Below are 48,498 nucleotides of genomic sequence, written 5' to 3'. Positions count from 1 at the left end.
CGGCGCTCGCGGCGACCGCCGGCCGCACCACGCTGGTCGTGGCGCACCGGCTCACCCAGGCACGCGCCGCGGACCGGGTGGTCGTGCTGGAGCACGGCCGCGTCGTGGAGGAGGGGACCCACGACGAGCTGCTGGCCGCCGGCGGACGCTACGCCGCGCTGTGGGCCGCCTGGGAGGCGCGCACCCCCGGCCCCCGCCCCACCGCTGTTTCCCTGAGCACCGACTGAAGGCGAGCGACGATGGCTGTGGACCCCACCGTGGACCTGCTGCGGCGGCTGGACGAGTGGAACGACGCGACCGAACCCGAGCGCCGCGCGGACGTGGCCACGCTGTTCACCGAACAGGTCCGCCGCACGCCGCACGCCCCCGCGCTGGTCGCCGGCGACGTCCGGCTCAGCTACGCCGAGCTGGGCGCCAAGGTGTTCCAGCTGGCCCGCGCCCTGCGCCGGCAGGGCCTGGCCGACGAGGGCATGGTCGGCATCGCGGTACCCCGCTCCGCCGAGATGGTCGTCGGCGTGCTCGCCGCGATGGTCGCGGGCGGCGCCTTCGTGCCGGTCGACCCGGCCTGGCCAGCCGAGCGGCGCCGCCAGGTCCTCGCGGACGCACGGGTCACCCACGTGCTCGACGACCTCGACCTCGCCCGGTGGGCCCACGACGGCGAGTCCGCCGAGCCGCTGGAGGTGGACATCGCCCCCGGCCGGCTCGCCTACGTGATCTTCACGTCGGGCTCCACCGGCCGGCCGAAGGGCGCGATGATCCGGCACGAGGCCATCTGCGAGCGGTTGCGCTGGCAGATCGAGGAGATCCTGCACTTCGGCGCGGGCGACGCCACCCTGTTCAAGGCGCCGCTCGCGTTCGACATCTCGGTGAACGAGATCCTGCTGCCCCTCGTCAGCGGGGGCCACGTCGTGGTCGCCGAGCCCGGCGGTGAGCGCGATCCGCAGTACCTGCTGGATCTCATCGCCCGCGAGCGGGTCACCTTCGTGTACCTCGTCTCGTCCATGCTCGACGTGCTGCTGGAGATGGACCGCGGCATCGGCCGGCTCGCCGGGCTCAAGCACGTCTGGTGCGGCGGGGAGGTGCTCACCCCGGAGCTGTTCGAGCGCTTCCGCTCCCAGCTGGCTACCACGATGTACCACGGTTACGGCCCGGCCGAGGCCACCATCGGCGTCTCCCACGTCGTCTACCGCGACTCGGCCGAGCGGATCGCCAGCTCCATCGGCCGGCCCAACCCGCACACCCAGCTGTACGTCCTGGACGACGCGCTGGCCCCGCTGCCGCCCGGCGCGACCGGCGAGCTGTACGCGGCCGGGTTCCTGCTCGGCCGCGGCTACGTCAACGCGCCGGCGCTGACGGCGTCGCGGTTCGTCGCCAACCCGTTCGCCCCGCGCGGCGCCCGCCTGTACCGCACCGGCGACCTGGCGCGCTGGATGCCGGACGGCACGCTGGAGTTCGTCGGCCGCGCCGACAACCAGGTGAAGATCCGCGGCATGCGGCTCGAGCTCGAGGAGGTCGAGGCCGTCCTCGCCGCGCACCCGGCGGTGCGCCAGGCGGTCGTCACGCTGCGGCACAGCCCGGCGGGCGCGGCGTACCTCGCCGGCTACGCCATCGCCGAGGCCACCGGCCCCGAACCGGTGGCGGGCCTGGCGGCCGACCTGGCGGCGTGGTGCGCCGACCGGCTGCCGGAGCACGCCGTGCCGTCCGCCTTCGTCCTGCTCGACGCGTTCCCGGTCACCGCCAACGGCAAGGTGGACCGGGCCGCGCTGCCCGCCCCGGCGGCCGGCGAGAGGGCCGCGGGCCGCGCCCCCGCCACCGACCGCGAGCGGACGCTGTGCGACGTCTTCGCCGACGTGCTGGGGCTGCCGTCGGTCGCCGTCGACGACGACTTCTTCGCCCTCGGCGGCGACAGCATCGTGGCCATCGGCGTCGTGCGGCAGGCCCGGCGGGCCGGGCTCGTCCTGCGCGCGCGGGACCTCTTCGCCCACCGCACCCCGGCGGCGCTGGCCGGGCTGGGGGGATTGGCCGAGGCGCCCTCGGACGTGCCGGCCGGACCACCGGTCGAGCCCACCGGCGAGGTCGCGGACACGCCGATCGTGGCCTGGCTGCGCGAGCACGGGCCCGCGCTCGACGGGTTCTTCCAGGCGATCACGCTGCACACCCCGGCCGGGCTGACCCTCGACGGGCTGGAGCGGATCGCGGCCGCGCTGCTGGACACCCACGACGTCCTGCGCGCCGTCGTCGACGACCGGGGCGGCCTCACCATCCCGCCGCCTGGCGTCCGCCCCGCCGTGCTCAGGGTGGCCGCGGACGCCGACCACGAGGCCGCGACGGCCCGTGAGACCGCCGCCGCGGTCGCCCGCCTCGACCCGCGCGCGGGCGTGATGGCCGCCTTCACCTGGCTCGACGCCGGGCCCGGCGCCCCCGGCCGGCTCGTCGTCGCCGTCCACCACATCGTGGTCGACGGGGTCTCGCTGCGCATCCTCGCGGAGGACCTGCGCACGGCCTGGGACGCCGTCGCCGCCGGTCGCCCGATCGCGCTGGAGCCGGCCACCACCTCGTACCGGCAGTGGGCCGCCACCCTCACCGCCGCCCGCGAACGGTTCGCCGGCCACGAGGAGTACTGGCGAGCCGTGGCCGCCACCCCCGACCCGCCGCTGGGCCGCCGCCCGCTCGACCCGGCCCGCGACGTCGTCGCCAACGAGGAACGGCTCACCGTGACCCTGCCGGCCGATGTCACGTCCCGGCTGCTCGGGGCGGTGCCCGCGGCCGTGCACGGCGGCGTTGACGACGTGCTGGTCACCGCGGCCGCCCTCGCGGTGCGGCGCTGGCGCGGCGGCGACGGCGAGGGGCACCCGGCCGTGCTGCTGGAGCTGGAGGGGCACGGCCGGGAGGAGGACCTCGTCGGCGACCTCGACCTGTCCCGGACGTTCGGCTGGTTCACCACCCTGTACCCGGTCGCCGTCGACCCGGGCGACGGCGCCGACCTCGGCGCCGCGGTGAAGGCCGTCAAGGAGCAGCTGCGGGCCGTGCCCGGGCGCGGGCTCAGCCACGGCGTCCTGCGCCACCTCGCCGGCCGGCCCGGCCTCGCCGTGTCGCCCCAGGTGCTCGTGCACTACCTCGGCCGGTTCGGCGCCGGCACCGGCGAGCCGTGGACCGCCACGGGCGGCGGCCCGGTCGTCGCCGAGGACCGCGACCCGAAGATGCCGATGCCGCGCCTGCTCGAGCTCAACGCCGTCGCGGTCGACACCGCCGACGGGCCGCTGCTGTCGGCCACCTTCAGCTGGCCGGCGGGCGTGCTCACGGCGGTCGACGTGGCCGAGCTCGCCGAGCACTGGACCGGCCTGCTCACCGCGATCGCCGCCGACCCGGGCGTGGGCGGCCACACCCCGAGCGACTTCCCGCTCGTCGCGCTGACCCAGGCCGACGTGGACCGCTTCGACGGACCCGCCCTCCGCGACATCCTGCCGCTCGCCCCGCTGCAGGCCGGCCTGTACTTCCACCACCTCGAGGCCACCCGCACCCCCGGCGCCGACCCCTACGTCGTGCAGCAGCTCGTCCAGCTCGCCGGCCCGCTCGACGCGGATCGGCTGCGCGCCGCCGCCGACCGGCTCCTGGAGCGCCACCCGAACCTCGCCGCCGCGTTCCGGCCCGTCGGCGACGGCAGCGTCGTGGCCGTCCACACCGCCGGGATCCGGGCGCCGTGGCGATACGTCGAGCTGCCCGGCACCGCCGAGCTCGACGGCATCGCCGCCGCCGACCGGGCCCGGCCGTTCGACCTCGCCGAGCCACCCGCCATGCGCTTCACGCTGGTGCGCCTCGCCGCCGACCGGCACGTGCTCGTCCACACCGTCCACCACATCCTCGCCGACGGCTGGTCGGTGCCGGTCATGCTCGACGACCTGCTCGCCGGGTACGCCGGCGCCGGACAGCCGGCGCCCGTGCCGTACCGCGCGTTCCTGAGCGCCGTCGCCGCGCGCGACGCCGAGCGCGACCGGGCCGTGTGGGACCGCATCCTCGACGGCGTCCACGAGCCGACCCGGCTCGCCGCCGCGCTGGCCCCGCCCGCCCGCGCCGGCGCCGGGTTCGGCCGCGTCGTGCGTGATCTGCCCGCCGGGCTCGCCGACCGGCTGCGCGCCTTCGCCACCGCACACGGCCTGACCCCCGGCAACGTCGTGGCCGGCGCGTGGGGCATCCTCGTCGGCCGCCTCACCGGCCGGCCCGACGTCACGTTCGGCTCGACCGTCGCCGGGCGGGCGCTCGCCGTGCCGGGCATCGAGCGGATCGCCGGCCTGCTCATCAACACCGTGCCGGCCCGGGTCCGGTGGGCGCCGGGGGAGCGGCTCGCCGCCGTGCTCGCCCGCCTCGCCGCCGACCAGCGCGAGACGATCGAGCACGAACACGTGCCGCTCGCCGAACTCCATCGGCGGCTCGGCGTCACCGAACTGTTCGACACGCTGGTCGTCATCGAGAACTACCCGGCCGCCGAGGTCGGCCACGGCGGCGTGCGGGTGGCCGGTATCGACGTCGTCGAGGCGCCGCACTACCCGGTCACCCTCATGGTGCGCCCGGCCGGGCCGTTCACGGTCACGCTCACCCACGACCGTACGCACGTCGACGCCGCCACCGCCGAGCGGCTGGTGGAGCAATACCTGCGGCTGCTCGACGCGGTGGCCACCGGCGCCACCTGCGCGGCGCCGCTGGCCGGTGGAGCCGGCGAGCCCCAGCGGCGCGCCGGGGCGGCCGAGGTGACCGTCCTGGACCTGCTGCGCTACCCGGACCGCGCCGCCGTCGTGTGCGGCGCGGAGGAGCTGCGGTATCCGCAGCTGGACCGCCGCTCGGGGCGGCTCGCCCACGCGCTCGCCGCGGCCGGCGTGCGCCGCGGCGACGTCGTCGCGGTGGCGGTGCCGCGCGGCACCGCCCTCGCCGTCGCGCTCCTCGGGGTGCTGCGGGCCGGCGCGACCGTCCTGCCGCTCGACCCGGGCTATCCGGCCGCGCGGCTGCGGTACATGATCGAGGACGCGGCACCCGTGTGCGTGCTCACCGGCGGCCCCGCCGCCACGGCCCTGCCCCCGCACGGCCGGCCCGAGCTGGCCGTGGGCGACGCCGTGGCGGACGCGGCGGGTGAGCTGAGCGCCGCCGGGCTGACCGGGGCGGACGCCGCGACCCTGCTGTACACGTCGGGCTCCACCGGCCGCCCGAAGGGGGTCGTCGGCACGCACGCCGCCCTGGCCAACCGGCTCGCCTGGGCGCGTGCCGCGTGGCCGGGCGAGCGGCGCGTCGCCAAGAGCTCGCTCAGCTTCGTCGACGGCGTGACCGAGCTGCTCGGCGGCCTCGTCGCGGGCGCCACGCTGGTCCTCGCCGACGACACCACCGCCGCCGACGGGGCCGCGCTCGGCCGGCTCGTCGAGGCGAGCGGCGCCACCCAGCTCCTCGCCGTGCCCAGCCTCGCCGCCGCGCTCGCCGAGAGCGCACCGGCCCGGGTCCGGGCCCTGCGCCGCTGGATCACCAGCGGGGAGGCGCTGACGCCGCCGGTCGTGCGGGCCCTCGCGGCCGCGTCGCCGGACGCCGAGATCGTGAACTCCTACGGTTCGTCGGAGGTCGCCGGCGACGTGCTCACCGCGGTGGTCGGCGCGCGCCCCGGCCCGGTGCCGCTCGGCGCACCGGTGCCGGGGGTCCGCGTCCACCTGCTCGACAGCGCGCTCGACCGGGTCCCGGCCGGGGTCACCGGCGAGATCTACGTCGGCGGCGTGCAGAACGCCCGCGGCTACCTCGGTCGGGCCGCGGCGACGGCCGAGCGGTTCGTCGCCGACCCGTTCGGCGCGCCCGGCGACCGGCTGTACCGCACCGGCGACCTCGGCCGGTGGACCGCCGACGGGCAGGTCGAGTTCCTCGGTCGCGCCGACGACCAGGTGAAGATCAACGGATTCCGGGTAGAGCTCGGCGAGGTCGAGGCGGCCCTGACCCGGCTGCCGGGCGTGCGCGACGCCGTCGCCGCGAGCGTCGGCGGCGCCCTGGCCGCCTACGTCACCGGCGACACCCAGCCCCGCGACGCCCGGCCCGGCGAGATCCTCGCGGCGCTGCGCGCCGAACTGCCCGCCCACCTGGTCCCGGCCACCGTCACCGTCCTCGACGCGATCCCGCTGCTGCCCAACGGCAAACGCGACCGGGCCGCGCTCCCCGCGCCCACCCGGACGGCCGCCCGCGGCGACGCGGCGCCGACACCGCGCCAGGCCCGCATCGGCGCCCAGTTCACCGCCGTGCTCGGCGCCGAGGCTGGCCCCGACGACGACTTCTTCGCGCTCGGCGGGGACAGCATCGCCGCGATCCGCGTCGTCAACCGCCTCGCCGAGGAGGGCATCGACCTCACCACCGGCGACGTGCTCCAGCTGCGCACCCCCCGGGCGATCGACGGCCGCCTCACCGCCGCGGCCGTGCCGGCCCCCGACGGCGGCACGGTCGAGGCGGCCGTGCGGCCCGTGCTCGGCGCGGACGACACCGCCGCCGCCGCCGAGACCTGGCCGCTGTCGCCGCTGCAGCGGGGTGTCTATTACCAGGCCACCTTCGACCAGGGCGACGAGGGCCGGGCCGCCGGCACGTACCTCGCGCAGAACGTGTTCGACCTGGACCGGCGGGTCGACGTCGAGGCGATGACCGCCGCGTTCGCGGCGCTGCTGCGCCGCCACCCGACGCTGCGGGCCGGGTTCGTCGGCGGGGTCGTCGGTGAGGGCCTCGCCGAGCCGGTCCAGGTCATCGCCGGCGAGGTGCCCGCGCGCGTCGCGGTCGTCGACGTCACCGGCGACGACGCCGCGTTCGCCGAGCTGGTGCGCCGCGACGGCGCCGAGCCGTTCGACCTCGCCGCCCCACCGCTCGTACGGCTCACCGTGGCCCGCCGCGGCGACCGCGACTCGCTCCTGCTGACCAGCCACTTCCTGCTCTGGGACGGGTGGTCCCGGGAGCTGGTGCTGCGCGACCTCTTCGCCCTCTACGCCGGGCGGACGCCCGCACCGCCGGCCGCGTCCTTCACCGACTATCTCGACTGGCTCGCCGGCCGCGACACCGGCGCCGCGGCCCGCGCCTGGCGCGACGCGCTCGACGGCGTCACCGAACCGACCCTGATGGTCCCGGCCGCCGCCGGGCGCGCGCCGATGCTGTCCGAGCGGGTCCTCGCCGCCCTGCCCACCGACGTCACCGCCCGGCTCACCGGCCGGGCCCGGGACGCCGGGCTGACCCTGAACTCGGTCCTCACCGCCGCCCTCGGCCTCGTCCTGGGCTACCACACCGGCCGCGCCGACGTCGTGTTCGGCATCACCGTCGCGGGCCGGCCGACCGGCCTGCCCGGCATCGAGGACGTGATCGGCCTCTTCCTCAACACGGTGCCCGTCCGGGTCGCGGCCACGGCCGGCACGAGCGTGCTCGACCTGGCCCACCGCGCCCAGCGCGACCGCATCGACCTCGCCGCGCACGAGCACCTCGGCCTCGGCGAGATCCACCGGGCCGCCGGCCACGAGCAGCTCTTCGACACCCTCTACGTGCTGCAGAACTTCCTCGCCGACGACACGTTCGCCGACCTGGAGCGCGAGCACGGCATCGCCGGCGTCGAGTACACCGACACCACCCACTACCCGCTGACATGGGTGGTGACGCCCGGCGCGCGGCTGCGCGTGAAGCTGGAGTACCGCCCCGACGTCGTCACCGAGGAGCGGGCCACCGCCCTCGTCGAGCGGTTCACCGGCCTGCTCACCACCCTTGCCGATGGCTTCGACGTCCCGGCCGGCGCGCTGGAGCTGGTCCTGCCCGCCGAGGCCGGCACCCGGCGCGCCGCGTGGCGGGCGAACGAGCACCCGATCGGCGAGGCGACCATCGCCGACCTGCTCGCCGAGCGGGCCGCCGCCCAGCCCGCGGCGACCGCCCTCGTCTTCGGCGGCGAGGCGCTCACCTACGCCGAGCTCGACGCCCGGGTCAACCGGACGGCGCGGCTGCTGCTGGCGGGTGGCGCCGGACCGGAGCGGATCGTCGCCCTCGCCCTGCCTCGCGGCATCGACATGGTGGTGGCACTGTTCGCGGTGCTGCGCGCCGGCGCCGCCTACCTGCCGCTGGAGCTCGACCACCCGCTGGAGCGGCTCGCCGGCATGCTCGACGACGCCCGCCCGGCGCTGCTCGTCGCCCTGCCGGGCGCGCCCATCCGGGACCGGCACAGCGGCGCCGCCGTCGCACCGCACGAGGCCGCCGGTTACCCGGCCGACCCGCCGCCCGCCGTGCCCGACCCGCACCGGCTCGACCGGCCCGCCTACGTCATCTACACGTCGGGGTCCACCGGCCGGCCGAAGGGCGTCGTCACGCCGTACCGCGGCCTCACCAACATGCAGCTCAACCACCGTGCCGAGATCTTCGGCCCCGCGGTCGCCCGCGCCCGGGCCGCCGGGCGGGAACGGCTGCGGATCGCGCACACGGTGTCGTTCTCCTTCGACATGTCGTGGGAGGAGCTGCTGTGGCTGGTCGAGGGCCACGAGGTGCACGTCTGCGACGAGGAGCTGCGCCGTGACGCCGTCGCCCTCGTCGCCTACTGCCGCGCGCAGGGCATCGACGTCGTCAACGTGACCCCGACCTACGCGCACCACCTGTTCGACGAGGGGCTGCTCGACCCGGCCGGCCACCCGCCGACGCTGGTCCTGCTGGGCGGGGAGGCGGTCTCCGACGCGGTCTGGGCCCGGCTGCGCACGCCCGGCGGGCCGACCGGCTACAACCTCTACGGCCCCACCGAGTACACGATCAACACCCTCGGCGCCGGTACCGGCGACAGCCCAACGCCCACCGTGGGCCGGCCGATCTGGAACACCCGCGGCTACGTCCTCGACGCCTTCCTGCGCCCCGTGCCGGCCGGCACCACCGGCGAGCTGTACATCGCCGGCGCCGGCCTGGCCCGCGGCTACCTGCACGCGCCCGGGCTCACCGCGTCGCGGTTCGTGGCCGACCCGTCCGTGCCCGGCGGGCGCATGTACCGCACCGGCGACCTCGTCCGCGAGCGCCCTGACGGCAGCCTCGACTTCCTCGGCCGCGACGACAACCAGGTGAAGATCCGCGGCTACCGCGTCGAGCTCGGCGAGGTCGAGGCCGCCCTCACCGCCCTGCCGCAGGTCCGGCAGGCGGCCGTCGTCGCCCGGCCCGGCCCGGCCGGCACCCGGCGCCTCGCCGCCTACCTGGTGCCCGGCGGCGCCGCCGGGGCCGACCTGCCCGCCGTGGTGCGGGCCGCGCTCGCCGAGCGGCTGCCCTCCTACATGGTCCCGGCCCTCTACGGCGTCGTGACCGCGCTCCCGCTCACCGTCAACGGCAAGCTCGACGTCGCGGCCCTGCCCGAGCCGTCGGCCCCGTCGGCCGGCGCGGTGCGCGGGCCGCGCGACGAACGGGAACGCACCCTCTGCGCGATCTACGCCGAGGTCCTCGGCCTGCCCGAGGTCGGCGTCGACGAGGACTTCTTCGCCGCCGGCGGCGACAGCATCTCCTCGATCGCCGTCGCCGGGCGGGCCCGCGCCGCCGGCCTGCCGGTGACGCCCCGCGACATCTTCCGCCGCCGCACCGTCCAGGCCGTGGCCGCCGCGCTGCCCGCCGCCGCGCCCGCGCCGCTCGCCGCCCCAGGCGACGGCACGGGACCGGTCCGGCTGACCGCGATGCTCGCCGAGACCCGCGACGCGCGGACCCCGCTCGGCCACTTCTACCAGGCGATGGCCCTGCGCACCCCGGCCGGGCTGACCCGCGCCGCGCTCGACGCCGCGCTGCGCGCCCTCGTCGACACCCATGACCTGCTGCGCGCCGTCCTCGGCCCGGACTGGACCGTCACCGTGCCAGCCACCACCGCCGGCGCCGAGGTCCCGGTGACCGAGGGCGACACCGGCGCCGCCGCGCTCGAGGCCGCCGCCGCCCGGCTCGACCCCCACGCCGGCCGCATGGTCGCGGCGGTCTGGTCGAGCGCCGCCCGGGAGCTGCTGCTCGTCGTCCACCACCTCGTCATCGACGGCGTCTCCTGGCGCATCATCGGCGCCGACCTCGCCCGCGCCTGGGCCGGCCTCGAGGCCGGCGGCCCGGCCGCCCTCGACCCGGTGCCCGTGTCATTCGCCGCCTGGTCCCGCCTCGCCGACACCGACCGGTTCGACGGCGAGGAGCCCCACTGGCGCGAGGTGCTCGCCACCCCCGACCCGATCCTCGGCGCCCGGCCGGTCGACGCCGCTGTCGACACCGCGGCCACGGTCCGGTCGGTCACCCTGACCCTGCCGCCCGAGGTGAGCGGCGCGCTGCTGTCCCAGGTGCCCGCCGCCTTCCACGGCACCGTCAACGACGTGCTGCTCACCGCGTTCGCGCTCGCCGTGCGGGCCTGGCGGCCGGCCGGGAGCACGGCGGTCCTGCTCAGCCTCGAGGGCCACGGCCGCGACGGGGATGTGTTCGGCGCGCCCGACGCCGACCTGTCCCGCACGGTCGGCTGGTTCACGGCCATCCACCCGGTGCGGGTCGACCCCGGGGCGCTGGGCTGGGCCGAGGTGCTCGCCGCCGGCCCGGCGCTCGCGGCCGCCGCCAAGGCGGTCAAGGAGCAGCTGCGGTCGGTGCCGTCGCGCGGCGCCGGCTACGGCGTGCTGCGCCACCTGCGGCACCGGCTCACCGGCGCGGTACCGCAGATCCTGTTCAACTACCTCGGCCGCTTCCCGGCCGGCGCCGGCGCCGACTGGGCGCCCACCGCAGCGCTGCGCGAGGGCGTCGACCCCACCAACCCGGCGATGACCCTGGAGGTCAACGCGTTCGCCGCCGACGGCGCCGAGGGCACCACGTTCACGGCGACCCTGTCCTACCCGGCCGGCCTGTTCGCCGAGGCCGACGTCGCCGCGCTCGCCGGGCGATGGCGCGCCGCGCTGGAGGCCCTGACCCGCTGCGCCGGCCTCGCCGGGCACACCCCGTCGGACTTCCCGCTCGTCGCCCTGACCCAGGCCGACGTCGACGACCTCACCGGCGACCTCGGCGCCGTCGAGGACGTCCTGCCGATGCTGCCGCTGCAGCAGGGCATGTACGTGCACCACCTGGTCGCCGAGCCGGGCGCCGACACCTACCTGGTCCAGCAGGTCGCCCGGCTGTCCGGCCCGGTCGACCCCGAGGCGCTGCGCCGCGCCGTCGAGGCGACCGTGCACCGCCACGCGGCCCTGCGCGCCGGGTTCCGCGAGCTGCGCGACGGGCGTGTCGTGCAGGCCGTCGCCGCCTCCGTCCGGGTGCCGTGGCGGGCCACATCCGTGCGCTCCGCCGACGAGCTGGCCGCCTTCTGCGCGGCCGAGCTCGCCGAGCCGTTCGACCTGGCCCGCCCGCCCGCGCTGCGCTACGCGCTGGTGTCGCTCGGCCCCACCGACCACCGGCTGGTCGAGACGATGCACCACATCCTCGCCGACGGCTGGTCCTACCCGCTGGTCTTCGACGACATCGTCACCGCCTACCGGCAGGGCACCGATCTGCCTCAGGCCGCCGTGACGTACCGCGACCACGTCGAGTCGGTGCTCGCCCGCGACCCGGCCGCCGCGCGCGAGGTCTGGGCCCGCACACTCGCGGGCGTCACGCCGGCGCTGCTCTACCCGGCCGGCAGCCCGGTCGCCGCGCACGACAGCGTCCACAGCGCACTGCCCGCGGAGCGCACCGCGGCCCTCGCCGCCCTGGCCCGAGCCCACGGCATCACCCTGTCCACCGCCGTGCACGCCGCCTGGGGTCTGCTCCTGGGCAACCTGCTCGGCCGCGACCGGGTCGTGTTCGGCTCCACCGTCTCCGGCCGCGGCGGCGACCTGCCCGGCGTCGAGACCGTCGTCGGGCTGCTCATCAACACCGTGCCGCTGCCGATGTCGTGGGATCCGGCCGAGCCGGCCGGCGCCGTGCTCACCCGGCTGCAGGAACAGCAGACGGAGGTCCTGGACGCCCAGCACGTCGGCCTCGCCGAGCTGGCCCGGCTGGCCGGCGCCCGCGACCTGTTCGACTCGCTGGTCGTGGTCGAGAACTTCCCCGCCGTCCGCGCGGACGAGGACGCCGGGCTGACCGTGCGCGGCTTCACCGGCACCGACTCCCCGCACTACCCGCTCGCCCTGGTCGCGTTCCCCGGCGAGCGGCTGACCCTGGAGATCAAGTACGACGCGGCGCTCGTCGGCGCCGCGACGGCCGGGACCCTGCTGGCCGCGGTCGAATCGATCCTCGACCGGCTGGCCGACGGGTTCTCCACGCCGGTCGCCGACCTGCCCGGCCTCGCCCGCGAAGCCGCGTCCCGGCCGCTCGTCGCCGGTGGCACCGGTACCCTCGCCGCGCGGTTCACCGCCGACCCGGCCGCCGTCGCGGTCAGCCACGGCGCCGACCGGCTCACCTACGCCGAGCTCGACGCCCGCGCCGACCGGCTCGCCCACGAGCTGGCCGCGCGCGGCGTGCGGCCCGAGTCCCGGGTCGCCGTCGCGCTGCCCCGTGGCACCAGCCTGATCGTCGCGCTGCTTGCCGTCGTGCGCTCCGGCGGCTGCTACGTCCCGGTGGACCTCGGCGCGCCGGCCGAGCGGGTGGCGTACATCCTCGGCGACGCCGCACCCGTCTGCGTGCTCACCGACCGGGCCACCGCACCCGGGCTCGCGGTGCCCGGCGGGATCCCGGTCGTCCGCGTCGACGATCCGCTGCCCGCCCACCCGGCCGGACCGGTCGGCGGCGCCGAACTCCGTCCGGACAACACCGCCTACGTCATCTACACCTCCGGGTCGACGGGGCGGCCGAAGGGTGTCGCGGTCACCCACCGCAACGTGCTGGCGCTGTTCGCCGCCGCCCGCGAGCTGTTCACCTTCGGCCCGCAGGACGTGTGGACGATGTTCCACTCCTCGGCGTTCGACTTCTCCGTGTGGGAGCTGTGGGGCGCGCTGCTGCACGGCGGCCGGCTCGTCGTCGTCGGCGGCGACGTGACCCGCGACCCGCGCCGCTTCGCCGCCCTGCTGCGCGACGAGCGGGTCACGGTGCTCAACCAGACGCCGTCGGCGTTCTACCCGCTGACCGGCGAGGACACCGCGGGACTCGCGCTGCGCTACGTCGTCTTCGGCGGCGAGGCCCTCGACCTGTCCCGGTTGGCGCCATGGTACGCCCGGCACCCCGGCGACGCGCCGCTGCTGGTCAACATGTACGGCATCACCGAGACCACGGTGCACGTCACGTTCCGCGCCCTGGCCAGAGCCGACACGAAGGCCGACACCGCGGCCGGCAGCGTCATCGGCGCGCCGCTGCCGGGCCTGCGCGTCCACGTCCTCGACGAGCGCCTGCGCCCCGTCCCGGCCGGCGTCACCGGCGAGATCTACGTCGAGGGCGAGCAGCTCGCCCGCGGCTACCTCGACCGGCCCGGCCTCACCGCGGCCCGGTTCGTGGCCAACCCGTTCGGGCCCGGACGGCTGTACCGCAGCGGCGACCTCGCCCGCCGCACCCCGACCGGCGACCTCGTCTACGCCGGCCGCTCCGACCAGCAGGTGAAGGTCCGCGGCCACCGCATCGAGCTCGGCGAGGTCGAGTCGGCGCTGTCGGCGCTCGACGGCGTCGTCACCGCCGCGGCCGCGCTGCACGACGGGCGGCTCGTCGCCTACCTCGTCGGCCGCCGCGGCGCCGGCGACACGATCCGCGACGGCCTCGCGCGGCGGCTGCCCGCCTACATGCTGCCGTCCGCCTACGAGTGGCTGGACGCGCTGCCGCTGACCGTCAACGGCAAGCTCGACCGCGCCGCCCTGCCGGCACCCAGCGGCGACCGCGGCCCGGTCGAGGTCGACGGCGACGAGCCGCCGGCCCAGCGGCTCCTGCGGGAGCTGGTCGCCGAGGTCGTCGGCGTGCGCGCGGTCGCGGCCGGCGAGGACTTCTTCACCGTCGGCGGCGACAGCATCATCGCGATCCAGCTCGTCAACCGCGCCCGCCGCGCCGGCCTCACGCTGACCCCGCGCGACGTGTTCACGCACCGCACCCCTGCGGCCCTGGCGGCCCTGGCGACGCAGGTCGGGCCGTCCGAGCCGCTCGCCGCGCACCCGGAGGGTCCCGCCGGCGGGGACGGTGAGGGCGTCGGCGAGGTGCCGCTGCTGCCGATCGTGCAGCGGCTCGCCGAGCTCGGCGGCCGCATCCACCGGCACAACCAGGCCGACCTGCTGCTCACCCCGGCCGGCAGCACCCGCGAGGGGATCGCGGCCCGCCTGCGCGCCCTGGTCCGCCGGCACGACGCCCTGCGGCTGCGGCTGCACCGCCCCTCGCCGCTGCTGTGGTCGCTGGAGGCCCGGCCCGCCACCGACTCCGTGGTGGACGGCGCGCTGGACCTGCGCCGGGTCGACGCGGCCGGCCTCGACGACGAGGCGCTGCGCGAGCGGATCGGCGCCGAGTCCGACGCCGCCGCCGACCGCCTCGACCCGGACGCCGGGGCGATGCTGCGGGCCGTGTGGTTCGATCGCGGCCCGGACCGGCAGGGGCGGCTCCTGCTCGTCGCGCACCACCTCGTGGTCGACGGCGTGTCCTGGCGCATCCTCACCGACGAGCTGCGCGACCCGGAACCCGGCCCGACCGGCACGTCCCTGCGCGCCTACGCGCGGCTGCTGCACGAGCAGGCCGGGCAGGCGGCCCGGATGGGCGAGTTCGAGCACTGGAGCCGGACCCTCGCGCCGGGCGGCGAGCTCGACCCCGCCCGGCACACGATCGGACTCACCGCCGGCGCGACCCGCGACCACGAGCTGCGGCTGCCGCCCGCCGCCACCGAGGCGCTGCTCGCCGCCGCCGGCGGCGACGTCACCGGCCTGCTCGTGGCCGGCCTGCGCCTCGCCGTCACCCGGTGGCGTGCCGCCCGCGGGGCGGACCCGGCCGCCGAGCTCACCCTCGACCTGGAGCGGCACGGCCGGGAACCGCTGCCCGGCACCGACCTGTCCCGCACCGTCGGCTGGTTCACGGCCATCGCGCCGGTGCGGCTGCCGGCGGTCCCGGGCACGCCGGCCGAGGCGCTCGCCGACGTCCGCGAGCGGCTCGCCGCCGCCCCCGACAACGGCATCGGCTTCGGGCTGCTGCGCCACGCCAACGCCCGTACGGCCCCCGCGCTCGCCCGGCTCGGCACCCCACAGGTGCTGTTCAACTACCTCGGCCGCTTCGGCGGCGGGACCGCCGACTGGGACACCGCGCCCGAGGCCGGCGCCCTGCGTGCCGCGCCGGACCCGGACCTCGGCACCCCGTACCTGCTGGAGATCAACGCGGCCTGTCACGCCACCCCGCACGGCCCGCAGCTGCGCGCCGTGCTCACCTACGCCGACGACGGCCTCGACGTCGACGGCCTGGCCGGCGAATGGGCAGCCGCGCTGGGCGAGCTGTCCGGCGGCGGCGCCGAGGCGTGGCCGCTCTCGCCGCTGCAGGAGGGCCTGTTCGTCCAGGCCCGCCTCGCCGGGGACGCCGACGTGTACGTCGCCCAGAACGCCTTCGACTTCGCCGGCCGGATCGACCCGGACCGGCTCGCGCGGGCCTGGACCCGGGTCCTGGAGCGGCACCCCGCGATCCGGCTCGGCTTCACCGCCGACGGCCGGCCCCGCCCGGTCGCGCTGCTCGCCGCCGGCCTGACCGGCCGGGTCGACGCCGTCGAGGCGGACGGGGACGCCGGCCTCGACCGCATCATGGCCGAGGACCGGTCCCGGCCGTTCGACCTCGCCCAGCCGCCGCTGGCCCGCCTCACCGTCGTGCGCCGGCCCGACGGCACCGACCGGCTGCTGTTCACCTACCACCTCCTGCTCTGGGACGGCTGGTCCCGCGAGCTGGTCCTGCGCGACCTGTTCGCGCACTACGCCGGCCGGACCCCGCCCGCACCCGCCGGGCGGTTCACCGACTACCTCGGGTGGCTCGACCGGCAGGACACCGCCGCGTCCGCCGCCGCCTGGGCCGCGGAGCTGGCCGGGCTCGCCGAACCGACCCTGCTCTACCCGCAGGCCGCCGGCACCCGCCCCGTGCTCGCCACGAGCCTCGCCCGGCAGCTCACCGAGGAGCGGACCGCGCGGCTCGTCGCACGGGCCCGCGGCGCCGGCGTCACCCTCAACGCGATGCTCAGCACGGCCCTGGGCCTGGTGCTCGCCCACGCGACCGGCCGCGCCGAGGCGGTCTTCGGCACCACCGTGGCCGGCCGCCCGACCGAGCTCGACGGCATCGACGAGGTCGTCGGCGTGTTCCTCAACACCGTGCCCGCTCGGATCGCGTTCGCGCCAGGCGAGCCGGTGCGCGACGTGCTGCACCGGGTCCAGGCCGCCCGGGTCGCGATGATGCCGCACGAGTACCTCGGGCTCGGCGACATCCAGCGCGCCGCCGGCAGTGCTGGTGGCACGCTGTTCGACAGCCTCTACGTGCTGCAGAACTTCCTCGGCGACGACACGTTCACCGACCTCGAGACCGAGCACGGCATCGTCGGCGTCACCGCGGTCGACGCCACCCACTACCCGCTGACCTGGGTCGCCACCCCCGGCCGGCGGCTCCGGCTGCGGCTGGAGTACCGCGCCGACGTGGTACCGCACGCGGAGGCCGAGGCGCTGCTGGACCGGCTGGAGCGCGTCGTGCTGTGCCTCGCCGACGACATCGACTCGCCCGTCGCCGCGCTGCCCGTCGCCGGGCCCGCCGGCCAGCCCGCCGCCCTCGCCGGCCTGGCCGGTGCCGGCCGCCCGGTGCTGCCCGACACGATCGCGGAGCTGATGGCGGCCCAGGCGGCCCGCACCCCGCACGCACCGGCGCTCACCGCCGGCGCGACCACCCTCACCTACGCCGAGCTCGACGCGCGGGTCAACCGGCTCGCCCGCTACCTGCTCGCCGCCGGTGCCGGCCCGGAACTCCTCGTCGGGCTGGCGCTGCCGCGCTCCCTCGACATGGTGGTGGCGCTGTTCGCGGTGCTGCGCACCGGTGCGGCGTACCTGCCGCTGGAGCTCGACCACCCCGACGAGCGGCTGCGGGTCATGGTCGACGACGCCCGGCCGATGCTCGTGCTCAGCGCCGGCCGGCTCGGCGGCACCCGCCTGGACGCGCTCGACCTGTCGGCGTATCCCGCCACCCCGCTGACCCCGCGGGAGCTGGGCCCGTTCGCGCCCGGCACGCCCGGAAGGCTCGCGCACCCCGCGTACGTCATCTACACCTCCGGCTCGACCGGCCGGCCGAAGGGCGTCGTCACGCCGTACCTCGGCCTGACCAACATGCAGCAGAACCACCGGCAGGCCATCTTCGGCCCGACCATCGCCGCGGCCAGCGGCCGGACGCTCACCATCGCCCACACCGTGTCGTTCTCCTTCGACATGTCCTGGGAGGAGCTGCTGTGGCTCGTCGAGGGCCACCACGTCCACGTCTGCGACGAGCAGCTGCGCCGCGACGCGGCCGCCCTGACCGCCTACTGCCGGCGGCACCGGGTCGACGTCGTCAACGTGACCCCGACGTACGCCCAGCACCTGCTCGACGAGGGCCTCCTCGACGGGCCGCACCGGCCCGTGCTGGTGCTGCTCGGCGGCGAGGACGTGCCGCAGCCGCTGTGGACCACGCTGCGCGACGCGGACGGCGTGCTCGGCTACAACCTGTACGGCCCGACCGAGTACACCATCAACACCCTCGGCGGCGGCACCACCGGCAGCGCCACCTCGACGGTCGGCACCCCGATCTGGAACACCCGCGTCCACGTCCTCGACGGCTGGCTGCGCCCCGTCCCGCCGGGCGTGCCCGGGGAGCTGTACATCACCGGCGCCGGCCTCGCCCGCGGCTACCTCAACCGGCCGGCGCTGACCGCCGAGCGGTTCGTCGCCGACCCGTTCACGCCGGGCGGGCGCATGTACCGCACCGGCGACCTCGTCCGGCAGCGTCCCGACGGTAACCTCGACTTCCTCGGCCGCACCGACGACCAGGTGAAGATCCGCGGCCACCGGGTCGAGCTGGGGGAGGTGCAGGCGGCGGTCGCGGCCCGGCCGGGCGTGCGGCAGGCGGCCGTCCTCGCCGCGCCCGACGTGACCGGCGGCAAGCGTCTCGTCGCCTACGTGGTGCCCGCCGGCGACGACGTCGACGGCTTCGACCTCGCGGGTCTGCGCGACGGGCTCAAGGCCGCGCTGCCGGGCCACCTGGTCCCGGCCGCCTACGCGGTCGTGGCGGCGCTGCCGCTGACCGTCAACGGCAAGCTCGACACCGCCGCGCTGCCCGAGCCGCGCACCGTGGCCACCGCCGGGCGGGCCGCCGCGACCGACACCGAGCGGCGGCTGTGCGCGATCTTCGGCGAGGTGCTCGGCGTCGCCGGCTTCGGCGTCGAGGACGACTTCTTCGACCGCGGCGGGCACTCGCTCGTCGCGATGCGGCTGCTCGGCCGGCTACGCACCGAGCTCGGCGCCGACCTGCCGCTGCGGGAGCTGTTCGACGCGCCGACCCCGGCGCGGCTGGCGCCCCGGCTCGGCACCGGCCCGGCCCGCCCGCCGCTGACCCCGCGGCCGCGCGCGGCACTGACCGGGCAGCCGCCGCTGTCGCCGGCCCAGCAGCGGCTCGTGCTGCTGCAACACCTCGACCCGGCTTCGACCGCCTACAACTACCCGCTGCTCGTCCGGCTGCGCGGCCGGATCGACCGGGCCACGCTCGCCGCCGCGCTTGGCGACGTGCTCGCCCGGCACGAGGTGCTGCGCACCCTCGTCACCCTCGACGGGCAGCGCATCGTCCCGCCGGAGCAGGCGCGGGTCGACGTCGGCGACGCCGTCGACCCGCTGCTGTCCCGCCCGTTCGACCTGGGCGCCGAACTGCCGGTGCGGGCCGCCGTCGTCGAGGAGCCCGGCGGGAGCTCGATCCTGGGCCTGGTGCTGCACCACATCGCGATGGACGAGTGGTCCGACCGGCCGCTGCTGCGCGACCTCAGCGACGCCTACCTCGCCCGCCTCGCCGGTCGCGCCCCGGACTGGCGGCCGCTGCCGGTGCAGTACGCCGACTACGCCGCCTGGCACGCCGACCTGCTGGGCGACCCGGCCACGGAGCGGGAGTTCTGGCGCCGCTGCCTGCACGGGCTGCCCGACGAGATCCCGCTGCCCGGCACCCAGGCCCGCAGCGGGCGAGCCGGCCGCGTCGGCGCGACGCTCCCGGCCGAGCTGGTCGCCCGGCTGCGCGGCCTCGCCGCCGCCGGGTCGGCGACGCTGTTCATGGTCCTGCACGCGGGCCTCGCCGTCCTGCTGCACCGGCACGGCGCGGGCGACGACGTGCCGATCGGCACCCCGGCCTCCGGCCGCACCGACCCGGCCCTGAACGACCTCGTCGGGTTCTTCGTCAACACCGTGGTGCTGCGCGCCGACCTGTCCGGGGCGCCGACGTTCACCGAGCTGCTATGCCGCGTCCGCGCCGCCGACCTCGCCGCGTTCGAGCACGCGGAGCTGCCCTTCCAGCAGGTCGTCGAGGCCGTCAACCCGCCGCGCGTGGCCGGGCGCAACCCGCTGTTCCAGGTGATGATCGGCTACCACCACCGCGCGGCCGGCGACGGCACGCTGCTCGGCCTGCCCGTCGGCGACGAACCCGGCTTCGCGACCGACCCGAAGGTCGACCTCAACGTCACCTTCGTCGACGCCGGTCCGGCCGTCGACGTGACCGTCGAGTACGACACCGGCCGGTTCGACGACGACACCGCGCGGCGACTGGCGATCCGCCTGGTCCGGCTGCTGGCCGGCCTCGCCGAGCATCCGGACCGGCCGATCGGCGACGCCGCGCTGCTGTCGGGCGACGACAAGCGGGACCTGGCGCGGTGGCACACCGGCGGCCCGCTGCCGGCGATCGCATCGGGCTCGGAACCGGCCTCGGGAGCGGGCTTCGAGCCGTGGGTGGCCGCGTTCCGCCGGCACGCGCGGGACACCCCGGACGCCGTCGCCGTGCGCGGTGCGGACCGGACCCTCGGCTACGCGGCGCTCGACGCGGCGTCGGACGCCCTCGCCGCCCGGCTCGCGGCGTGCGGCGCCGGCCCGGAGCGGCTCGTCGGCATCGCCCTGCCCCGCACCGTGGACCTCGTCGTCGCGATCGTCGCCGTGCACAAGACCGGCGCGGCGTACCTGCCGCTCGACCCGGCGTATCCGGCGGAGCGGCTGCGGTACATGATCGACGACGCCCGGCCGGTCGTGGTCCTCGCCGCCGACCCAGGGTTCGCCGGCGGAGCCTGCCCGGTCATCGGCCCGGACCCCGCGCCAGAACCCGCGGCGGATACCGGGACGCCGCCGGACGTGGCCCCCGACCCGGGCACCGCCGCGTACGTCATCTACACGTCGGGCTCGACCGGGCGGCCGAAGGGCGTCGTCGTCACCCACCGTGACCTGGGCGCGTTCCTCGCCGCGGTCGACACGGTGGTGCCGGTGACCGCCGGCGACCGGGTGCTCGCCGTGACCACCCTGTCGTTCGACATCGCCGCGCTGGAGCTGCTGCAGCCGCTGCGCCGTGGCGGCGGCGTGATCCTGGCCTCCGGGGAGCAGGTGCGCGACCCGGCGCTGCTGGCCCCGCTGGTGGCCGAGGCGACGGTGATGCAGGCGACCCCGTCGCTGTGGTCCGCGCTGCTGGAGGGGGCCGACACCGACCTGTCCGGGCTGCGGGTCCTGGTCGGCGGCGAGGCGCTGCCGCCCGCGCTCGGCGCCGAGCTGCACCGGCGTGCGCGCGGCGTGACCAACCTCTACGGGCCGACCGAGGTCACGGTCTGGGCCACCGCCGCCCCGGTCGGAGCCGGCCGTCCGACGATCGGACGGCCGCTGCCCGGCACCACCGCCCACGTCCTGGACGCCGCGCTGCGGCCGGTGCCGCCGGGCGTGCCGGGCGAGCTGTACCTCGGCGGCGCCCAGGTGACCCGCGGCTACCACGGCCGCCCCGCGCTCACCGCGACCCGGTTCGTCGCCGACCCCACCGGACCCGGGCGGCTGTACCGCACCGGCGACCTGGCCCGCTGGACGCCCGGCGGCGACCTGGAGTTCCTCGGCCGCACCGACCATCAGGTCAAGGTCCGCGGGCACCGCATCGAGCTGGGCGAGGTCGAGGCGGCCCTCGCCACCCACCCCCTCCTCGGCCGGGCGGTCGTCGTGGCGCGCGGCGATCACCTCGTCGGCTACGCCACCGGCGACGCCGCGCGGGTGACCCCGGCCGAGCTGCGCGACCACCTCGCCGATCGGCTGCCGGGCTACCTGGTGCCGTCCGCGTTCGTAGTGCTCGACGAGCTGCCGCAGACGCCGAACGGCAAGATCGACCGGGCCGCGCTGCCCGAGCCCGCCAGCGCCACGACGGCCGCTCCCGCGCTGCCGCGCAGCCGCGTCGAGGCCCGGCTGTGCGCGATCGTCGCGGACCTGCTCGGCGCCGCACCGGTCGGGGTGAACGACGACCTGTTCGCGCTGGGCGCCCACTCGCTGCTGCTGGTGCGGCTCGCCGCCGCGATCCGCCGGGAGCTCGGCGCCGAGCTGCCGGTCGCGGACCTCTTCACCGCGCCGACGGTGGCGCAGCTCGCCCGGCGGATCGCCGGCGACGCCCCGCCCGGCGACGCGCTCGCCCCGGTCGTCGTGCTGCACGCCGGCCTCCACCCGGGCACGGACCGGCCGCCGCTGTTCTGCCTGCCGCCGGCGAGCGGCCTCGTGTGGCAGTTCGCCGGCCTGAAGCGGTACCTGCCGCCGGACGTCCCGCTGATCGGGCTGCAGTCGCCCCGGCTCGGCCGGGACGCCGGCCTGCCGGCCACGATGGCCGAGCTGGCGGCGCAGCACGCGGCGCGGATCGCTGAGCTGGCGCCGGCCGGCCCGGTCCGGCTGCTCGGCTGGTCGTTCGGCGGCGCGCTGGCGCACGTCCTCGCCGAGCGGCTCGTCGCGGCCGGGCGGGAGGTGACGTTCGTCGGGATGCTCGACTCGCGCGCCGACGCACCGCCGACGGCGGCGGGGGAGTGGGACGGGCCGGCGGCGATCGCCGCGCTGCTGACCGAGCTGGGCTACCGGGTACCGGCGGCGGTGTCGCTGCCCGAGGCGGTGGCGCTCGTGCGGGGCCTCGGCGGTGCGCTCGGCGCGCTCACCGACGCGCAGATCGCCCGTGTGGTGGAGAACTATCTCGACAGCGACCGGATGATGGCGGGCGCGCGCTACGGCGTCCTCGACGCGGACGTGTTCTTCGTCGACGCCACGGTCCCGGAGCCCGGCCACACCGGCGACGCCTCGGAGGGCTGGCGGGCCCACGTGGCGGGCCGGCTGCGCACGGCCGCGATCGCCTGCGGCCACTCGGAGCTGCTCGACCCGGACGTGCTGGAGCGGCTCGGCCCGCTCATCGCCCGCGAGCTGTGAGGGTCGCGGACACGCGAAGGGTGCGGCGTCCCGCCAGGGACGCCGCACCCGTCCGTTCCTCGCGCGTCGCGCTACAGGGCGCCGACCTTTGTCGCGGGGTCGTTGTCGGTCGCGGCCGCCAGCTGCGGCACCAGTTGGTCGAGCGCGAAGAGCAGCGCGTTGGGCCCGCTGTAGGACAGCGCGCCGGCGAGCGGCGTCTCGAAGGTGGTGTACAGCGTCCGGTCCTCGGTGACGACCTTCAGCTTCGCGAAGACCGGCGACTTGAGCATGGTCTCCTTCGTCGCCCCGTTGACGAACAGCACGTCACGGTCGAGCAGGTCGAGCCGCTCCTCGCTGATCTCGTCCTTCTCCTGCTGGGCGGCGAAGCCCAGCGCGTCGAACAGCGCGCGGCGCGGGTCGCCCGCCGGGATGAGCCAGTGCTGGCCGTTCTCCGGGCCGAAGTCCTCGACGAGCACCTTGCCGGCGAACTCCGGGTGCGCCTTGCGCGCCTCGGCGATCTTCGCCTTCACCTTGTCCACGAGGGCCTGCGCCTCGGCCTGCTTACCCAGCGCCTTGCCGGTGGTCAGCGTCTGGACGTCCCAGGGGGTCTGCTCGTCGGGGTAGTCCTTGGACTGCACGACCGTCGGCGCGATCTGGCTCAGCCGGTCGTACGTCTCCTGGTTGATCGTCTCGTAGATGGCGAGGATGAGGTCGGGCTTCTGCTGCAGGATCGCCTCGAAGTTGATCTCGGCCGAGAACGTCGGCAGCGCCTTGCCGCCGAGCGCGGAGGCCACCCACGGGTACTTCGGGTACTCGGTGAACCACTCCCGGGTGCTGACCGGGACGACCCCGAGCGCGATCGCGAAGTCCTGGTCGCTCCAGCCGACGGTGACGACCCGCTTCGGCTCGGACTCGATCTTCGTCGCGCCGAACTTGTGCTCGATGGTGGCGGGGAAGGCAGCGGCTGCCGGTGCCGATCCGCTCGGTGCCGCCGCCGGCTCGTCCTTGTCGCCGCAGGCCGCGAGCGCGGTCGCCGCCAGCAGCGCGGCGGCGGCGAGGGCGGCGCGGCGGAGGCGGGCGCCTGGTCGTCGGGGGGCGCGAAGGGTGCCCGGTCGGATCATCTGTACTCCTTCGTCAGGTCGGGTCCGCGTGGGGGCAGCGCGGCGAAGCCAACGTAGGTTAGCATTGCCTAACTTAGGTTTGGCTAGCCTATCTTGCTATCGATCGCGCTACGGTTGCCACGGCGTTGATCGATGGCCTCGGGGCCAGTGCCGGCCCGTTCGGCGGCCGGTTCGGGGGGCCGGTTTCACGACCCACGCATCCATCCGGAGAGGACGACATGCAGCGCACCCTGATCGGCGGCAAGATCCATCGCGCCACGGTGACCCAGGCCGACCTGCACTACGTAGGATCGATTACCATTGATGCCACGCTCATGGATGCCGCGAACCTCGTCGAGGGCGAACAGGTGCACGTGGTGGACATCGACACCGGCGCCCGCCTGGTGACCTACGTCATCGAGGGCCCACGGGACACCGGCGTCATCGGGATCAACGGCGCGGCGGCGCGGCTCGTGTCCCCGGGCGACCTCGTCATCATCATGTCGTTCAACGTCGTCGACGAGGCCGAGGTCGCCGGGCACCGCCCGCGCGTCGTGCACGTGGACCGGGACAACCGCATCGTCGAGCTCGGCACCGACCCGGCGGCGCCCGTGCCGGGCGAGCCGGACCAGCGCTCCGGCCGGGTGCTGGCCCCGGCCGGAGCCGGCCGAACGATGCACCAGACCCCGTGAACCAGGACGACGCCTGCACCCTCACCGTGTGCCGGGACTGTTGCTGCGGCAGCCCCGACAAGCACCCCGGCGTCGACCACGACGCGCTGCTGACCGCCCTCCGCGCCGCGGACGGCCACCGGGTCCGGGTCAGCGAGTGCCTGTCGGTGTGCGAGCGCTCCAACGTGGTCGTCGTGCAGCCGTCCCGCGCGGGCCGTCGTCGCGGGGGCCGTCCGGTGTACCTCGGCGAAGTGCTGCGGGACACCGCGGTCGCCGAGGTCCTGTCCTGGCTGGGCGCCGGCGGCCCGGGCCGGGCCCCGATGCCGCCGGCTCTGCGTGCGCACGAGTTCGACCAGGCCGCCGCCGACGGCTGCTGACCCGGACCGGACTCGGCACGTCAGCCGGGGCGGGCCGCACGGCGGCGGCAGGTGGACGAGCGCGGCGTCCGTTCAGGATGCCTTGCGCTCGTGCGCGATGAGCACCGGGCACTCCGCGTGCTGCATGAGCTGCTGGCCGACGGAGCCGAGCAGCAGGCCGGCGAACCCCCCGTGGCCGCGGCTGCCGACGACGACGAGCTGTGCGGTGTGCGAGACGTCGACGAGCACCTTGGCCGCGCGGCCGGCGGCGACGAGGGCCTCGACCTTGACGTCAGGGTACCGCTGCGTCCAATCGGCCAGCGACGCGTCCAGCGCGGCCCGCTCCTGCCCCTCGACGTCCGGCAGGGGCAGCGCGGGCTGGGCCGGCGTGACGTGGGCACGGATGGCGATCACCCCGGCGCCGCGCGCCCGGGCGGCCTCGAACGCCAGCGCCAGCGCGGTGTCGCTGGAGGCCGAGCCGTCCACCCCGACCACGACCGGGCCGTCGACGGCGGCGGCGCGGCCGCGCACCACCACGATGGGGACGCGGGAGTGCGTGGCGACCTGCTGGCTGACGGACCCCATGACCAGGTTGGTCAGCCCGCCGGCGCCGCGGTTGCCCACGACGACCATCCGGGCGCCGGCGTCGCCGAGGTCCAGCAGCGTGGACGCGGGCGGCGCCTCGACCGAGACGCCGAAGACGTCGATGCCGGTACCGCGCTCGCGGACCCGCGCGACGATCTCGGTGACGAGCCGTTCGGCGACCTCCCGTGCGGCCGTGATCTGCTCCGCGACGGCGACGTAGTAGGCGCCCGGCCAGGAGATCTGGTAGGCGTTGACGATCTGCAACTGGCTGCCCGTGCGTTCGGCCTCGGCGGCGGCCCAGTCGACCGCCCACCGCGCCTCGTCCGACCCGTCGTAGCCGACGACGATCCTGTGCTCGCTCACGGTCGCGTTCAACGCATCCTCCTCGATCGTTGCTTGCTTCCGGCGTGGGGCTCAGCGGCCGGCGTCATGAGATCTCGCGCGGTGGCATCGCCGATGCGGTCGCGGCGGCGGCGCTGACGAGGTGCCGGCAGCGCCCCCGGTCTGCGCGGCCCATCGGCCCCGAACAGCTGCGGGTAGGCGCCGGGATCGACCATGCCGACGAGCCGGCCCGATCCGTCCACCACCGCCACCGCCCGGGCGCCGGCGCCCTCGACGGCGTCGACCACCTGCTGCAGCCCGGCGTCGGCACCGACGGTCACGACGCCCGCCGCCCCGTCCGATCTGATCGACGCTTCCAACACGAGCGACCCACCTCCTCCGGCCTCAAGCACAGCCTAGGCACCTCTGCCGGGCCGGGGCAGGCGCGGACGGCCCCCCGCACCCGGGACTTCGGGCCCTGCCCGAACGGCGGCCGCAGCGGCGACGCTGAAGGGGAAGCGAACCGACTCAGGAGGAACGATGACCACCACCAGCGTCCCCGCCGCTGCCGGACTCGCCGCCTGGCGCGGTTTCCGCGGCGGACGGTGGCGTGACGAGGTCGACGTCGCCGGCTTCGTACGCGCCAACGTCCTGCCCTACGAGGGCGACGGGGCCTTCCTCGCCGGCCCGACCGAGCGGACCCGGCACATCTGGGGCCTGCTGACCGAGATGTTCCCGGCCGAGCGTGAGCGCGGCATCTACGACGTCGACGCCCGCACCCCGGCCTCGATCACCGCGCACGCGCCCGGCTACATCGACCGCGACCGCGAGCTGATCGTCGGCCTGCAGACCGACGCGCCGCTACGGCGGGCCATCATGCCCTTCGGCGGCCTGCGGATGGTCGAGAACGGGCTGCGCGCCTACGGCTACGAGCTCGACGCGAGCGTCAAGGAGATCTTCACGCGGTACCGCAAGACCCACAACGCCGCGGTCTTCGACGCCTACACGCCGCAGATCCTGGCGGCGCGCAAGGCCGGCGTCATCACCGGCCTGCCCGACGCGTACGGCCGTGGCCGGATCATCGGCGACTACCGGCGGGTCCCGCTGTACGGCGTGGACTTCCTCATCGAGGCCAAGCGGCGCGACAAGGCGTCGCTGGACGAGCACGCCGCGACCCCCGACGTGGTGCGCGACCGCGAGGAGCTCGCCGAGCAGCTGCGCGCCCTCGACGAGCTCAAGGCGATGGCGGCCTCCTACGGGTACGACATCTCCGAGCCGGCGCGGACCGCGCGCGAGGCGGTGCAGTGGCTGTACTTCGCCTACCTCGCCGCCACCAAGGAGCAGAACGGCGCGGCGATGTCGCTCGGGCGCACCTCGACGTTCCTCGACGTGTACCTCGAGCGCGACCTCGCCGACGGCACGCTGACCGAGACCGAGGCACAGGAGCTCGTCGACGACTTCGTCATCAAGCTGCGCATCATCCGGTTCCTGCGCACGCCCGAGTACGACGAGCTGTTCTCCGGCGACCCGACCTGGGTCACCGAGTCGATCGGCGGGATGGGCAGTGGGGGCGCTGACGGGCGGACCCTGGTGACCCGGACCTCGTTCCGGTACCTGCAGACGCTGTACAACCTCGGCCCGGCGCCCGAGCCGAACCTGACCGTGCTGTGGTCGCCGGCGCTGCCGGAGCCGTTCAAGCGCTTCTGCGCCAAGGTCTCGCTGGACACCAGCGCGATCCAGTACGAGAACGACGACCTGCTGCGCGCCTACTGCGACGACGACACCGCGATCGCCTGCTGCGTCTCGGCGATGCGGACCGGCAAGGACATGCAGTTCTTCGGCGCCCGGGTCAACGTGGCCAAGGCGCTGCTGTACGCCGTCAACGGCGGCCGCGACGAGATGACCGGCGCGCAGGTGGCGCCGCGCACCGAGCCGATACCCGGTGACGTGCTGGACTACGACCAGGTGATGGCCGCGTTCGACCGCACCCTGGACTGGCTCGCCCGCACCTACGTCGACGCGCTGAACATCATCCACTACATGCACGACAAGTACGCGTACGAGCGGATCGAGATGGCGCTGCACGACTACCCGGTGCGCCGCTTCCTCGCCTGCGGCATCGCCGGGCTCTCGGTGGCCGCCGACAGCCTGTCGGCGATCCGCTACGCCACCGTGCGGCCCGTGCGCGACGACACCGGGCTCGTCGTGGACTACCGCGTCGAGGGGGAGTACCCCGCGTACGGCAACGGCGACGACCGAGCCGACAGCATCGCGGTGTGGCTCGTCGAGGCGTTCATGGACAAGGTGCGCGGCAACGCCGCATACCGCGGGGCGATCCACACCCAGTCGGTGCTCACCATCACCTCGAACGTGGTGTACGGCAAGCACACCGGCAACACTCCCGACGGCCGCCGCGCCGGCGAGCCGTTCGCGCCGGGCGCCAACCCGATGAACGGCCGCGACGTGCACGGCATGGTCGCCTCGGCGCTGTCGGTGGCGAAGCTGCCCTACGCCGCCGCGCGCGACGGCATCTCGCTCACCAGCACCGTCACGCCCGACGGCCTGGGCCGCGTCGACGAGGAGCGGATCGGCAACCTGGCCGGGATCCTCGACGCCTACATGTCGGTCGGCGGCTTCCACCTCAACGTCAATGTGCTCGACCGGGCGACGCTGGTGGACGCGATGGCGCATCCGGAGCGCTACCCGCAGCTGACCATCCGCGTCTCCGGCTACGCGGTCAACTTCGTCAAGCTCACCCCGGAGCAGCAGCGCGACGTCATCAACCGCACCTTCCACGGCGTGCGATGAACAACCTCGAGGTGCCCGGGCGGCTGCACTCGTGGGACGTCTCCACGGGTGTGGACGGCCCGGGCACCCGTTTCGTCGCGTTCCTGAGCGGCTGCCCGCTGCGCTGCCTGTACTGCCAGAACCCGGACACCTGGCGCATGCGCGACGGCACCGCGACCACGGCCGGCGCGGTCCTGGACACGGCTCGGGGCTTCGCGGCCTTCGCCCGCACCACCGGCGGGGGCATGACCGTCAGCGGCGGCGAGCCGCTGCTGCAGCCGGCCTTCACCCGCGCGCTGTTCGCCGGCGCGAAGGAGCTCGGCCTGCACACCGCGCTGGACACCTCGGGCGCGCTGGGCGCCCGGGCCGGCGAGGACCTGCTGGACCTGACCGACCTCGTGCTGCTGGACATCAAGTCCTGGGATCCGGCCCACTACCGCCGGCTCACCGGCGGCGAGGTCCGGCCCACCCTGGACTTCGCCCGCCGGCTGGCCGCCCGCGGCACGCCCGTGTGGGTCCGCTACGTCCTCGTCCCCGGCGTCACCGACGACCCGGGCGACGTCGACGGGGTCGCCGGGTTCGCCGCCGGCCTCGGCAACGTTGAGCGCGTCGACGTGCTGCCGTTCCACCGGCTCGGCGCGGCCAAGTACGACCGGCTCGGCATCCCCTTCCCGCTGCGCGACACGGCGCCGCCGGACCGTGACCTGGTCGATCGGGTCCGTGACCGGTTCCGCGACGCAGGGCTGGTGGCCTACTGACACCCGGCTCCCGGCAACGGTCCGCATCCGAGGGGCGCGGACCGTTCACTGCCGCATCCGCGGCACGTCGAGCGGCCGTTCGGCGTCTTCCCGCTCCGCCATCGCGGCCACCCGGGCGCGGTACTCCGCCCGGTCGAGCCGGCCCGCCAGCAGCGCCCGCGTGGCGCGGCGCTCGGCCAGGTAGCGCCGATGCGCGGCAGTGGCCAAGAGCCACACGGCGAACCGCGGATAGGACCCGCCGCGGGCCGGTCCTCGCCGGCGGATCGCCACGGTGTGCAGGACGATCAGCGTGACGCACGTGCTCACCAAGAGCGCGACGACGACAATGGCTGCGGCCATCGGACTTCACCCCTCCCGGCATCCCTCCCCACCGGATACGGCCTTCTAACCACGCTAATGAGGCGGTCACCGCCCCGCCGGCCGCCTCACGTGGTGGTCATGGCGGGGGCGACGACCGGCTCGGCGGGAGCCCGGCTCGGGCCGTGGGCGATGAGGACGGGACAGGCGGCGACCCGCAGGACCCGGTCCGTCACCGAAGGGTTCGGCGGCTGGACGCGGTCGGCCGGGCACCGGGTGCCGAGGACCAGCAGACCCGCCCACTGCGACACCACGGCGAGCGCGTCCACCGGGTCGCCCGGCTCGCTGCGCACCTCGACGTCGAGCAGCGGGTACCTGGCGCACCAGGGCGCGGCGGCATCCTGCAGCGCCTCCCGGACGAGGGTGTCGTCGGCGCTGAGGTCGGCGCCGCGCACCGATCCCGGGTGCCACAGCCGTGGGTGCGGCCAGGCCTGCACGACGACGAGCCGGCTGCAGCGGACGGACGCCTCCTCGAAGGCGAGGCGCAGGGCGCGCCGGGCCGAGTCCGAGCCGTCGAACCCGACGACGACCGGCCCGCAGCGGGGCAGCGCCGCGTCGGCGCCGGCCCATCTCCGGGCGTCGTGCACGATCAGCACCGGGGCGTCCGCCCGGGTGCCGAGCGCCTGGCTGACGGAGCCCAGGGCCCTGTCGCCGTCCCCGCCGGCGCCGCGGCCACCGACCACGAGCAGCCGCGCCTCGGCCGCGAGTTCGCGCAGGACCGCCACCGGGGACCCGTAGCGGGTGGCGGCCTCGGCCGCCACCCCGACCCGCCAGCGCCGGGCCTCGGCCGCCGCCTCCGCCGCGATGTCCCGCCGGGCCGGCCCGGCCGCACCGTCCGCCGGCAGCACGGCCACGGCCTGGAGCATGCGGGTCCACCGGCAGGCCTCGTCGGCGCCCCAGCGCAGCGCGCCGATGCTGTGTGCCGATCCGTCGACGCCGACGACGACCGGCCCGAATTCGTAAGCCATCGGGAACCTCCGTCCCGCGCGGCGCCGCCGCGCCGCCACCTTGCCGGCACCGGCGTCACCGGTGCCGGCGCCCGACCTTCACGCGCCGAGGCGCACGGGGTGCCCGACGGCGGCCCGAAGGTCGGCGGCGGTGGTCACCAGCAGTTGGTGGCCCAGGTCCGACAGCGCCCGCGCCGCGGCGAGTTCGTCGCCGATCGCCGGGACGTCGGTGTCGGCCGGATTCAGCCGTGCGTTCCCGATGCCGGTGAGCCGAGCGGTCTCGCCGCTGTGCAGGCGCGCCTCCGCGTGCGTACGCCCGCCGTGCTCGTCGATGAGCACGTCGACCGTCCAGCGTTTCACGGTGGCCATGACGAAATCGTCTCCTCCCGTGCCGAACGGGTACTCCACTGCCAATGCTCCCTCGCGCCGGCGCGCCGGTCGCAGGGCCGAAAGTCCCGGCGTCTCCCGGCGTCGCCGGCCGCAGAGACCGGTGCCGCGGCGGCATAGGACGCGACGGCCGGGGAATCGTTGCCACCGGCACCACGACCGGGTACGACGGCGAAGGGACGGCCGATGAGAGCGCACGTGGGCGACCGAATCATCGAACAGGGCAAGCGGGTCGGTGACCACCGGCGTATCGGCGTCATCACCGCGGTCAGAAGGGACGACGGCACACCGCCATACGTCGTGCGCTGGCTCGACACCCAGCACGAGGCGCTGCTGTTTCCGGGCTCCGACTGCAGGATCGAGGCGGCGCGCGCGGGGGACGCCTCCACCTGAGCGGCCGGGCCTGGCGACCGCGAAATCGGGCTGCCTACGCTGGGCTGATGGCGCGGACGAACGACACCGTCGCGGCGCTGCTGCAGGAGTACGCCGACCTGATCGCCGTGAGCGGCGGGGACGAGGCGTTCAAGGCTCGCGTGTACGAGAAGGCGGCCCGGGCCGTCGCCGGTCACCCGGTCGACGTCGCCGGCCTGGACACCGACGGGCTGCGGCGGATTCCCAACGTCGGCGCGTCGATCGCCGGCAAGGTCGCCGAGTATCTGCGCACCGGCCACATCGCCGCGGTGGACGCGCTGCGGACCAAGGTGCCGTCCGGCGTCCTGGAACTGACCCGGATCCCGACGCTCGGACCGAAACGTGCCGTGCAACTGCACGAGGAACTGGGCGTCGCCTCCATCGACGGGCTGCGCGACGCGATCCTCGCCGGCCGGCTCAGCGGCCGCCGGGGTTTCGGTGCGAGGGCGGCCGAGAACATCCTGCACGGCATCGACCTGCTCGAGCGCAGCCACGGCCGCACCCTCATCTCGGCGGCGACGGACGCCGCGGAGCGGATCGTCGCCGTGCTGTGCGGCGTGCCGGGATGCCTGCGGTGCACCTGGGCCGGCTCGCTGCGCCGGTTCCGCGAGAGCATCGGCGACGTCGACGTCCTCGCCGCGGCGGTGGAGCCGGGCGCGCTGATGGACGCCTTCACGCGGCTGCCGGAGGTCGTCGACGTGCTGGCCCGCGGGCCGACGAAGTCCTCGGTCCGGCTCCGCGGCGACCTGCAGGTGGACCTGCGGGTGGTCGAGGCCGTGTCGTGGGGCGCGGCGCTGCAGTACTTCACCGGGGCCAAGGCCCACAACGTGCGCCTGCGCGAGCTCGCCGCCCGCGCCGGGTTCAAGCTCTCCGAGTACGGGCTGTTCCGCATCGTGGACGGCTGCCTCGTCGCCGCCCGGTCCGAGGAGGAGGTGTACGCGCGGCTCGGCCTGCAGTGGATTCCGCCCCCGCTGCGGGAGGACCGGGGCGAGATCGCGGCGGCCCGGGAGGGAACGCTGCCGGACCTGGTGACCGGCGCCGACATCCGCGGCGACCTGCACACGCACACCGACCTCACCGACGGTGTCGCGCCGCTCGCCGAGATGGTCGCCGCGGCCCGGGAGCGAGGCTACGAGTACTACGCGGTCACCGACCACGCGAAGAACATGCCCATGCAGCGCATGACCGACGAGAAGATGCTCGCCCAGCGCGAACGGCTGCGCGAGCTGGCCTCGCCGGACGGGCCGGTGCTGCTGCACGGCACGGAGCTCAACATCGGCCCGGACGGCGAACTGGACTGGGACGACGCGTTCCTGAGCGGGTTCGATGTCTGCGTGGCCTCGGTGCACTCGCACTTCACGCAGGCGGCGGGCGAGCTCACCCGGCGGCTCGTGCGCGCCTGCGAGAACCCGTTCGTCACGATCCTCGGCCACCCGACGACCCGCCTGATCGGCAAGCGGCCGCCCCTGGACGCGGACTACGACGCGGTCTTCGCCGCCGCGGCCCGCACCGGCACGGTGCTGGAGATCAACGCCTTTCCCGACCGGCTGGACCTGCCCGACGAGCTCATCCTGCGCGCCCGGCGCCTCGGCGCCAAGTTCGCCATCGACACCGACGCGCACGCACCGGTACACCTGGATCACCTGCGCTATGGCATCGGCACCGCCCAGCGGGGCTGGCTCACCGCCGCCGACGTCGTCAACACCTGGCCGATCGATCGCCTGCGCGCCTTCTTCGCCGCGAAACGGGCGGTCGCGGGCCGGCGGTGACGGTCCCCCTTGGAGGAATCTGATGGAGACGATGACCGCCTGGCAGGTCGGCCGGCCCGGTCCGATCGCGACCCGTCCGCTGCGCCGGGTGACGCTGCCGATCCCGGAGCCGGCCGACGACGAGGTGCTGATCCGGGTGCGCGCGTGCGCGGTCTGCCGCACCGACCTGCACCTGGCCGAGGGCGACCTGCCGCCGCGCCGGTCGGGCACCGTTCCCGGCCACGAGGTGGTCGGCACGGTGGAGCGGCTGGGCGCGAGCGTGTCCGAGCCGGCGGCGGGTGACCGGGTCGGGGTGGCCTGGCTGCGCCGGACGTGCGGCATCTGCCGGTACTGCCGGCGCGGCGCGGAGAACCTGTGCCCCAACTCGCGGTACACCGGGTGGGACGCCGACGGCGGGTACGCCGAGTTCTGCGTCGCCCCCGCCGCCTACGTGTACCGGCTGCCGGACGGATACACGGACGACGAGGTCGCGCCGCTGCTGTGCGCCGGGATCATCGGCTACCGGGCGCTGCGCCGCTGCGAGCTGCCGCCGGGCGGGCGGCTGGGCGTCTACGGCTTCGGCGCCTCGGCGCATCTCGCCGCGCAGGTCGCGATCGCCGAGGGCGCCACCGTGCACGTGGTCACGCGCTCCGGGGCCGCCCGGGAGCTGGCGCTGTCCCTCGGCGCCGCGTCGGCCTCGGCCGCCGGCCCGCCGCCCGAGCCGCTCGACGCCGCGATCCTGTTCGCCCCGGTCGGCACCCTGGTGCCCCCGGCGCTGGCCACGCTGGACCGCGGCGGGACGCTGGCGATCGCCGGGATCCACCTGACCGACATCCCGCCGCTGCACTACGCCGAGCATCTCTTCCAGGAGCGGCGGCTGTGCAGCGTGACGGCGAACACCCGCGAGGACGGCCGGCAGTTCCTCGAGATCGCACGCCGGCACCGGCTGCGGGTGAGCGTCACCGGATATCCCCTGGCCGAGGCGGACGCCGCCCTGGCCGACCTGGCGGCGGAGCGGTTCCGCGGCGCCGCCGTGCTGCACGGCACGCGGTTCGCCTGAGCCGCCCGGGCCGAAGCGCCTACCCGGCCGGGGTGATCAGCCCCGCGCCGCCGTCGTAGCGGCGGTACACCAGGTTGCCGCGGCCGGTCCGCGCCTCGGTGAAGAACAGGAACGGCAGCCAGCCGTCCGTCAGGTGGGCGACGGCCTCGTTCGGGGTCAGCACGGGCGTGCGGCGCGGGTTGACGGTCGGCATCGGGGCGCCGCGCACGGCGGGCGGGTGCATGCTGCGCTGCCGGGACAGCTGCAGCCCGGTCGGCCCGGCGCGGTGGACGAGCGCTTCCTCGCCGGTCTCGGCGTCGGTGAACAGGTACGCGTCGTAGTCCATCGCGGCGAGGTACGCCCCGGCCTGGCAGCTGCTGCGCCGGTGCGGCCGGATCGGCTTGCGCCGGGTGATCCGCGCCTGGCCGGGCACGGCGAGTGCGCGGCGTTCGGGGTCGGGCCACGGCCACGGCTCCCAGGTCGTGGTCAGCCGGCGGATCTGGCGTTCCAGCCGCACCGCGCCGGCGGCGAGCGCCGTCGCGGGGGAGGGCCCGGGCACCTGGATGCGCGCGGGCGCGCCGAACACCCGCAGGTTGGCCTGGACGATCATCGGGCCGCCCGGGCACGGCGCCGCCGTCAGCCGGACGCGGACGCCGCCGGTCACGGCGTGGCGGGCCGCCACCGCGGCGAACATCGCCCGGGCCGACTCGAGCTCCTCGGCCTGCACGGCGCCACGGTGCAGTACCTCGACGGTGCCGGCCGCGGTACGCGTGTCCGACATGGCGATACCCCCTCCTGCGGTGCGGACCGCATCACTGTGCGACCGCGGCGGACCGGCGGCCAGTGCCGAAAGTCCCGTTTCCGGGGGCCGTGACACCGGTGCGGCATCCGGTGTCAGAACGCGTCGCGGGCGACGACCTCGATCACCTCGGCGGCCGGGCGCAGCGGCGGCCTCGGCACGGCGCCGATCCGCCCGGCCACGCCGAAGCGGACCAGGGCGGCCGGGCAGCCGGCGCCGGGCGGCAGGCTCCGCCGCAGCCACGGCGGGACGGCCGTCGGCGGGCAGGCCTCCGCCGAGGTCGCCAGCCCCTCGGCGGCGGCGTTGAGGATCACCGCCGAGAGCGCCTCGCCGGCGACCAGCCAGTCGTGGGGCCGGTCGCCGGCCGTGGTGATGACGGCGCGCCGGGCATACGGGGCCGTCGCCTCGGCCGCCTCCGGGCCGGCGAGCAGGTGCAGGTGGGCGCCGGCGTCCTCGGCGACGGCCCGCAGCAGGCGTACCGTGGCGACGGGGACCGGCTCGTCGGCGATGGTGCGCCGGTCGGTGCGGCGCACCGCGATGGCGCGGCGCAGCCGTTCCGCGCGCGGCTCTCGGGCGGCCGGACCGGTGTACCGCAGGACCGCCACCGGACCCGGGACGCGCGGCTGCGCGCAGCGGTCGACCTCGACCCCGATGCCGTCGGCGGCGAGCACGACGAGCGCGTGGTGCAGCGCCGCGCCGCAGCTGATGGTCACCTGTCGCTCGTCCGGGTCGTCCGGCAGCCGGCGGCGATGGTCCGCGGTGAGCTCCGCGCGCTCGCCGTCGATGTGCCAGCGCCACGGCTGGGTGTTGTGGAACGACGGCGCCTCCATGGCGGCCAGGGCCGCCCGCGTCAGGGCCCGGGAGACCTCACCGAGCCGCACCGCCGCACCGGCGCCGGTGTAGTGGATCGCAACCATGGCGTGCTCCTCGGTAGACGGGATGGCTGACTCCCATTACCGTGCCGCGTCCGCCCCGGCCGCGTTCAGGGGCGAAGGTCCCGCGTTGGGCCTCAGATCGGCACGCGCCAGGCCACCCGGGTGCCGCCGCCGGTGGCCGGCCCGACGGTGCAGTCGCCGCCGAGATCGACGGCGCGGGCGCGCATGTTCGGCAGGCCATTACCGGTCGCATCGCCGGTCGCCGGATCCGCGTCGAGGCTCTTGGCCGGGCCGCGGCCGTCGTCCTCGACGACGAGGTCGAGCCCTCCGCCGCCGGCCGTGATCGTCACGCGGGCCGCGGCGGCGTGGGCGTGCTTGGCGACGTTGCTCAACGACTCCCGCAGCACCGCCATCAGGGCCGTGCGGGCGGGGTCGGGCACGGCTGTGTCGATCGGCCCGTCGATGTGCAGGACGGGGCGGAAGCCGAGCGCCGGCGTGGCCTCCTCGATCAGGTCGCGGATCTCCTTGCGCAGGCTGTGCTGGGCCGCGCCGCGCAGCTCGAAGATCGCGCCGCGGATGTCCCGGATCGTCGTGTCGAGGTCCTCGGTGACGCGGCCGATGCGCTCGCGCACGTCGTCCTGGCCGGCTCGGTACGCGGCGGCCTGCAGCTGCATGCCGGCGGCGAAGAGCCGCTGGATGACCACGTCGTGCAGGTCGCGGGCGATGCGCTCGCGGTCGCCGACCACGGCGAGCATCTCGCGCTCGTCCTGGGCCCGGGCCCGCTCCAGGGCCAGGGCGGCCTGCCCGGCGAAGGTCTCGACCATGGCGAGCTCCATGCCCTCCGTGATCGGGGTGCCGTCCTTGCCGAACGCGACCACCAGCGCGCCGAGGGCCACGCCGCCGACGGCGAGCGGCACCAGCAGGGCGGTGCCCGTGGGCAGCAGGATCGGCCAGTTCGCGGCGGTGCCGAGGTCGGTGATGACGGCGACGTGCCGGTGCTGGAGCACCTCGGCGAACTCGCTGCCGGCGACCGGGATCGACCAGCCGGCGGCGCCGTCCGGGCCGCCGGAGGCGACCTCGACGGTGAGCCGCTCGCCGTCGTCCCCCGCGAGCAGGACCATGGCCAGCTCGGCGCCGGCGACCTCGCGGGCCCGTGCCGCGACGAGGGCGAGGGCCTCGGTGCGGCGGACCTCGCCCAGCAGCACCGCCGTGATCTCGGCCGCGGCGACCAGCCAGCGCTGCCGCCGCTCGGCCTGCGCGTAGAGGCGGGCGTTGTCGATCGCCGCGCCGGCCGCCACCGACAGCGCCGCCACGAGGTCCTCGTCGTCCTGCGTGAACTGCTCGCCGCCGCGCTTCTCCGCGAGGTACAGATTCCCGAACACCTGCTCCCGGATGCGCACCGGAACCCCGAGGAAGCTGTGCATCGGCGGGTGGTTGGGCGGGAACCCGTAGGCGCGCGGGTGTTTGGTGATGTCCTCCAGCCGGATCGGGCGGGGCTCGTCGATGAGCAGGCCGAGCACGCCGTGGCCGCGGGGCAGGTCACCGATCGAGGCGCGCTCCCCGTCGCTGATGCCGTGGTTGATGAACTCAACCAGCATCCGGTCCGTGCCGATGACGCCCAGCGCGCCGTACCGCGCGTCGGCGAGCCGGCAGGCGGCCTCGACGATGCGCTCCAGGGTGCTGCGCAGGTCGAGGTCGGAGCCGATGCCGACGACCGCGTCGAGCAGCGCCCGCAGCCGCTCCCGGCTGGTCATCACCTCGCCGACGCGGGCGAGAAGCTCCTGCAGCAGGGCGTCGAGGTCGACCCGGGACAGTTCCGGCAGCGGCAGTGTCACGGCTTCTTTTGTAACAGCCGCGACGCCAGCACCGCCGCCTGCGTGCGCCGCTCCAGGCCCAGCTTGGCCAGGAGGCTGGAGACATAGTTCTTGACGGTCTTCTCGGCCAGGAACATCCGCTCGGCGATCTCCCGGTTGGTCAGCCCCTCCGCCACCAGCAGGAGGATCTTGCGCTCCTGGTCGGTGAGGTCCTTGAACTCGTCCGGCTGCTCCGGGCCGCGCCGGATGCGCTCGAGCACCCGGGCGGTGACGGCGGGGTCGAGCAGCGACTGCCCGGCCGCGACCCGGCGCACGGCGTCGACCAGGTCGGTGCCGTGGATCTGCTTGAGCACATACCCCGACGCGCCCGCCATGATCGCCGCGAAGAGCGCCTCGTCGTCGTCGTAGGACGTGAGGATGAGCGCGTTGATCGACGGGTCGACCGACCGGACGTCGCGGCACACGTCGATGCCGCTGCCGTCGGGCAGCCGGCCGTCGAGGACGGCGACGTGCGGCCGCAGCGCCGGAATGCGGTGCGTGGCCTCGACCGCCGAGCCAGACTCGCCGACGACCTCGATGTCGCCCTCGCGCTCGAGCATCTCGCGCAGGCCGAAGCGGACCACCTCGTGGTCATCGAGCAGAAACACCCGGATCATGTACTCCTTCTTACCCGCCCATCGTCGCGTCCCGCCAGGCCTAAGGTCCCGATTTCATCGCGGCCACCGGGTCGCGTGGCCGGGCGCCGGGGTGTGTGGGCCGGCCGGGCGGCTGCCGTGCTGCGGAGGACAGTGGATCCGGTGGATGCCACTTGCCGCCGTGGCCGGCCCGGTCCGAAGCCCACCACGATTCCCGGCCGGCGCCGAACAGGCGCGCCGTGCCTTCGTGCCAGACGCGCGTCGCCCGGCGGCCAGGCTGCGCCGACTGGACGATCGACGCCGGATGCTGCCCGGTCCGCCGATCACTTCCGGGTTCGTGCGGGTGGACGATCCGGCCCTGACCGTCCGTACGTCGATCGGGGCGGCGGTTCGCGTACGCGCCGGCGCGGCTACGGCGCGTGGATCCCGCGCTGTCGCGGCTTTGTCATATCGTCTCAGTAGGTTCGTCGTACTTCGCGCCAACAATGTCCCATTGTCCCGGTGTCGGTGGCGAACGGATGACGGCGTGCTCAACGACGATGAACAGTGGCGTCTGGGGCAGTTGGAGCGGCAGCTAGCCGACGAGGATCCGGCGCTCGCGCGCGCCCTGTCCCGCCACGAGCCGGTGCGCCGGTGGCGGGTCCGCCTGGTGACGTGGGCGATGGTAGCCGGCGGGTGCGGTGTGCCGGCGAGCATCATGGCCCGCGACCCGCTGATGCTGGTCGTGACGCTGCTGGCGTTCGGGGTCTGCTGCGCGTTGATGCTGTCCGACGGCCTCGACCGGACCGCGCTGCCGAGGCACCCGGATCGGGCGCCGGGTGCCACCGGCGCCGGCCGGCCGGCCGCCGGTGACACCGACCGATCCCCCCGGCGGCATGATTGGGCCCGCCGGGCCGCGTTGTGGGCGGGGTGGTCCGGGTGAGCGATCGGGAGCCGCCGGGCGGCCCCGCGGCCGGGAGGCAGGTCCGGCCGGTGGCGCCCCGCCTGCGGGTGCATCGCGAGGAGCACGAGGGGTTCGTACTCCTGCGCCTCGTCGGGCAGTTCGTGGCGCTGACCGCGCTGACCGTGCAGGTGAACCTGGCGCGGTCGCTGGCCGCCCGGCCGCCGAGAATCGTGCTGGAGACCCACGCCGTGCGGGTGATGGACGCCGTCGCCGCCACCATGGTGCACGCGGCCGTGCAGGTGGCCATCGAGCGCGCCGGGTACGTGCGCATCGCCGCGCCGTCGGCGGCGGTGGCCACGGCCCTGCTGGCGCTGCCGGCGGGGTCGGTGAGCGTGCACGTGAGCGTCGCCGACGCCCTGCTCGGCGTCTCGGCAACGCCCGGCGGGGCCGCGCCGCAGCGCGGTGCGGCGCGGCGGGCCCGCGGCGGCGCGACGGGCACGGGGATGAGGAACGGCGACGAACACGGAGCGGCACGATGAGCGCGAGTGGTGTGATCGCGGTGGACGAGGCCGGCGGCCGGCCGGCCGTGTCCCACCGGAAGCTGGTGGGCGTCTTCCGGCACACGCCGGCCCCGGGCTCGGGACGGTGGCTGCGTGCGGTGCGCGTGCCGAGCGAGCGGGCCGGCCGGTTGCTGCAGATGGTCTCGGTACTGCCGGTGCTGGCGCTGGTCGGCTGGCTGCTGGTGGCGGTACCGCTGGCGGCGCTCGGTGGGTTCCACCGCTGGACGGTGCTGCCCGCGGCGGTGCCGGCCATGCTGCTGCTGGTGCGCTGGGCGCTGCCGAACCTGACCGCCGTGCGGGCGCGTCCGGTCCCGTGGTGGGTGGTGATCGGCACGCTGCTGGTGGCGGCCGCCTTCGCGGCGCTGGCCATCGCGACGCACAGTCAGCCGGCGGTACTGCACCGGGACGCCGGCACGTACGCCCAGGTCGGGCTGTGGCTGAGCGGGCATCCGGGGCTGACGACGCCGGTACCGGTGGAGGCGTTCGGCGCCGCCGACTCGGTCACCTACGCGCACCCCGGGTTCTTCGTACAGAACGGGCTGATCGTGCCGCAGTTCATGACGGGCTGGCCGACGCTGCTGGCGGCCGGGTACTGGTTCGGCGGCTGGACCGGCATGTTCGTGCTGCCCGGGCTGGTCGGCGGCCTCGCCGTGCTGGCGGTGGCCGGGCTGGCGGCGCGGCTGTGCGGGCCGCGGTGGGCGCTGCTGGCGGCGGCGTTGCTGGCGCTGGCATGGCCGATGCTGCGGGTGAGCCAGACGACGTACTCGGAGCCGCTGGCGTGCCTGATGCTCGCCGGCGGGCTCAGCCTGCTCGCCGACGGCTGGTCGATCGGCGCCGGTGCCCGCGCCGCCGGGCCGGGGTCCGCGCGGCGGCGCGCGGCCGGGGTGCTGCTCGGCCTCGCCGGGCTGGTGCTCTCCAGCGGGGAACTGGTCCGGCTGGACATGGCGGTGGACTTCGCGCTGGTGCTGCCCGCGTTGGGCTGGTGGTGGCTGCGCCGCCGGCCGGGCGTCGGGCCGTTCCTGCTCGGCACGGCGGTGGGCGGCGGGCTGGGGTACCTGGAATGCCGGTACGTGACGCTGCCGTACGTGATGCTGAACTGGTCCTCCGTCCGGCTCATGATCGTCCTGCTGGTCGTCATGGCCGCCGGGACGGTGGGCGGGGCGCTGCTGCTGCGGCGCCGGAGCTTCCCGCTGGACCCGCACCGGCGCCGCATGCTCGCCACCGCGGCGGTGGCGGCGGTGATCGTCGGGGGAGTGCTCCTGGCCGCGCGGCCGCTGCTGTACGTCGACCAGTCGATCACCGCACAGTCGACGATCGACTACGTCGCGTCGCAGCAGGAGCGGCACGGGCTGCCGGTCGACGGGACCCGCAGCTACGCCGAGCAGAGCCTGTCCTGGGTGTCGTGGTACCTCGGCTGGCCGGCGATCGTGCTGGCGTGGGCCGGGGTGATGCTCGCGGCGGCGGGTGTCGCGCGCGGCCGGGACTGGCGCCTGCTGCCGGTGCTGCTGGTGTACGCCGGGTCGGGCATGGCGACGCTGCTGCGCCCGGCGATCACCCCGGATCATCCCTGGGCGGACCGGCGGCTGGTGGTCGAGGTCATCCCGGCGGTCGTCGTGTTCGCCACCCTCGCCATCGCTCGCGGCATGCGGCTCTGGCGGCTCCGTTCCTCGGCCGCGGCGCGACCGGCGGTGCCCTGGCCGAAGCGGGTCTTGCTGCCCGCGGTGCTGGTGGCGGCGCTGCTGCCCGGCGCGCTGGTCACCGCGCAGCTCGCGCCGCTGCGCACCGAGCTCGGCGAGCTCGAGGCGGCGACCGCGGTCTGCGCGGCGCTGCGCCCCACGGACTCGGTGATCGTCATGGACACGCAGTGGGCGCCGACCATACGCAACCAGTGCGGCGTGCCGGTGGCGGTGCTGGAGTCGCCGACCGTCGAGCGCATGCGGACCACGGTGGCGGCGGTGCGCACGACCGGCCGGGACCCGGTGCTGCTGTCCTCCTGGACGCGGTCGCTGCTGCCGTACGGGCTGCCGCTGGAGCAGGTGGTGTACGTGGACGAGGAGGAGGACCAGCACCAGCTGGTGCGGCGCCCGACCGGCACCGACACGCGGCGCCTGGAGTGCTGGCTGGTGCGGCCGTGACCCTGGGACACCGCCCGGGGTCAGGCGACAGCGTCGGGCTGTGGCTGGTCGCGCCGGCGGCGAGCTGCTGTGGCGGCGCCGCCGGCCAGCACGAGGTCGGCGACGGTCATGACCGCCCGGGACAGCAGGGCCACCGCGGCCGCCTCGCCGGTGTCGAGCTGGGTGGCCAGCAGCGCGATGAGGACCACGTCCCGGGCGCCCGCCCCGGCCGGCGCCACGACCAGCAGGAAGCCCAGGCACCAGGCGAGCGCGAACCCGCCGACCGACACCGCGGCGGCCGGCCCCGGGTGTCGGGTCAGCGGTACGACCAGCAGCCAGATGTGCAGGCCGAACAGCAGCCACGACCCGACCGCCCATCCCGTGGCGGCCAGCACGGCCCGCCCGGGCAGCGGCCGGTCCGGCGGCGGCCGCCGGGTCACCCGCAGCGCGACGGTCAGGGCGGCCCGCAGGCAGGCCGGGTGCAGCATGAGGGCGACGACCGGCACCGCGGCGAGCAGCCACAGGTATCGCCGGTCGGCACCGGCCATCGCCGCGGGCAGCGTCGCGGCCGCGGTCAGCAGCCCGGCGCCCAGCGAGACGACCATGGTCAGCAGCGCGGCGGTGCCGGTGCGGTGCCGGGGCACCCGGTGAGCGCGGGCGAGCTCCATCTGGGCCAGGATCGGCCACACCGATCCGGGCACGTACTTGCCGAGCTGCCCGACGAAGAAGACCTTCGCCGCGGCGACCGGTGGCAGGCCGCTGCCGAGTCCGGCCAGGACGACCCGCCACACCTGCATCGTGGCCAGCAGCCCGGCCACCGCGGCGAATCCGCCGCCGAGGACCGCTACGGCGCCGATGTCCCGGGCGGCCGCGGCGACGGCGTGACGGTGCGGCGCGAGGGCGAGACCGCCGCCGACCACGGCCGCGGCCAGGAAGGCCCATCTCGTCCACGGGCTGCCCGCGACGGCTGTGGCCAGCCCAGCGACGGCTTTGGCCAGCCGGATCGGCGCCCCATCCGGCGACGGGTGGTCCTCGGCCGCCGGCCCTGCGGCCGCCGCGGGCGCGGGTGTCGGCGACGGGCGGGGCATCGGCCGAGCCTATCGGTACGCCAAGTCGACCGGCGTGGAGGGACAGATACGGTGAGCGGTATGCGCGTCGTGTTTTTCGGTACCTACGACACCGCAACGCACCCTCGGGTGCTGGTGCTGGCGCAGGGCCTGCGGGGGCGGGGCGCCACGGTGCTGGAGTGCAACGCGCCGCTGGGCGTCGGCACCGCCGCACGCGTGGCGGCCGTGCGCCGGCCGTGGCGCGCGGTGCCGCTGGTGGCGCGCATCGCCCGGCGCTGGTGGAGCCTCGCCCGGGCGGCCCGTGCCGTGCGCCCGCGGCGCGGCGGGACCCCGCTGGACGCGATCGTCGTGGGTTACCTGGGCCTGTTCGACGTACACCTGGCCCGTCTGCTGTTCGGCCGGACCCCAGTCGTGCTGGACCACATGGCCGGCGCGGCGGACATCGCGGCCGACCGGCGCCTCGGCGGCCGGCTGCGGCACTGGTTGCTGGGCGCCCTCGACCGCGCCGCGCTCGCCCGCGCCGACGTGGTCGTCGTCGACACCGACGAGCAGCGTGACACCCTGCCGCGGCACGTGCGGGAGCGGGCGGTGGTGTGCCCGGTCGGCGCGCCCGACGCGTGGTTCGACGCCGGAGCGGGCACACCGCCCGCGCCACCGGGCCCGCTGCGGGTGGTGTTCTTCGGCCTCTACACGCCCCTGCAGGGTGCGCCGGCGATCGGCGCGGCCGCCCGGCTGCTCGCCGACCGGCCGGTGCGCTTCACGATGATCGGCCACGGCCAGGACGAGGACGCCACCCGGCGCGCGGCCGGCGGCGCGCCGGTGCGGTGGGTGCCGTGGGCCGACGCCGGCGAGCTGCCGGCACTCGTCGCCGGCCACGACGTGTGCCTGGGCATCTTCGGCGACGGCGCGAAGGCCCGGCGGGTCGTGCCCAACAAGGTCTTCCAGGGCGCCGCGGCCGGCTGCGCGATCGTCACCGCCGACACCGCACCGCAGCGGCGGGCGCTCGACGACGCCGCGCTGTTCGTGCCGTCCGGCGATCCTGCCGCCCTCGCGGCGGCGCTGGACCGCCTCGCCACCGACCGCGCCGAGCTGGACCGCCTCCGCGGTGCCGCCCGCGGGCTGGCCGAGCGCGACTTCACCGCGGCCCGGGCCGCGCTGCCGCTGTGGCGGCGGCTCGCGCAGAGCGGTCGCGGCGCCGACGCCGCCGCCCCGGCGGGACGGCCGGAGGCGCCTGGTCCGGATCGATCAGCGCGAAGCCTCATCGAGCTGGACCGGGCGGCGCGGCGGTGACCGGCGCGCGGCTGGACCGGCTGGCCCCGTTGTCGCTCAACGCCTGGCTGCGCCTCGACGTCGTGTCGCGGCTCTTTCCGCCCGGCGTGCGTGACGTGCTGGAGATCGGCTGCGGCCAGGGCGGCTTCGGCGCCCGGCTCGCCCAGCGCTACGACTACGTCGGGATCGAACCCGACCCGGCGTCGTTCGCCGTCGCCGAGCGGCGCCTGCGCCTCGTCGGTGCGGGCGGGGTCGCCGAGGTCGCCAACATCCGCCTGGAACAGCTCCCCGCGTCCCGCTTCGACGTCGTCTGCGCGTTCGAGGTGCTCGAGCACCTCGACGACGACGCCGCCGCGCTCGCCGCCTGGGCGGCCCGGTTGCGCCCCGGCGGCTGGCTGCTGCTGTCGGTGCCCGCCTACCAGCGCCGCTACGGTCCCGCCGACGAGCTCGTCGGGCACTTCCGCCGCTACGACCCGGCGGGGCTGCACGAGCTGCTGACCGGCGCGGGCCTGACCGACGTGCGCCTGCGCCACTACGGCATGCCGCTGGGGTATCTGCTCGAGGCCGCCCGCAACCGCCTGGCCCGCCGGCGACTGCGCTCCGTCGCCGCCGCGACCGCGCCGCAGCGCAGCGCGGCCTCGGGCCGGCTGTTGCAGCCCTCCGCGCCGCTGCGCGGCATGCTGCACCGGTGGGGCACCGCGCCGTTCCGGTGGGCGCAGCGGGCCGCGCCGAACACCGGGCCGGGCCTCATCGCACTGGCCCGGCTCGCCCCGGACGCCTCGCCCGATCCGGCTCGGTGAGGCTTCGCGCTCACCGGCCCGGATCGGGCGCCGGCCGCCTCACAGGTCGGGGCGGGACCGCACGATGAGATCGGCGAGCAGCGCCATCGAGGCGATGATCAGCCCGGTCAGGAACAGCATCACCGTGTTGGTGGCCAGCCGCAACGGGTGCAGCGCCACGTCGACCACGCTCTTCGCCGCGCCCGCCCCGAGCAGCACCAGCGCCAGCGGCATCAGCGCCTTGAGCGGGTTGAAGTACATCACCATCCGCAGCACCTGCAGCAGGTACCGGTAGGCGTCGCTGACGAACCGGAACTTCGACCGGCCGGCCCGCTTGGCGTAGTCGATCGGCACGTAGGCGATGGCGTGCTGGTTGGACAGGAACGCCAGGGTGATCGTGGTGACGCAGGAGAATCCGGGCGGCAACAGCCGCAGGTACGGAGCCGCGACGCCGCGCCGGAACGCGCGCAGGCCCGAGTTGAGGTCCGGGATGCGCTGGCCGACGAGCCACTCGGCGATCTTGCGGATCGTCCATTTCGCCGGGATCCGCAGCAGCCGGTGGCTGCCCTGCTCCGACGTGCGGGCTCCGACCACCTGGTCGATGGCCGGGTCGTCGCGCAACCGTCGCACCAGCTCCGGGATGCGCTCGTTCGGGTACGTCAGGTCCGCGTCGGTCCACACCACGATCTCGCCGCGGGCCATCCGCGAGCCGAGCCGCCGCACGGTGCCGGCGCCGCCGTTGCGGTCCAGCGCGACCACCTGCACCTGCGGCAGCGACAGCTGGGCCCGGTGCAGCACGTCCAGCGTGGCGTCGGTGGAGGCGTCGTCGATCGCGAGCACCTCGTACCGGTAGCCGGCCCGGTCCATCGCCGCGCAGATCCGGTCCAGTTCGGCTCGGACGTGCGCGGCCTCGTTGAAGCACGGCAGCACGATCGTCACGTCCAGCGGCGCCGGCTGTTCGCCGGGCCGCGTGGTTGCGTCGTCCTGCACGAGCTCGGTGTCCACGACGTACCTCCGGTGGTGAGTTGGCGAAGGCCTTACACGGGCATGCGCAGCTCGTCGGGATCGGGATCGGGACCGGTGGCGGAAGGCCGCGCGGCGTCGGCCGCCGGGGTGCCGCGGCGCCGGTTGCGCCACCGGTTGAGTGGCTCCAGCGATCGGGCCAGGATCGGGCCCATCACCGCGAGCACCAGCACGTAGGCGGCGGCGAGCGGGCCGATCTTGTCGTTGAGCCCGGCGGCCACCGCCAGCCCGGCGATGACGATGTTGAACTCGCCGCGCGGGGTCAGCGCGATGCCGGCCCGGGCGCGCCCGAGGGAGCTGACGCCGGCCCGGCGGGCCGCCCACCAGCCGGTCGCGATCTTCGTCATGATGCCGACGAAGGCAAGCAGCAGCGCCACGCCCAGCATCGGCGGCAGGGCGGCGGGGTTGGTCTGCAGGCCGAAGAAGACGAAGAACACGGCGGCGAACAGGTCGCGCAGCGGGCTGAGCAGTTCCCGGGCCGTGTGGGCCAGCGGCCCGGACAGCGCGATGCCGACCAGGAACGCGCCGACCGCGGCGGAGACCTGCAGCAGCTGGGCGACGCCGGCGACCAGCACCGTCAGCCCCAGGGCCTTGAGCAGCAGGACCTCTTCGTTCGGCGAGGCGACGAACATCTCGACGTAGCGGCCGAACCGCAGCGCGATGACGAGGATCACGGTGATCGTCGCGGCCGCGATGGCCAGCGTGGTGAGGCCGGCGACCAGGCCCACCCCGGCCAGCAGGGCGGTGAGGATCGGCAGGTAGACCGCCATGGTGAGGTCCTCGAACACCAGCAGCGACAGCACGACCGGGACCTCGCGGTTACCGAGCCACTGCAGGTCGGCGAGCACCTTCGCGGTGATGCCGGACGAGGTCACGTAGGTCACGCCGCCGAGCGCGACCGCCGCGACCGGCCCCCAGCCGAGCAGCAGGGCCGTCGCGACCCCCGGCGCGGCGTTGAGCACCAGGTCGACCACGCCCGCGATGGCGTTGTGCCGCAGCGTGCCGACCAGTTCGGGGGCGGTGTACTCCAGGCCCAGCGTGAACAGCAGCAGGATCACGCCGATCTCGGCGCCGGTCGCGGTGAACTCCTCGCTCGTGGCCAGGGGCAGGATGCCGCCCTTGCCGAACGCGAGCCCGGCCAGCAGGTACAGCGGGATCGGTGAGATTCCGAAACGGGCGGAGACCGCCCCGAGTAGCCCCAGGCTGAGGATGACCGCCCCGATTTCGATCAACGCAGTGGCACCGTGCATGCGCTCAGCCGTTATCGAGGATCGAGACGACGGCGGCGGTACCCTCAGCGGTGCCGACCACCACGACCAGATCCCCGGGTATGAATATGAAGTCCGGACGCGGGCTGGCCAGGATCTGTCCGGCCCGGATCACCGCCACGATCGACGCGCCGGAGCGGCTGCGCGCCTGTGTGGCGCCCAGCGACCGCCCGTCGTACGGCGACCCGGCGGTGATCGGTACCTGTACCGTCTTCAGCCCGGTCACCTGCCGCTGCAGGTCGGCCAGCCGTTCGACGATCCGGGCGGTGCCCAGCAGCTCCGCCAAGCCGTTGGCCTCGTCGATGCTCAGCGACAGCGTCGCCACCACCGTGTCCGGGTCGTCGATGCTGTAGATCACGATGTCCCGGCGGCCCGACACGTGCGACACCACCGCGGCGTGCTGACCCTTCACGGTGACGAACTCGTGCCGCAGGCCGATTCCGGGCAGCGCGGTGCGTTCGACGTCCACGGATCAGTGCTCCTTCGCTCAAAGGGGGCCACACAGCAGAAGGCACACGGGTGGGCTCCAGACACGGCGCCCGCCGACGTGTACCGAGAGGCTACGGTGCCGAATCGATATGACCGATATGCCGCAGCGGTATGACAGTATCGTGACGGTATCGCCCGGAGGGGGTGACCGCGACCGTGCAGTGGCAAGGGACAATAATGGCTGGTAATTTGCGCAAATGTACCGAATGTGGGCCGGAGTCGCCAGCATCGACACGCCGCTGCGGACATGCACTCCCGCGCCTGAGGCCCGCGCATGACGGTCGGTGTCGTGGTGGTAGGCAGCGTCAACCTGGACCTGGTGGTCGTCACGCCGAGACTGCCACGCCCCGGTGAGACGGTGCTCGGCGGGGACTTCCGCACGGTGCCGGGCGGCAAGGGCGCCAACCAGGCCGTCGCCGCCGCCCGGGCCGGTGCCGCGTGCGCGTTCGTCGGTGCGGTCGGTTCCGACGACTTCGGCCGCCTGCTGCGGGACAACCTGGTCGCCGCCGGCGTCGACGTGCGCGGGCTGCGGACCGCCAACTGCCCCTCCGGAGTCGCGTTGATCACAGTCGACGCGGCAGGGGAGAACTGTATCGTCGTCTCACCCGGCGCCAACGCCACCCTGACCGGTCTCGAGGCCGCCGACCGCGCGGCGATCGGCGCGGCGGACGTGCTGCTGCTCCAGCTGGAGGTACCGCTCCCGGTGGTCGCCGAGGCCGCCGGCTGCGCCAGGGACGCCGGCGCGACCGTGGTGCTCAACGCCGCCCCGGCCGCGCCACTGCCCGGGCACCTGCTCGACCTGGTCGACATGCTGGTGGTCAACGAGCACGAGGCGGCCGTGGTGGCCGGTCTGCCGGCCGGCGCCGGCACCGCCGCGCTCGTGGACGCGTTGCTCACGCTCGTGCCGACGGTCGTGCTGACGCTGGGGGCCCGGGGCGCCGCCTACGGCGACCGGAGCGGACTGCGGCTGCGGGTGCCGGCGCCGGCGATCGACGCGGTGGACACCACCGCCGCCGGTGACGCCTTCACCGGGGCGCTGGCGGTCGCCTGGGCCGAGCACGGCACGGCGCCATCCGAGGACGCGCTGCGCTGGGCGTTTTGTCCTAGATCCTGCCGGTAGGCGCGATTGTCACCCGCGGCAATGTCGCGGGAACCCTGCGTCATCGCCGTTCTGTGGCCTTT

Annotated in this window: 28 protein-coding genes and 1 pseudogene; 15 read left to right on the top strand and 14 right to left on the bottom strand. The window is 75.6% G+C overall.

What is annotated here, in order from left to right:
* Together ABT297_RS32460 and ABT297_RS32455 are read left to right on the top strand one after the other, a co-directional pair.
* A pseudogene (locus ABT297_RS32460) lies at positions 1 to 227 on the top strand (ABC transporter ATP-binding protein); the annotation flags it as partial.
* Positions 228 to 239: 12 nt separating this feature from the next.
* Positions 240 to 22,295: a non-ribosomal peptide synthetase gene (locus ABT297_RS32455; protein WP_350556228.1), complete on the top strand. Its 22,056-nt coding sequence runs from the start codon at positions 240 to 242 to the stop codon at positions 22,293 to 22,295.
* A 71-nt stretch (positions 22,296 to 22,366) separates the two neighbouring features.
* On the opposite strand, the gene ABT297_RS32450 is transcribed toward ABT297_RS32455, so the two are convergent.
* Positions 22,367 to 23,395, bottom strand: a complete 1,029-nt coding sequence (locus tag ABT297_RS32450; protein WP_350556227.1) for an ABC transporter substrate-binding protein — start codon at positions 23,393 to 23,395, stop codon at positions 22,367 to 22,369.
* Between the two features lie 218 nt (positions 23,396 to 23,613).
* Between ABT297_RS32450 and panD the strand changes: the two genes are divergently transcribed.
* Positions 23,614 to 24,066, top strand: a complete 453-nt coding sequence (gene panD, locus ABT297_RS32445) for an aspartate 1-decarboxylase (protein WP_350556226.1) — start codon at positions 23,614 to 23,616, stop codon at positions 24,064 to 24,066.
* On the top strand, positions 24,063 to 24,422 hold the full coding sequence (locus ABT297_RS32440; protein ID WP_350556225.1) for a hypothetical protein: 360 nt from the start codon (positions 24,063 to 24,065) through the stop codon (positions 24,420 to 24,422). Before panD ends, ABT297_RS32440 begins: the two co-directional genes overlap by 4 nt.
* 72 nt (positions 24,423 to 24,494) lie before the next feature.
* On the opposite strand, the gene ABT297_RS32435 is transcribed toward ABT297_RS32440, so the two are convergent.
* Entirely contained in the window at positions 24,495 to 25,361 is an 867-nt protein-coding gene (locus tag ABT297_RS32435; RefSeq protein WP_350556224.1) for a universal stress protein, read from the bottom strand.
* The gene (locus ABT297_RS32430; RefSeq protein WP_350556223.1) at positions 25,358 to 25,690 is read right to left on the bottom strand and encodes a CBS domain-containing protein; all 333 of its coding nucleotides are present in this window, start codon (positions 25,688 to 25,690) and stop codon (positions 25,358 to 25,360) included. The genes ABT297_RS32435 and ABT297_RS32430 overlap by 4 nt, the downstream gene beginning before the upstream one ends.
* A gap of 157 nt (positions 25,691 to 25,847) precedes the next feature.
* On the opposite strand from ABT297_RS32430, the gene pflB reads away from it, so the two are divergent.
* A complete protein-coding gene (gene pflB / locus ABT297_RS32425) occupies positions 25,848 to 28,115 on the top strand; it encodes a formate C-acetyltransferase (protein ID WP_350556222.1) in 2,268 nt (755 codons plus the stop codon).
* Positions 28,112 to 28,852, top strand: a complete 741-nt coding sequence (gene pflA, locus ABT297_RS32420; protein WP_350556221.1) for a pyruvate formate-lyase-activating protein — start codon at positions 28,112 to 28,114, stop codon at positions 28,850 to 28,852. Before pflB ends, pflA begins: the two co-directional genes overlap by 4 nt.
* Positions 28,853 to 28,897: 45 nt before the next feature.
* Here pflA and ABT297_RS32415 read toward each other — a convergent pair whose 3' ends face one another.
* The 3 genes from ABT297_RS32415 to ABT297_RS32405 all read right to left on the bottom strand — a co-directional run bounded on the left by ABT297_RS32415 (position 28,898) and on the right by ABT297_RS32405 (position 30,525).
* A complete protein-coding gene (locus tag ABT297_RS32415; protein WP_350556220.1) occupies positions 28,898 to 29,191 on the bottom strand; it encodes a hypothetical protein in 294 nt (97 codons plus the stop codon).
* An 86-nt stretch (positions 29,192 to 29,277) separates the two neighbouring features.
* Positions 29,278 to 30,177, bottom strand: a complete 900-nt coding sequence (locus tag ABT297_RS32410; protein WP_350556219.1) for a universal stress protein — start codon at positions 30,175 to 30,177, stop codon at positions 29,278 to 29,280.
* A gap of 78 nt (positions 30,178 to 30,255) precedes the next feature.
* Complete coding sequence (locus ABT297_RS32405; protein WP_350556218.1) at positions 30,256 to 30,525, bottom strand: DUF1876 domain-containing protein; 270 nt, start codon at positions 30,523 to 30,525, stop codon at positions 30,256 to 30,258.
* 204 nt (positions 30,526 to 30,729) lie between these two features.
* Here ABT297_RS32405 and ABT297_RS32400 point away from each other — a divergent pair, with 204 nt between their 5' ends.
* The 3 genes from ABT297_RS32400 to ABT297_RS32390 are packed head-to-tail and all read left to right on the top strand — an operon-like array spanning position 30,730 to position 33,762.
* Positions 30,730 to 30,936, top strand: coding sequence for a DUF1918 domain-containing protein (locus tag ABT297_RS32400; protein WP_350556217.1), 207 nt, complete (start codon positions 30,730 to 30,732; stop codon positions 30,934 to 30,936).
* Positions 30,937 to 30,983: 47 nt separating this feature from the next.
* Complete coding sequence (gene polX, locus ABT297_RS32395; protein WP_350556216.1) at positions 30,984 to 32,723, top strand: DNA polymerase/3'-5' exonuclease PolX; 1,740 nt, start codon at positions 30,984 to 30,986, stop codon at positions 32,721 to 32,723.
* 22 nt (positions 32,724 to 32,745) lie between these two features.
* Positions 32,746 to 33,762: a zinc-binding alcohol dehydrogenase family protein gene (locus ABT297_RS32390; protein ID WP_350556215.1), complete on the top strand. Its 1,017-nt coding sequence runs from the start codon at positions 32,746 to 32,748 to the stop codon at positions 33,760 to 33,762.
* 19 nt (positions 33,763 to 33,781) lie between these two features.
* On the opposite strand, the gene ABT297_RS32385 is transcribed toward ABT297_RS32390, so the two are convergent.
* From ABT297_RS32385 to ABT297_RS32370, 4 genes are all read right to left on the bottom strand, one after another.
* Entirely contained in the window at positions 33,782 to 34,522 is a 741-nt protein-coding gene (locus ABT297_RS32385) for a sigma 54 modulation/S30EA ribosomal C-terminal domain-containing protein (RefSeq protein WP_350556214.1), read from the bottom strand.
* A 113-nt stretch (positions 34,523 to 34,635) separates the two neighbouring features.
* The gene (locus ABT297_RS32380) at positions 34,636 to 35,457 is read right to left on the bottom strand and encodes a hypothetical protein (RefSeq protein WP_350556213.1); all 822 of its coding nucleotides are present in this window, start codon (positions 35,455 to 35,457) and stop codon (positions 34,636 to 34,638) included.
* A gap of 92 nt (positions 35,458 to 35,549) precedes the next feature.
* Complete coding sequence (locus ABT297_RS32375) at positions 35,550 to 37,238, bottom strand: GAF domain-containing sensor histidine kinase (protein WP_350556229.1); 1,689 nt, start codon at positions 37,236 to 37,238, stop codon at positions 35,550 to 35,552.
* 8 nt (positions 37,239 to 37,246) lie between these two features.
* Positions 37,247 to 37,885: a response regulator gene (locus ABT297_RS32370; RefSeq protein ID WP_350556212.1), complete on the bottom strand. Its 639-nt coding sequence runs from the start codon at positions 37,883 to 37,885 to the stop codon at positions 37,247 to 37,249.
* Positions 37,886 to 38,390: 505 nt separating this feature from the next.
* Between ABT297_RS32370 and ABT297_RS32365 the strand changes: the two genes are divergently transcribed.
* From ABT297_RS32365 to ABT297_RS32355, 3 genes are read left to right on the top strand one after another with little or no spacing between them, the layout of a single operon-like run.
* Positions 38,391 to 38,786, top strand: a complete 396-nt coding sequence (locus tag ABT297_RS32365; RefSeq protein ID WP_350556211.1) for a DUF3040 domain-containing protein — start codon at positions 38,391 to 38,393, stop codon at positions 38,784 to 38,786.
* Entirely contained in the window at positions 38,783 to 39,286 is a 504-nt protein-coding gene (locus ABT297_RS32360; RefSeq protein WP_350556210.1) for an STAS domain-containing protein, read from the top strand. Before ABT297_RS32365 ends, ABT297_RS32360 begins: the two co-directional genes overlap by 4 nt.
* On the top strand, positions 39,283 to 41,442 hold the full coding sequence (locus ABT297_RS32355) for a hypothetical protein (protein ID WP_350556209.1): 2,160 nt from the start codon (positions 39,283 to 39,285) through the stop codon (positions 41,440 to 41,442). Before ABT297_RS32360 ends, ABT297_RS32355 begins: the two co-directional genes overlap by 4 nt.
* Before the next feature lie 20 nt (positions 41,443 to 41,462).
* Here ABT297_RS32355 and ABT297_RS32350 read toward each other — a convergent pair whose 3' ends face one another.
* Positions 41,463 to 42,509, bottom strand: a complete 1,047-nt coding sequence (locus tag ABT297_RS32350; RefSeq protein ID WP_350556208.1) for a lysylphosphatidylglycerol synthase domain-containing protein — start codon at positions 42,507 to 42,509, stop codon at positions 41,463 to 41,465.
* A 60-nt stretch (positions 42,510 to 42,569) separates the two neighbouring features.
* Between ABT297_RS32350 and ABT297_RS32345 the strand changes: the two genes are divergently transcribed.
* A complete protein-coding gene (locus ABT297_RS32345) occupies positions 42,570 to 43,778 on the top strand; it encodes a glycosyltransferase (protein ID WP_350556207.1) in 1,209 nt (402 codons plus the stop codon).
* Complete coding sequence (locus tag ABT297_RS32340; RefSeq protein WP_350556206.1) at positions 43,775 to 44,557, top strand: class I SAM-dependent methyltransferase; 783 nt, start codon at positions 43,775 to 43,777, stop codon at positions 44,555 to 44,557. Before ABT297_RS32345 ends, ABT297_RS32340 begins: the two co-directional genes overlap by 4 nt.
* Positions 44,558 to 44,596: 39 nt before the next feature.
* Here the strand turns inward: ABT297_RS32340 and ABT297_RS32335 are convergent, their stop codons facing one another.
* From ABT297_RS32335 to ABT297_RS32325, 3 genes are read right to left on the bottom strand one after another with little or no spacing between them, the layout of a single operon-like run.
* Positions 44,597 to 45,541, bottom strand: a complete 945-nt coding sequence (locus tag ABT297_RS32335; protein ID WP_350556205.1) for a glycosyltransferase family 2 protein — start codon at positions 45,539 to 45,541, stop codon at positions 44,597 to 44,599.
* Positions 45,542 to 45,573: 32 nt separating this feature from the next.
* Complete coding sequence (locus ABT297_RS32330; protein WP_350556204.1) at positions 45,574 to 46,809, bottom strand: cation:proton antiporter; 1,236 nt, start codon at positions 46,807 to 46,809, stop codon at positions 45,574 to 45,576.
* A 4-nt stretch (positions 46,810 to 46,813) separates the two neighbouring features.
* Complete coding sequence (locus ABT297_RS32325; protein WP_350556203.1) at positions 46,814 to 47,296, bottom strand: cation:proton antiporter regulatory subunit; 483 nt, start codon at positions 47,294 to 47,296, stop codon at positions 46,814 to 46,816.
* 294 nt (positions 47,297 to 47,590) lie between these two features.
* Here ABT297_RS32325 and ABT297_RS32320 point away from each other — a divergent pair, with 294 nt between their 5' ends.
* Positions 47,591 to 48,436 (top strand): ribokinase, encoded by an 846-nt coding sequence (locus ABT297_RS32320; RefSeq protein ID WP_350556202.1) that lies wholly within the window; start codon positions 47,591 to 47,593, stop codon positions 48,434 to 48,436.
* The last annotated feature ends 62 nt before the right edge of the window (positions 48,437 to 48,498 follow it).

It is taken from the genome of Dactylosporangium sp. NPDC000555 (genome assembly GCF_040300025.1).
In the GTDB taxonomy this organism is placed as follows: Bacteria; Actinomycetota; Actinomycetes; order Mycobacteriales; family Micromonosporaceae; genus Dactylosporangium.
This window is presented reverse-complemented; position numbering and strand designations above follow the sequence as displayed.

Excerpts from the sequence above, each read along its gene's own strand:
- ABT297_RS32390 (WP_350556215.1), top strand. The coding sequence starts at position 32,746 with ATGGAGACGATGACCGCCTGGCAGGTCGGCCGGCCCGGTCCGATCGCG.
- ABT297_RS32410 (WP_350556219.1), bottom strand. The coding sequence starts at position 30,177 with ATGGCTTACGAATTCGGGCCGGTCGTCGTCGGCGTCGACGGATCGGCA.
- pflA (WP_350556221.1), top strand. The coding sequence starts at position 28,112 with ATGAACAACCTCGAGGTGCCCGGGCGGCTGCACTCGTGGGACGTCTCC.
- pflB (WP_350556222.1), top strand. The coding sequence starts at position 25,848 with ATGACCACCACCAGCGTCCCCGCCGCTGCCGGACTCGCCGCCTGGCGC.
- ABT297_RS32455 (WP_350556228.1), top strand. The coding sequence starts at position 240 with ATGGCTGTGGACCCCACCGTGGACCTGCTGCGGCGGCTGGACGAGTGG.
- ABT297_RS32405 (WP_350556218.1), bottom strand. The coding sequence starts at position 30,525 with ATGGCCACCGTGAAACGCTGGACGGTCGACGTGCTCATCGACGAGCAC.
- ABT297_RS32415 (WP_350556220.1), bottom strand. The coding sequence starts at position 29,191 with ATGGCCGCAGCCATTGTCGTCGTCGCGCTCTTGGTGAGCACGTGCGTC.
- ABT297_RS32385 (WP_350556214.1), bottom strand. The coding sequence starts at position 34,522 with ATGTCGGACACGCGTACCGCGGCCGGCACCGTCGAGGTACTGCACCGT.
- ABT297_RS32355 (WP_350556209.1), top strand. The coding sequence starts at position 39,283 with ATGAGCGCGAGTGGTGTGATCGCGGTGGACGAGGCCGGCGGCCGGCCG.
- polX (WP_350556216.1), top strand. The coding sequence starts at position 30,984 with ATGGCGCGGACGAACGACACCGTCGCGGCGCTGCTGCAGGAGTACGCC.
- ABT297_RS32380 (WP_350556213.1), bottom strand. The coding sequence starts at position 35,457 with ATGGTTGCGATCCACTACACCGGCGCCGGTGCGGCGGTGCGGCTCGGT.
- ABT297_RS32370 (WP_350556212.1), bottom strand. The coding sequence starts at position 37,885 with ATGATCCGGGTGTTTCTGCTCGATGACCACGAGGTGGTCCGCTTCGGC.
- ABT297_RS32330 (WP_350556204.1), bottom strand. The coding sequence starts at position 46,809 with ATGCACGGTGCCACTGCGTTGATCGAAATCGGGGCGGTCATCCTCAGC.
- ABT297_RS32320 (WP_350556202.1), top strand. The coding sequence starts at position 47,591 with ATGACGGTCGGTGTCGTGGTGGTAGGCAGCGTCAACCTGGACCTGGTG.
- ABT297_RS32350 (WP_350556208.1), bottom strand. The coding sequence starts at position 42,509 with ATGCCCCGCCCGTCGCCGACACCCGCGCCCGCGGCGGCCGCAGGGCCG.
- panD (WP_350556226.1), top strand. The coding sequence starts at position 23,614 with ATGCAGCGCACCCTGATCGGCGGCAAGATCCATCGCGCCACGGTGACC.
- ABT297_RS32400 (WP_350556217.1), top strand. The coding sequence starts at position 30,730 with ATGAGAGCGCACGTGGGCGACCGAATCATCGAACAGGGCAAGCGGGTC.
- ABT297_RS32345 (WP_350556207.1), top strand. The coding sequence starts at position 42,570 with ATGCGCGTCGTGTTTTTCGGTACCTACGACACCGCAACGCACCCTCGG.
- ABT297_RS32450 (WP_350556227.1), bottom strand. The coding sequence starts at position 23,395 with ATGATCCGACCGGGCACCCTTCGCGCCCCCCGACGACCAGGCGCCCGC.